The following is a 54,841-nucleotide window of genomic DNA, read 5'->3' as shown; positions in this document are numbered from 1 at the left end:
CGGCCTGCTCGTCGAAGTCACCGACGGCACCGCGGAGTTCAACGCCGGGTCGTACCGGATCTCGGTCTTCTACGACCTGGCGAAGTCCGCGGTGAACCGGCTGGCGTTCTCCCAGGGACACGAGCTGCGGCCCTACGGCGGCACCGCGGTCGCCCTGACGCCCGGCTGGCTCCGTTCGGAGATGATGCTGGACGCCTACGGCGTTCGCGAGGACAACTGGCGCGCGGCGCTCGCCCCGGACCGGGACGACGGGCTCCCGACCGCACCGCCCGGGTTCGCGGAGTCGGAGTCACCGCGCTACGTGGGCCGCGCGGCGGTGGCCCTGGCCGCCGACCCGGCGCGGCACCGGTGGAACCAACGGTCGGTCAGCTCCGCGCAGCTGGCCAGGGAGTACGGGTTCACCGACCTCGACGGCAGACAGCCGGACAGCTGGCAGGCCCGCTGAGCGCACACCGGGGCCGCCCCGGGGCGCGCCTCACTCGGCCGGACCGTGGATCCGGCGGTGGGCCAGCGCCCACCAGACCTCGGCCAGGTCGGCGGGGTCGCGCAGATTGGTGCCGGTGAGCTCCTCGAAGCGCCGGAGCCGGTTGCGCAGCGTGTTGGGGTGGACGTACAGGCTGCGTGCGGCGGCCTCCAGGCGCATGCCCTGGCGGAGGTAGGCGGCGGCCGCCTCCTCCAACTGGGCGCCGTCCTCGCCGCGTTCGGCCAGCGGTTCCAAGCGGAGCCGTACCAGCTGGTCGCCCACGGCCGGCATCGCCACGACCGTCGCCCGCAGCCCCAGCTCCTCGCGGGTGAAGGCCCCGACGAGCCCCGAGTCGGCCGCGGCGCGCAGCGCATGGGTGGCCCGGGTGAACTCGGTGGCGAGGGCGGACCGGGCCGCCGGGGCACCCAGGCCCACCAGCAGGCCGCGGCACAGCCCGCCCGGCCGCCCGACCAGCAGCCCCGCCGCGTCCCCGTCCACGGTCGTCACCAGCGGCCGGCCCGCCGCGTCCCGCGCGAGCCAGGGGCGCAGCAGATCGAGGGCGCGGGCCAGGGCCTCGTCCCCCGGGTCCGCGCCGGGCCCGGGCCGGGAGGCGGGGGCGTCCTCGGGGCCGGCGACGGGCAGCCGTGCGCGGAAGGGCAGGCGCAGGGTGCTCCGGTCGCACGCGGCGTCCGCCTCCCCGCCGTCCGGATCGTCCCAGCGCGCCTCGCCGAGCAGCAGCGCGCGGACCAGCGCGGCGCGCCGGCGGTCGGTCGGCGCGCCCCGCCGGGCTCCGAGGTGACAGCTGCGGACGATGCGCAGCGTGGTGGCGTTCGCCCAGGCCCGCAGCGTCTCGGCGATCGGCAGCAACTCCTCGGCGGTGGCGTTCCGGGCCGCCATCTCCTCACCGAACCGCCGCCAGACGACGTCTGATCCGATGCGGTACGCCGAGATGATGTCCTCGACCGGCAGGGTCCGGGCCAGGGCGGCCACCTCGTCCAGGTGCCCGGCGGGGAGGACGTAGGAGCGCCCGCCGCCCCGCGGCGACCGGTGCTCCTCGCCGGCCCAGCGCTGCACCAGCGCCAGGCCGTTGCGCACCGCCACCGCCACCCGCGGCCGGATCCGGTCGACCGGCAGCGCCGCGTAGGAGGGGAGTTGACCCCGGAGGGCGTCGATGACCTCGTCGGTGAGGGCGCCGATCCGGGCGTGCAGCGCGGCGACGGCCTCCGGCACCGTTGTGGAACTCTCCACCCGTCCCCTCCCGACTCGGTGTCTTTCCCTATGGCGAAAGCGATCATTCGCCGCCATGCTACGAGGAAGCCGCCCGAAACCCCTACAGATGTTCGATCCTGAACGACTTCTGGGCTGTTGTCAGGATCCGTCCGTGGTGTGGTGCGCGGCCCTGCCGTTCCTCTCACCGGCCACCCCGGCCACCCCCACCCCCCAAGGAATTCCATGGCTGTTTCCTGGCGCCGTATCGCGGTGCCCGCCGCTGCGGTTGGCGTACTGGTCCCCGCCGCCCTCGGCGGTTACGCACTGCTCTCGGACTCGCCGGACTCCGGCACCTCCTCGGCCGGCATACGGGCCGCCGGCTCCCCGGGCCCGGAGACCGAGCCGGACAGCGACGGCGGAGCCCCCGGCCCGGAGGCCGCCGTCGTCGCCAAGCCCTCGGGTGCGCCCGCCGGTTCGGGCCGCTCGGTCGCCGTACGGCTCTCGTCGTACGACGCCCAGGGCAAGCGGGCGGTGCTCAAGCCGTCCGGCGGCAAGTCCGTGCGCTCGGGCGATGTCATCGCCGCGGCGCCGAGCCGGAAGGCCCCAGCGGGCGCCCTGTTCAAGGTGCGTACCGTCACCGGCTCCCAGGACGGCGAGGTGCGGGTCACCACCGCGCCCGCGACCCTCTCGGAGCTGCTCGGCGATCAGAAGGTGGACCGCCGCGCGGCGTTGCGCAGCGGCGAACTCACCGTCAAGCCGCTCTCCTCCGGCGTCACCGTGCAGAAGCCGGCCGACGGCAGCGGCTCGGGTGCCGAGGGCGGCGACGGTTCCGCCACGCCGTCCCAGGGTGCGAGCCCGGCCCCCTCCGGCGGGGCGAGTGCGCCCGCCGGGGACGGTGGGACCGCCGATGGCGCCTCGCCCGCCCCGTCGGCCTCGGCTGACGGTATGCACGCCCAGCTCGACCGTGCCGCGGCCCCCGCGGCGGACGCCACCCCGCGCGGCACGCTGCCGCCCAGCGCCGCCAAGGGCCTGGGCACCCTGCGGCTGGGGGTCAATGTGCCCCTGCCCAAGGGCGTCGAGGCGACCGGCAAGTCCCCCGCCCGGCTCGCCGGCGAGGTCAGCTTCCGGCCCGAGCTGATCTTCCAGTACGACCGACGGGGCGGGCTGAACCCGCTGCCGGAGCGCGCGGCCGTCGGCCTCGGCGGCTCCTACGCCTACGGCTGGCAGGTGCACGGCAAGGTGCGCGGCACCGCCGACACCGGACAGGTCGCGGTGCCGCTGGCGGCGGTCACCGGCCGGCACGTCTTCTGGGTGGGCCCGGTTCCGGTCGTGGTCAGCACCGAGGTGACCTTCACCTACCGCTTCACCGCCGGCGGGCGCATCGTGCTCGACGCCGACCAGCGCACCACCGGCTCGTTCGCCGTCGGCGCCCGGTACGACCGCGGGCACGGCTGGCAGCCGCTCCACGAGGCGCACCAGCAGACCAAGGGCGGCAAGCCCCGGGTCGAGGGCGCGGCCACCGCGAAGGCGCAGGTCGGGGCGCACGCCGAGGTGTTCCTGTACGACACCGCGGGGGTGGGCGGCGATCTCTCCGTGCACCTCACGGGGCGCGCCGCGGCGGCCACCGGCGGCGGTGACCCGGCGTGGGCGCTCAGCGCGGGCTACGACCTCAAGACCGAGCTGATGCTCCAGCTGAAGATCTTCGGCATCCAGATCGCCGACCTCAGGACCACGCCGTTCGCCCTGCACGACGAGCGGAAGCTCTTCGGGCACGGGAAGCTGCCCCCGGCCTGAACCCGCGGTCCGCGGACCGCACCCCGACTGAAGGCGCCTGCCCGGACCGACCCGGTGCAGGCGCCTTCGCCATCCCCGCTCCGGGTAGAAAGGCGCAGGTCACGGGCGTCCGCGCGGGGAGGAGTGGTCCGGGTGGACGCCGGGACGGCGCTGTGAGCCCCCGCACATCACAGCGAAAAAGCTGGTGGATTCCCCGCGGACACGTGTACTCCTGGTACCTGCTCGCGCTATGGATCACGAATTCCGATCAGGTCGATGGGGGGAATCAAGAGAGGGGCGTCACGAAATCGTGAATCGTCTGAAGGTCACGGCAACCACACTTGCCGTCGGAGCCCTCGTTTCCATTCCCACTTTCGCCGAAGGCGCCACAACTGGGGCGTCGTCGACCTCCGTACCGAGCCCCACTTCGGCTGGTCCCGTCGGTATACCCGGCGCCTGGACAAAGAAATTCTCCGATGAGTTCACTGGCACGAATCTGGCCGGAACCTGGACCCCCGGATGGTTCGGATCCGGGGTCACCTCCCCGGTCAACAGTGCTGAGCAGGCCTGTTACGACTCGCGTCAGGTGACCCTGCCGGGTGACGGCACCCTCCACCTGAAGGCGGCTGCGCGCCCCTCGGTCTGCGGCGGGAAATCCAAGCCGAATACTGGCTCGCTGGTCAATACCAACGGAAAGTTCCAGTACCGCTACGGTGTCGTGGAATGGCGGGCCTATATCCCCGCCAGCGGCACGCGCATAGCGAACTGGCCGGGCCTGTGGTCCAACGGTCAGAATTGGCCGAAGGACGGCGAGAACGACACCATGGAGGGGCTCGGCGGTAGCGCCTGCTTCCACTTCCATTCCCCGTCCGGCGGTCCCGGTAAGTGCGCCCCCGGGAATTACACCGGCTGGCACACCTTCGCCTCCGACTGGGAGCCGGGGCGGGTGACCTACTACTACGACGGGGTGCGGGTCGGCCAGATCACCACCGGCGTCACCAGCTCTCCGCAGTACCTGATCATGGACAACACGGTGTCGTCGTCGATTGGCGGCCCGACCGTGCTGCCCCGGGACATGCTGGTCGACTACGTCCGGGTCTGGCAGCACTGAGCCCCGCCCGGCGGCCCCGCGCCGGCAACCGCCATACTGCGTGCGATCTTGCTCCCCGCCCCGAAGGGAACGCACGCCGTGTCCTCTCCTGCCGAACCCGCCCTCACACGCACCTCGGTCGCGGTCATCGGAGCCGGTCCCGCCGGGCTCACCACGGCGAACCTGCTGCGTGCCGCCGGCATCGACTGTGTGCTACTGGAGGCGGAGAGCCGGGAGTTCATCGAGCGGCGGCCGCGGGCGGGGTTCGTGGAGGAGTGGGCGGTGCACGCCCTGGCCCGGCACGGGCTGGCCGACCGGATCCTCGAACGTGCCGATACCCAGGCGGAGTTCGAGTTCCGCTTCGACGGTGAGCGGCACACCTTCCGCACCGCGGAGCTGACCGGTCGGCGGCACTTCGTCTATCCGCAGCCCCTGTTGGTCACCGACCTCGCCGCGGCCTATGTGGACCGGGCGGGCGGTGACGTCCGCTTCGGCGTACGGGAGGTCCGGCTGCACGACATCGACGGTGCCCGGCCCGCCGTCTCCTACACCGACCCGGAGACCGGGGCCCGGCACCGCATCGAGTGCGACTTCATCGCCGGGTGCGACGGCGCGCGCGGGGTGAGCCGGGCCGCGATCCCCGCCGGCCGGACGCGGCTGACCCGCTACGACCACGGCGCCGCCTGGCTCGCCCTGCTCGCCGAGGCGCCGCCGTCCGCCGACGGAGTGGTCTTCGGCATCCACGAGCGCGGGTTCGGCGCCCATATGGCCCGCAGCCCCGAGGTCACCCGCTACTACCTCGAGGTCCGGCCGGGGGAGCGGGCCGAGGACTGGCCGCACACCCGGGTGTGGGACGAACTCCAGCTCCGGCTGGCCGCGGCCGTGGCCCGGCCGCTCGCCGAGGGACCGCTACGCGAACGGGTGGTGCTGGACATGCACAACTACGTCGTGGAGCCGATGTCCTACGGCCGCCTCCACCTGGCGGGCGATGCGGCACACCTGGTGGCACCGATCGCCGCCAAGGGCATGAACCTCGCGCTCAATGACGCGCTGCTGCTCGCCGAGGCGCTGATCGCGCACTACCGGGGCGACGACCGGGGCCTGGCCGGCTACTCGCAGGCCGCTCTGCGCCGGGTCTGGCAGTACCTGGAGTTCTCGCAGTGGCTGTCCGAGGTGCTGCACGGCGCCTCGTCCGGCGACCGCTTCCGCGCGGGCACGGCCTCGGCCCGACTGCGGCGGCTGCTGGGCTCACCGTCCGCGGCAAAGGCGTTTGCCGACCTGTATCTGGGTGAGGAAGCTGATCTATGACCGGGAAACGGATCCGTGACCGCAAGCGGATCTGTGACGGAGCGCGGGATGCCGCGTTGAAGTGGTAGAAATTCCGCGAAACGTAAGGTGGATGTACGGAGAAGGGAGACGCCATGTCCTCGAAGCGCCGTCGTAAGAAGAAGGCACGCCGCAAGGGCGCCAACCACGGCAAGCGGCCGCAGTCCTGAGCCGAAGTCCGTGTCCGGCCCGTACACCCCCGGGCCCCGATGGGCTCCCCACGTCCCCGCCCACCAGCGGGACGCGGGGAGCCCACCGCGTTTCCGGGCCACCTACGAGGCGGGCCCCGCGAGCCCGACGCGATCCGAACGACGCACCCTAGGCTCCGAACGACGCACCCTAGGCCCGGGTGAGGGCCTCGGCCACCCGCATCGTCACCTGCTGCTGGGTGGTGTCGCGGCGGACGGGGGTGAACGACAGCACCGCGCTGCGCTGTTGGTCACGGGTGGCGACCATGGCCGAGGCGTAGCCGTACCGCTCACCGGTCTTGCCCCAGAAGGTGATCCCGTTCATCGTCACGGTCTGCAGGCCCGCGCCGTAGCGGGCCGGGCTGCCGTCGAGCATCCGCACCTCGTCCGGCGGCAGGGTGAACATCCGCTGCAGTACGTGGGGCGGCAGGAGTTCGCCGGCGAACAGGGCCGTGACGAAGCGGTCCAGATCGCCGGTGTTGGAGATCATCTCGCCCTCGCCCCAGGCCTCCGACTGGTTGAACTCGGTGATGTCCAGCAGGGATCCGTCGGTCATCGCCAGATAGCCGTGCACATGCGGGCCGTGGATACGGGGGTCGTCGCCGGGCACGGAGGTGTGCCGCAGGCCCAGCGGGCGCAGGATGCGGCTGCCGATCACCTCGCCGTACCGCCGGCCCGTGAGCCGCTCGATCAGCAGTGCCAGCAGGACGTAGTTGATGCCGCGGTACTCCTGCGCGGTGCCCGGGGCGAACTTCATCGGGCCGGGCGGGAGGGTGGCCACGATCCGCCGGGGCGTCCACCGGTCGTAGCGGTGCCGGGCAACGGCCTCCGGGGTGGACAGGTCCGGTACGCCCTGCTCGTCGGGGAGTCCGCTGGTGTGGTTGAGCAACTGCAGCACCGTGACGGGTGGGAACTCCGCCGGCAGCAGGCCCGGCAGATGACGCTGCACCGGTTCCGCCGGCCCGATCCGGCGCTCGGCGACCAGTTGCAGCACCACCGTCGCCACGAACACCTTGGTGATGCTGCCGATGCGGAAGGTGTCCCGCGCCCGGACCGCATGCCCCTCGGCCCGGTCGGCGACCCCGGCGGTGCCGTACCACCGCCCGGCCGAGCCGCTCACCCGCAGCTGGGCGGAGGTCAGCCGGGGATGCTCCAGATCCGCGAGGGCGGCCCGGAGCGCGGGGACGTTCAGCGGGGGGACGGCAGCGGCGGGCGGCACCGGCCTCGGCACCGGCCCGCCCGACGGCCGCGCCGCCGGCCGGGGCGTGGCGGCCCGCGCGGGGCCCGCCGTCGCGGCGACCACCGCACCTGAGAGCGCGGCCCCCACAACTGCCCTGCGTGACAAGGAAGAAGAACGCTCATGTCTCATGACCCTCAGCCTTCCAAGGCACTTGCGCCGGGACCTCAGGGCTTGCCCCGATGCGCCCCTGACCCGCCCCGGACGCGTCCCTGAGAAGCCCCCGCCGCGCCCCGAGTAGAGGTTGCCCTGCCCCCGGTCTAGCGTGGAAGGGAGTGCTCCTTTGCGAGGGGCGCGGAGGGGTGTTGTGATGTCACGTGCCCAGCAGCAGGCGCCGGCCGCCGACAGCAAGCTGTCCCAACTGCTCGACAGCCCCGTCATCGGGATGTCGCCGTGGATCGCGATGTCGATACTGGTCGGGCCGGGCCGCTATGAAGTGGCGGTCGGGGTGTCCCTCGCGCTCGCCGTGGCCCTGGTCGTGGTCGGCCGGATCCACCACCGTGGACGTTCGCTGAAGATCCTGGAGGTCGCCGATGTGGTCTTCTTCGCCGCGATGGCCGTCATCGGCATCTTCGCCTCCCCGGGCATGCTGCGCTGGCTGGAGAATTACTCCGGCGAGGTCTCCAGCATCGCCCTGACGGTGATCGCCCTGGGGTCGATGGCTCTCCGGGTCCCCTTCACGCTGCAGTACGCCCGTGAGCAGACGCCTCCCGAGGTCTGGAACGAGCCGGGGTTCCTGCGCACCAACTACCTCATCACCGGCGCCTGGGGAGCCGCCTTCGCGGTGGCCGCGATAGCCGGTGCCTTCGGCGACCTGGTGCTGCACAACTCGAACAACGTGTGGACCGGTTGGATCATCCAGATCGCGGCCATCATCGTCGCGCTCCAGTTCACCCGCTGGTACCCGGACGTCGTGCGCGCCCGTTCGCGGCGCGAACGCGGGGTGCCCGGACCTCCGGAACCGCCGCTCAGCGCGCTGCTCATCCCGCTGGCCGGCTATCTGACGCCGGTGGGCATCGCGGTCCTCGCCTTCGACGCCGGCCCGCTCTGGCTGGGCGTCGCGCTCATCGTCGTCGGCGTACTGCTGGTCAGATCGCTGAGCCGGACGCCGTCGGCCGAACCCGGTGTGCGAGGGTGAATGGGCCGGGTGAACGGGCCGGGGCAGGCCGGGACCGCGGGGCTTCGTCGCTGGTCGTGCGTGGCGCCGGAGGAAACCCGGACCCTTATGCCCCGGTTGATGAGGGTTGCCAGTCGGTGTCCTAGAATCGCCGGATGATCTTCATTGTCGTCAAGTTCCCCGTCAAGCCCGAGCACGCCGAAGAGTGGCCCCGTCACGTGGAGGCGTTCACCCACGCCACCCGCGCCGAGCCCGGCAACCTGTGGTTCGAGTGGTCCCGCAGCATCGAGGACCCGCACACCTACGTCCTGGTCGAGGCGTTCGAGGACGGCGCCGGCGAGGCGCACGTCAACTCCGACCACTTCCGCGCGGGGCTCGAGACCATGCGCCCGCTGCTGCGCCGCACCCCCGACATCGTGAGCACCACCATCGAGGGTGCGCACGGCTGGAGCGCGATGGGCGAGCTCGCCCTCGACTGACGGCCGGGACCTCCGCGCGACCGGGACCTCCGCGCGACCGGACCTCCGCACGGCCGGGACCTCCGCACGGCGGGTGACCGACGGCGCACGACCCGGCAACCGCACGGCCGGGGCTCGACGGGACGCCCGGCCGTGCGGTTCCGTCGCGCCGGCCCACCGCAGCCCGCCGCAGCCGCCTCAGCCCGCCGAAGGCCCCCGCAGCGCAGCAGAAGCCCGCTCAGCCCACCCGGGCCCCTCAGCCCACCAGGTGCCCGAGGAACCAGTCCCGGGCGAGGTCGGCGACCCGGTTCAGGGTGCCGGGCTCCTCGAAGAGGTGGGTGGCACCGGGCACGATTTCGAGCTGGGTCTCGCAGCGCAGGGCGGCCTCGGCCTCGCGGTTGAGGTCGAGGACCAAGGGGTCGTTGCCGCCGACGATCAGCAGCGTCGGGGCCCGTACGCCGGCCAGCAGCGGCCCGGCGAGGTCGGGCCGGCCGCCGCGGGAGACCACCGCGCCGATGTCGGCCTCGGGGGAGGCGGCGGCCCGCAGCGCCGCCGCGGCGCCGGTGCTGGCGCCGAAGTAGCCGATCGGGACGTCCGCCCGGCCGCGTAGCCATGCGGTGGCGTCGGTCAGCCGCTCGGCGAGCGTCTCGATGTCGAAGACGTTCGCCCGGTTGGCCTCCTCCGCCGGGGTGAGCAGGTCGAAGAGCAGGGTGCCCAGACCGGCCTGGTTCAGCGCCTCGGCGACCAGCCGGTTGCGCGGACTGTGCCGGCTGCTGCCCGAGCCGTGCGCGAACATCACGACGGCCTTGGACCCGTCGGGGAGATGGAGGTCCCCGGTCAGCCGGACCCCGGCGGCGTCGATGGCCACCTCCTCGATCACGTCCCCGCCGTCCGGCACGGACGCCGCGCCGGAGTCGGTGTCCGTCCCGCTCGCGGCCCGCGCCAGCAGGGACACCACGTCCTCGTCCGGGGTCTGGGAGAAGTCCTGGTACCACTCGCCGACGGCGGAGAACCCGAACGGGGTGGAGAGGCAGACGAATTCATCGGCCGCGGTGCGCAGCCGCTCTGCGGCGTCCGGTGGCGCCACCGGCACGGCCAGCACCACCCGGGCCGCGCCCTGCGCCCGTACCACCTCGCACGCGGCCGCCGCCGTGGCGCCCGTCGCGATCCCGTCGTCCACCACGATCGCGGTCCGGCCGTCGAGGGCCAGCCGGGGCCGCCCGTCGCGGAACCGGTGTGCCTGCCGGACCAGTTCCGCCGACTCGGCCTGCTCCACGGCGGCCAGATCGGCCTGTCCCAGCCGGCCACGGCGGACGATGTCGTCGCTGATGACGCGCACCCCGCCCTCACCGATCGCGCCGAAGCCCAGCTCGCGCTGGTAGGGGACCCCCAGTTTGCGGACCACGATCACATCGAGCGGGGCCCGCAGCGCCCGCGCCACCTGGAACGCCACCGGGACGCCGCCGCGCGGCAGGCCCAGGACGATCGGATCCTCCCCCGCCAGGTGCCGTAGCGCTTCAGCCAAGCGCTGCCCCGCGTCCGTACGGTCGGTGAACAGCACAGTGTGTGCACCCCCTACCCCAGGGGAGACGGAAGCCACGTCCACACCTCACTTCGACGAAACCGCAGATACCGGGGCCCTGCAAGTCGGCCGAGCAGCGCCGGGGCGGCCGGGCCCGTACGCGCGGCGGCGCGCGGTGGTGGCCGCCGGCGAGCCGTGGTGACTCCGGGCCGGCCGTGGTTACCGTCGGCACATGGAAGGAATCGGAGCGGTTCTGATCGATATCGACGGTGTGCTGACCGTGTCGTGGCGGGCGCTCCCCGGAACCGTCGCGGCCATGGAGCGGCTGCGCGCCGCCGGGCTCCCGCTGGCGCTGGTCACCAACACCACCTCGCGGACCCGCGCTGCGATCGCCGCGCGGCTGGCCGACGAGGGGTTCCCGGTCGGGCCCGACGACATCCTGACCGCCCCCGCCGTCACCGCCGCCTACCTGCGGGAACACCATCCGGGGGCGCGCTGTCTGCTGATCAGCAGCGGGGACGTGGCGGACGATCTGGCAGAGGTGGAGATCGTCGCTGCGGGCACCCGGGGCGAGGTCGCCGGCGCGGCCCCGGAGGCCGAGGTGGTGGTGTTCGGCGGGGCGGGGGAGGAGTTCGGCTATGCGGCGCTCAACGCCGCCTTCCGGTGCCTGCAGCGCGGTGCCCCGTTGGTCGCCATGCACCGCAACCTGTACTGGCGGACGGCCGGCGGGCTCGATCTGGACACCGGGGCGTTCCTGCTGGGCCTGGAGCGGGCCGCCCGGACCGAGGCGGTGGTCACCGGGAAGCCCTCCGGGGCGTTCTTCGCCGCGGCGCTGGCACATCTGGGCGTCCCCGCCTCCCGGACGCTGATGGTGGGCGACGACATCGAGTCCGATGTGCTGGCCGCCCAGCGCTGCGGGATCACCGGCGTGCTGGTCAGGACCGGCAAGTACCTTCCGGAGACCCACCGGGCGGCCGACGGGTCCCCGGACCACGTGATCGACTCCTTCGCCGAGCTGCCCGCCCTGCTCGCGCGCTGAGCTACGGCGTTTCCTGCTGAGCGACGGCGTTTCCTTCGGAGCTTCGTCGGCTCGCCGAAGCTCCGAAAGAGGCGCCCTACGGCGTGCCCGGGGTGCTGAGTAGCGTGACGATGTCCTCCGCCGCCCAGTAGCCGTGGGCACCGGGGCAGCTCGCCAGATACGCCGCCGCCCGTAGCGGGCTCCAGCCGTGGGCCGTGACGATGCCGGCCGCGATGTGCTCCAGATAGGCGGCGGAGGGCGGGTTGAGGTGCACGGAGGCGTCCGCACTGCTCCAGGGAGCGGTGAAGGTCAGCACCGGTGTGCCGTCCAGCAGCCCGGCGCACACCAGGGTCTCGTAACGGCCCGGGCCGATCCGGGCGCGGCCGTGGGTGAGGACGTCGCTGAGGACCTCGGCGAGGTCGGGGGTGCCGCCCGGCGCGCGCTCCATCTCTTGGGCCGCGATGTCGGAGACCTGCTCGGTGGTCAGCAGGTAGGCGCGGGCCGGGAGTTCGGCCGGGGCGCCGTCGGCGGGCGCCCGGTCGGGGTCGTAGAAGGCCCGGCCGCCGGTCCACACCCGCGATTCGGTGGCGAAGTACAGCAGTCCCGGCAGCATCACCGGGGCGGAGCGGGCCGGGCCGCGCGGGTCCCGGCAGCCGGGGTGGCTGCGTAGCCCGCCGGGCGGCCGGCCGCCGGTGAGGTACGTGGTCAGCCGGTCCAGGTGCATGTTGGAGCCGTACGCGGCGTACCAGAGGTGCGAGGTGCGGCTGAGGTCGTGGACGGTGCCGGAGGTGGCGTCCAGGGGTTCGAGGGGGTGGGGCCGGATCACATCCGCACGGTATGCGACGGCGGTGCCCGCTTCCGGGCACCGGCGCGGGGGTTTTGCCGCGGGCGCGGTGGAGATGCGCACAGCACGGACCGGAACACACCGAGGGGCGGAGGCGCTGTGACGAACGCCAGGTCAGAGCGGAGCGGACGAGCGATATCTGGGGCGGCGAGCCGGCGAGGGCTGCTCGCCGCGACGGCTGCGGCCGGATTAGGGCTGCTCACCGGGTGCGGGGAGGGGGCCGCCCGGGCACCGGGGGCGGCCCCTGCACGCAGCCCCTCATCCGGGTCCGGGGGCGCGCGGACGCCCTCGTCCGGGTCCGGTGTCGGGGAGGCGTCCGGCCGGCCGGGGAGCCCGTCCGGCACCGCGTCCCCGGGCCGTACCGCCCGCCCCGAACCGCCCCGGGGGAAGCCCGAACTCCCGCGTGGCGGGCGGGAGTTGTTCCCCCGCTACCGGCTGGTGGGGTTCTGCGGCCTGCCGGGGGCGGCCGCACTCGGGCGGCTGGGGACCGGCGATCCGGACGAGCGGGCCGCCGAGATCGAGAAGGTGGCCCGCGCGTACGCCGCCGGGCGCGAGCCGCTTCCGGTGCTCGAACTGCTGGCGGTGGTCGCCAACTCCGCGCCAGGGCCGGACGGCAGGTACCGCTCGCGTACGCCGGCCGCCACCATCGGCCGCTTCCACCGGCTGGCGCGCCGGCGGCGGGCGCTGCTGCTGCTGAACATCCAGCCGGGTCGGGCGCCGGTCCTCGACGAGGTCAAGGCGCTGCATGACTGGCTGGTCCATCCGGACGTGGGGATCGCGCTGGACCCGGAGTGGGAGATGGGGCCCGGCCAGGTGCCCGGCGACACCTACGGGCGCACCGACGGCGGTGAGTTGACCCGGGTGGCCCGCTATCTGTCCGGGCTGGTGGCGGAGCACGACCTGCCGGAGAAGCCGCTGGTGTTCCACCAGGTCGCCACGTCCGTCGTACGGGAGCAGTCCGCGCTGCGGCCGCAGCCGGGGGTGGCGCTGATCAAGAGTGCCGACGGCATCGGCTCGCCGGGTATGAAGCGCGGCACCTGGCGGCGGCTGGTGAAGGAGTTGCCCGAGGGGCTGCACACCGGTTTCAAGCTGTTCTACGAGGAGGACGCGGAGGGCGGCAGCCGCCTGATGACGCCCAAGGAGGTGCTGCGTCTCCGGCCGCAGCCGGAGTACGTGATGTACGAGTGACCGGCGGCCGGAGACGCGGGGGCGGGGCGGTGGGGCGTACCCAGGGCTGTGACGTGGGGGCCTAGTACGCGTGCCGTTCCGCCCGGTTCATCCAGGTGGCATAGGCGTTGGCGCCCAGCTCGGGGTACAACTGCTCGACCTTGATGCGGCGTTCGTCGAGCGGCTTGCGGAAGTCCTCGTACTGGAAGGTGTCGTCGAAGCCGATCTTCCGGGTGTCGTCCAGGTCGCAGCTGAAGTACACCGCGTCGATCCGGGACCAGTAGATGGCGCTCATGCACATGGGGCAGGGCGCGCCGCTGATGTAGATCGAGCAGCCCTGGAGCATCCGGGCGCGTTCGGGCACCGGGTCCGGTGAGCCCTCGGGGCGGGGCACGTACTCCAGGGTGCTCTCGTTCGCGCGGGCCGGGGAGATTGACGGGGCCTCGGGGTTCAGGATCTGCACCGCCTTGCGGATGGTCTCCACCTCTGCGTGCGCGGTGGGATCGCCGGTCAGCAGGACGCGGTTCTGTCCGCGGGCGACGATCTCGCCATCGCGGGCGAGCACCGCTCCGAAGGGGCCGCCCCAGCCCTGGTCCACGGACTCGGTGGCCAGCCGTACCGCCTCGGTCATCAGCTCTTTGTGATCCATCTCGGACTCTCCGATCGGCACTGTGTGCCCTCGCGGCGTGGTTCCCGTACGCCCCCGATCGACCAATCGCCCCATTTGCCCTGTAAATTGCTTATGTACTACGCTACCGAAGGTGAGAACTCGTGCAAGCCGTGCTGCCACGGCTGACCACGCCACCGTCGTGACCTCGCAGAAGGTGCGCGACGGTCGGTTCGACGAGTACCAGCGCTGGCAGGACCGCACCAATGACGCCGCCCGCGAATTCGACGGATTCATGGGTGCCGAGGTGTACCCGCCCGGCGCCGGCGACCCCCACGAGTGGGTCGCCGTCTTCCGCTTCTCCGGTATCGACGAGCTGACGGTCTGGCTGGACTCGGCCCGGCGCCGGCAACTCCTCGACGAGGCAAGCGGACTCTTCGAGGGCCCCCCGACCATGGAGGTGCTCCGCGGCGGTAGCCCCGCCGAGGAGTCCCCCGAGGTCGTCACCGCCGTCATCTCCCACGAGGTCCGCCCCGGGAAGGAGCAGGCCTTCCTCCAGTGGCAGGAGAAGGCGCTCAAGGCGCAGGAGAAGGCGCCCGGTTACATGGGTTCGGAGCTCTTCAAACCGGTCAAGAACGTCCAGAAGCACTGGGTCGTGGTCTTCCGGTTCGACTCCCGCCAACACCTCGACGACTGGCTGGGGTCCGACACCCGCAAGGCGCTGCTGGAGGAGGGCCGCTCCTACTTCGTCTCCTACGACGTGCGCACGGTCGGCTCGGCGTTCAGCGGCTGGTTCCGCTTCGACAGCGGCGCCGGTGCCCAAGTACCGCCCAACTGGAAACAGGCGATGTCGGTGCTGCTGGCGCTCTACCCCACCGTGATGGTGCTGACCCTGACGGTGGGTGAGCAGCTGAACTCGGTCAAGTTCCCCCTGTACCTGGCCCTGTTCCTCAGCAACATCCTCAGCGTCAGCGCGCTGACCTGGATCCTGATGCCGTTGGTGAACCGGGCGTTGGCCTTCTGGATGGCACCCGGCCGGATCCGCACCCGCCGGATGCAGGTGCTGGGCTCGGTGGTGGTGGTGCTCTGCTACCTGGTGTCCCTCGTCGCCTTCGGTCTGATCACCCACCATCTGATCCACTGACCCGCCGCCGGCCCGCACCGGCCGTGCACCGAGGAGGTCCCGATGGGCCGATGGACCACGACCCCCGCCACGGACCTGGGAACCGCCCTGCTCCGCCGCGGCGCGCACGGCTACGAGGAGGCCCGGTCCGCCGCGGTGTGGAACGACCGCAAGCCGGATCGCTTCCCCGCCGCCCTCGTGCGGGCCGCCTCCGAGGACGACGTCGTACGGGCCGTCGCCCACGCCCGCGAACGGGGCCTGCGGGTGACGGTCCGCTCCGGTGGCCACAACTGGTCCGGAGCACCGCTCCGCGACGACGCGCTGCTGCTCGATGTCTCCGGGCTCCGGGACCTCGCCCTCACCCCCGGGTCCGACGGCGGCCCGGCGACGGCCACCGTCGGACCCGGGGCCACCGGCCGGGACCTGGTCGCCGCCCTGACCCCGCAGCACCTCGCCTTCCCGGTGGGCCACTGCCCCTCGGTCGCCTTGGGCGGCTTCCTGCTCAGCGGCGGTCTCGGCTGGAACTCCCGGGACTGGGGCGTCTCCTGTGCGGACGTACGGGAGATCCGGGTGGTCACCGCGGCCGGACGGACCGTCGACTGCAGCGAGCGCGAGCACCCCGACCTGTTCTGGGCCGCCCGCGGCGCCGGGCCGGGGTTCTGCGCCGCGGTCACCCGCTTCCGGCTCGCCCTGCACCCCCACCCCGCGTCGATCATGACCACCCGCTACACCTTCCGGATCGCGGAGACGCCCGTACTGACCGGCTGGGCGGAGCCGGTCGTCCGCGGGCTCCCGCCGTACGTCGAGACCTCCTTCGTGCTGACGTCCTGGGGGCCGGCGACCGAGGCCGCCCCCGCGGGACCGCGGATCACCCTGTCCGCCACCGCCTTCGCCGCGTCCGCCGAGCAGGCCCGGCAGGCCCTCGCGCCGCTCGCCGAGGGCCCGTTGGTGGGCCTGGCCGTCGACGAGCAGCCGCCCGTCGCGACCACCTACGCCGGCCTGCACGAGGGCGCCGGGTCCCTCTGGCCGCCGGGACACCGGTACGCCGCGGACACTCTGTGGTCCCGGGAGGGCTACCGCACCCAGCTCAGCCGGATCGCCGACACGGTGGCGCACGCCCCCTCGGACCGGTCCCTGGTGCTGGCGCCGGTGAAGCCGGTGTCGGAGGACCCGGCGCTGCTGCGGAACATGGCGTTCGCCCCGCTCGGCGCGTCCTACCTGGTGGCGTACGCGGTCTGGGACGACCCAGACGAGGACACCGCGCAGGGGCACTGGCTGCAGGACACGATGGCCGCGGCCGACCCGGACGGCGAGGGGCTGCACTACATCGCGGAGACCGACCTGGAGGCCGGTCCCGCCCGGGCCCGCCGCTGCTACCCGCCCGCCACCTGGGAGCACCTCCAGGCGGTCCGGGAGCGCTGGGACCCCGAGGGCCGGTTCCACTCCTACCTCGCCCCGTGAGGGACTCACCCTGTGGGGGGACCTGGCTTACCCGTGAGGGCTCACGCCGTAGGGGCGGGCCCGTACCTCGGCCCCGTACCTCGGCCCCGTACCTCGGCCCCGTACCTCGGCCCCGTACCTCGGCCCCGTGCGGGCGGGCCCACCGCCGGGATCCGGCCGTCGGGCGGGCGGGGACGGCGCCGTGGGGGCACCATGGTGCTGTGCTCCTCGCCGAACTGGCACGGGTGTCCGCCGAGGTCGCGTCGGTCTCCGCGCGGTCGCGGAAGACCGCGCTGCTGGCCGGGCTGTTCCGGGCCGCCACGCCCGAGGACGTGCCCGTGGTCATCCCCTACCTCGCCGGGCGGCTGCCCCAGGGGCGGATCGGCGTCGGCTGGAGCGTGCTGCGCGAGGCGGTGCCGCCGGCCGGTCGGCCCACCCTGACCGTACGCGAGGCGGACGCCGCGCTGACCGGCCTGGCGCAGGTCGCCGGGGCCGGCGCACAGGCCGAACGGCGCCGGCGGGTGCGGCGGCTGCTGGCCGCGGCCACCGCGGAGGAACAGCGCTTCCTGATCGGACTGCTCACCGGGGAGGTGCGGCAGGGCGCGCTGGACGCGCTCGCCGTCGAAGGGCTCGCCGCGGCGACCGGAACCCCCGCCGCCGACGTCCGGCGGGCGGTGATGCTCGCCGGCTCGCTGCCGGACGTCGCACGGGCGCTGCTGGCCGAGGGGCCGCCGGCGCTCGCCGCCTTCCGGCTCACCGTGGGCCGGCCGGTGGGGCCGATGCTCGCGCAGAGCGCCGGGTCGGTGGCCGAGGCGATCGACCGGCTCGGTGCCTGCGCCGTCGAGGAGAAGCTCGACGGCATCCGCGTACAGGTGCACCGGGACGGCCCGGACGTCCGCATCCACACCCGCACCCTGGAGGAGGTCACCGTACGGCTGCCCGAAGTCGTCGACGTGGCACGGGCGTTGCCGGGTGAGCGCTTCATCCTCGACGGGGAGGTGATCGCGCTGGACGACGCCGGACGGCCGGTGCCGTTCCAGCGGGTCGCGGGCCGCTTCGGCTCCCGGGCCGACGTCTCCGCCGCGCGGGCCGCGCTGCCGCTCTCCCCGGTCTTCTTCGACCTGTTGTCGGTCGACGGCAGCGATCTGCTGGAACTGCCGGGCGAGCGGCGGCACGTGGAGCTGGCGAGGCTGGTTCCCGAGCCGCTGCGGGTGCGCCGCTGCGTGGTCGCGGACCCGGCCGACGCGGCGGCCCGCGCCGCGGCCGAGGACTTCTGGTCCCGGACGCTGCGCCGGGGCCACGAGGGCGTGGTGGTCAAGGGGCTCCAGGCGCCCTACCAGGCGGGCCGCCGGGGCGCCGGCTGGCTGAAGGTGAAGCCGGTGCACACCCTCGACCTGGTGGTGTTGGCCGCCGAGTGGGGCCACGGTCGGCGCACCGGCACCCTGTCCAACCTGCACCTCGGGGCGCGCGGCCCGGACGGCGGGTTCGTGATGCTGGGCAAGACCTTCAAGGGATTGACCGACGCGGTGCTCGGCTGGCAGACCGAGCGGTTGCAGCAGCTCGCGGTGGCTGACGACGGCCGTGTGGTGACGGTCCGTCCGGAACTCGTGGTGGAGATCGCCTACGACGGACTGCAGACCTCCTCCCGCTACCCGGCGGGGGTGACCCTGCGCTTCGCGCGGGTGGTCCGCTACCGGGAGGACAAGACCGCGGCCGAGGCGGACACGGTGGAGACCGTACGGGCCGCGCACACCGGAGGGGGAGGGGCCGGTGACGGCTAGTCGGAGCGCCGGGCTGCTGCTGCACCGTTCGGCCGGCGACGGGGTGGAGGTGCTGCTGGCGCACATGGGCGGGCCGCTGTGGTCCCGTCGGGACGCCGGCGCCTGGACGGTGCCCAAGGGCGAGTACGCACCCCCGGAGGAGGCGCTGGACGCGGCGCGCCGGGAGTTCGAGGAGGAGCTGGGCCTGCCGCCGCCCGACGGGCGGTACGTGCCCCTGGGGGACGCCCGCCAGTCGGGCGGCAAGGTGGTGACGGTCTGGGCCGTCGAGGCCGATCTCGACCCGGAGCGGATCGTGCCCGGCACCTTCATCATGGAGTGGCCGCGCGGGTCCGGGACGGTCCGCAGCTTCCCGGAGATCGACCGGGTGGCGTGGTTCCGGCCCGAGGACGCCGCCGCCCGGCTGGTGACGGCTCAACGAGCCTTCCTGGAAAGGCTCGCGGAGCACCTCGCGGGCGGCGGCTGACCCGGCGGCGGCTGACCCGGCGGCGGCTGACCCGGAGACGGCCGGGCCGGACATGGCCGGGCCGGAGAAGACCGGGCGAGCGACGCAGGTGGGCTCAGGGGCGTACCTGGATCTTCCGTCCCTCCCCGCGCCGGAACCGCTCCAGCGCCTCCGCGTACCGGTCCAGCGGCAGCCGGTCGCTGATGAAGACCTCCGGATCGAGGACACCGGCCGCGAACAGCTCGGCGGCCCGCTCGAAGCTGTGCAGCACCGCCATCGAGCCGGTGATGGTGATCTCCTGGTTGTAGATGCGGTACGGCTCGATGGTGGCCCGCGCCGCGTAGTCGGCCACCCCGAACTGCAGGAAGGTGCCGCCCTTCCCGACCCGGCCGAGCGCGTCCTGGATGGCCCGCTCGTTGCCGGTGGCGTCGATGACCACGTCCCAGCCGCGCGGGCGGTCCAGCTCGTCCGCTGACCCGGCAGCGCCGCTGCAGCCCAGGGTGCGGGCGGTGGCCAGCCGTTGCGGGTTGATGTCGACGACGTCCACGCCGGCCGCGCCGGTGCGCTTGGCCAGCTCCAGCATCATCAGGCCCATGGTGCCCGAACCGTAGATCAGCACATGGCTGCCCAACTGCTGGGAGCGCAGGATGTCGTAGCCGCGCACCGCGCAGGAGAGCGGCTCGATCAGGGCGGCGTCCTCGGTGCGGACGTGGTCGGGCAGCCGGACGCAGTTGGCCACCGGGGCGACGGCGAAGTCCGCGGCGCCGCCGGCCGTGGTCACCCCGATCGCCGCCCAGCGCTCGCAGAGGTTGTTGCGGCCGATGCGGCAGTAGTGGCACTCGTAGCAGTACAGCGACGGGTCGACCGCCACCCGGTCGCCCTCGGCCAGCTCGGTGACCGCGCTGCCGGTGGCGACGACCGTCCCGGCGAACTCATGGCCCGGCACCACCGGCAGGGTGGGCGCGAACTCGCCCTGGAGGATGTGCAGATCGGTGCCGCACAGCCCGCAGGCGGCGACCTCCACCACCACCTCGCGGGAGCCGGGCGTGGGGTCCTCGACGGTGGTGACCTCGACCTCACCGGGGGCGCTGATCACTGCGGCTTTCATTTCACGGCTCCAAGCGACAGGCCCTGGACGAGTTTGTCCTGGGCGGCGAATCCGGCGACGATCACCGGGAGGGAGATGACGGTGGCGGCGGCACACACCTTGGCCAGGAACAGGCCCTGACTGGTGACCAACCCGGTCAGGAACACCGGCGCGGTGCCCGCCACGACCCCGGTCAGCACCCGGGCGAACAGCAGCTCGTTCCAGCTGAAGATGAAGGAGATCAGCGCCGTGGCGGCGATGCCGGGCAGGGCGACCGGAGCGACGATCCGGGTCAGGGTGGTGGTCAGGCCCGCCCCGTCGATCGAGGCGGCCTCCAGAATCTCCGCCGGGACCTCGGCGAGGAACGAGCGCATCATCCACACCGCGATCGGCAGGTTCATCGAGGTGTAGAGGATGACCAGCAGCCAGATGCTGTCCAGCAGGTGGGCGTTCTGCGCGACCAGGTAGACCGGCAGCAGCCCGGCCACCAGCGGCAGCATCTTGGTGGACAGGAAGAAGAAGAGCACATCGCTCCACTTGCGCACCGGCTTGATGGCCAGCGCGTAGGCAGCCGGCACGGCCAGCACCAGCACCAGCAGGGTGGCGACCACCGACGCGGTCAGCGAGTTGACCAGCGGTGGCCAGGGGCTGACGCCGCCGTCCGCGCCGAAGAACGCCTGGTAGCCGTGCAGGGTGAGCCCGGCACCCAGGCTCGGCGGGTTGGTCGCCGCGTCCGTCTCGCTGTGGAAGGACGTCAGCACCATCCAGGCGACCGGCAGGAAGAAGGCGGTCCCGCACAGCCAGGCCACCAGGCCCAGCAGCCGTCCGGGGCGCCGTCGGCGCGGGGGTGCGGGGGTGGGCAGGGCGCTCATCGGACGGACTCCTCGCGCAGCAGGGACGACACGGTGCGCAGCGCCAGCGTGGCCACGACCAGCGAGCACGCCACCACGACCACGCCCTGTGCGGACGCCCGCCCGTAGTCGTGGGCCTGGTAGAAGGTCTGGTAGATGGTGTACGGCAGGTTGGCGGTGCCCAGACCGCCGGAGGTCAGGGTGAACACCGCGTCGAAGTTCTGGACGACATAGACGGTGCCCAGCAGCGCGGCCAGCTCCAGGTAGCGGCGCAGGTGCGGCAGGGTCAGGTAGCGGAAGATGTCGAAGGCGGTGGCCCCGTCCATCCGGGCCGCCTCGACCGCGTCGGTCGCCCGGCTCTGCAGCCCGGCCAGCAGGATCAGCATCATGAACGGCGTCCACTGCCAGATCAGGGACAGCTCCACCGCGGCCAGCGGGGCGTGGGTCATCCAGTCCGGCTGCGGCGGGCTGTCGCTGCCGAACAGCCCCCATATCCAGGTCAGTACGCCGTTGATCAGCCCGTACGAGGCGTTGTAGAGGGCGTGCTTCCACAGCAGGGCGGAGGCCACCGGTACGACCAGGAAGGGCGTGATCAGCAGGGTGCGGACGATGCCCCGGCCGCGGAACTTCCGGTCCAGCAGCAGCGCCAGACCCAGCCCCAGCAGCAGGCTCACCAGCACCACGGTCACCGTCAGCAGCACCGTGGTGCCCACCGAGCTGCGCAGCGCCGGATCGGTCAGCACCGCCCGGTAGTTGTCGAAGGCGGCGAAGCCCCGGTGGTCGGGCGCCAGCGCGTTCCAACGGGTGAAGGAGATCACCACGGTGGCCACGAAGGGGAGTTGGGTGACGACGATCAGGAAGACCAGCGCGGGCAGCAGGGGCGCCCGGCGGGCCCAGTCGGCGGCCCGGCCGGTGCGGCGGGTACGGGTGGCCGGCGGACGGCCGGGGGCGGTGGGCGCGGTGCCGCGGGGCGGCTCAGTGGTCTGCGTAGGCATCGGTCACCTCCTGGGCCGGGCGCCGGCTGTTGCGGAGGGCCTCGGCCACGCTCTGCTTGCCGGCCAGGGCCGCGCTGATCTCCTGGGAGACCTTGGTGCCCAGGTCGGAGAACTCCGGGATGCCGACGAACTGGATCCCGGGTGCGGGGCGCGGCTGGACACCGGGGGCGTCCGGCCGGGCCGCGGTGATGGCCCGCTCGGTCGGACCGGCGAAGGCCCGGGCGGAGCGGAGGTAGTCGGGGTTGCGGTACAGCGAGGCGCGCTTGCCGCCGGGGACCCTGGACCAGCCCAGCTCCCGGCCCACCAGACGCTCGTACGACGCGCTGGAGGCCCAGCGGACGAACCGCCACGCCGCGTCCTGGTGCGTACTGGCCTTCTGGATGCCCCACGCCCAGGTGTAGAGCCAGCCCGCGTTGCGGGTCCGCTCCACCGGGGCGGGGGCGTAGCCGATCTTGCCGGCGACCTTGGAGTCGCGGCTCTCCAGCGAGCCGGCGCCGGCGGTCGCGTCGTACCACAGGGCGACCTTGCCCTGCTGCATGTCGTTGAGGCACTCGGTGTACCCGGCCTGCGGTGCGCCCGCCTCGCCGTGCCGGCGGACCAGGTCGACGTAGAAGCGGGTGGCCCGGGCGAACTCCGGGCGGTCTACGCCGGTCCGCCAGTCCTTGGTGAACCACGTCCCGCCGAAGGTGTTCACCACGGTCGTCAGCGGGGCGATCAGCTGGCCCCAGCCGGGCTGGCCGCGCAGGCAGATCCCCTTCATGCCCGTGCGGAAGCCGTCCAACTTGGCCGCCATGGCGGCGACCTGGTGCCAGGTGGGGTGGGCCGGCATGGTCAGCCCGGCGGCCTTGAGCAGGTCCTTGCGGTACATCAGGAACGAGGACTCACCGTAGAACGGCTGGGCGTAGACCTTGCCGTCGGCGGCGGTCAGGGAGGCCCGCACCGGCGGGAGGAGGTCGCCCTGGTCGAAGGAGCGGTCGTGGGCGGCCTTGGCACCCAGGTCGGTCAGCCAGCCGTTGCGGGCGTAGATCGGGGTCTCGTAGTTGCTCAGGCTGGCCACGTCGTACTGGCCGGCCTGGCTGGAGAAGTCCTGGCTCATCTTGTCGCGCAGGTCGTCCTCCGGCAGCACGGTGAAGTTCACCTTGATGCCGGTCTCCTTGGTGAAGTGCGCGGCGGTCAGCCGCTGGAGGTCCACCATCTGCGGGTTGTTGACCATCAGGACGTTGAGGGTGTTCTTCCCGCTGTTGCCCACGTCGCCGGCGCCGCGGTAGCAGCCGGTGGCCGACAGGGACAGGGACAGCGCCAGGGCGACGGCGGCCGGCGCGGTGGCGCGTCGGCCGCGGCGCGCTCCGGGGGATCGTGCTCGCACGGCTCTTACCTCTCTGGGGGACGGGGAGGAGGGGACGGGGGTGGGGATGGGGGTGGGTGTTGCGTGGGGTGGTGGGCCCGGCGGCGGGCGCGGAGCCGCGTCCGGGTACGTCGGGGTGACGCGCGGAGCCCGGGGCGGCCTGCGTGCGGTACGGGGGCGGTGTGGAGTGTGGTGTGTCGGTGGGGAGCGGTGGGGTTACGGGGCCGTGGGCCGGGCGGGCCCGCTCCGGGTCAGACCCGGAGCACCTGCGGTCCCAGCAGGGAGTAGCGGTGTGCCTCCGGCGCGGACAGCCCCGCGTCGGTGACGATCGTGTCGAAGTCGCCGACCTCGGCGAACCGGCAGAAGCTGCTGGCGCCGAACTTGTGGTGCACCCCGACCAGCACCCGTCGCCGCGAGGAGCGGACGGCCTGCTCCTTCACCTCGGCGACCGCCGGATCGGGGGTGGTCAGACCGTGTTCCCGGGAGATGCCGTTGGCGCCCAGGAAGGCCAGGTCGATCACGAACCGGGCGAGCATGTCCCGGGCCCAGGACCCGACCGTCGCCTGCGTCCCGGCGCGGACCCGGCCGCCGGCCAGCAGAACGGTCGTCGACTCGGCCTCCGCGACCAGCGACGCGGTGCGCAGCGAGGCGGTGAGCACGGTCAGCGGACGGTCGGTCGGCAGCAGCGTGGCGACCAGTTCCGGGGTGTAGCCCTCGTCGACGAAGACCGTCTCGGCCGTGCCGACCAGCGCCGCCGCTGCCGTGGCGATCCGGTGCTTCTCGGCCACCTGCTCGGTCTCCCGCCGGGCCAGCGTGGTCTCGAAGCCGGCGCTCTCGACCGGGTAGGCCGCGCCATGGGTGCGCCGGACCAGGCCCCGGCGCTCCAGCTCGCTCAGGTCCCGGCGGACGGTCTCGCGGGCGACCCCGAACTCCGACGCGGCCTCGGCGACCTCGACCCGGCCGGACTGCCGGGCGAGGGCGAGCATGCGGTGCTGGCGTTCCTCGGCCCTCATGGCGCACTCCTGCCTTGTTGCTGGGGGATGTCCGTCGTCCGTTCGGTCACGGGGGTGCCCGTTTCCGCCCGCCTCAGGTTTATAGCAACCGGGGTCCTGTGAGTAGCTGCCCGTCGGCGTACTAATCCTGACTGTTTTTGCCCGTTTCTCGCTGTAGCGGGCGCGGTCGGTGGCCCGACGCCCGCCCGGTACGCCCCGTGGACGCGCCCGCCGGCGGCCCGGGACCCCGCTCACGCTGCCGAGCCGCCGCGGTGGTGCGGTGCCCGGCGGCGCTTACTCTGGACGCCATGAGCTCGGAGATGCGGTCGTTGGCGGTCACTGCGATCGTTCAGGCGGAGGAGTGCGCGGTGCTGCGCGTCAGCGGGGAGCTGGACCTCCGCACCGAGCAGGCCTTTCTCGCCGAGGCCCGGTCGGTGGTCTCGGCCGGGCACCGCTTCCTCGTGCTCGACCTGACCGCCCTGCGCTTCTGCGACTCCCGCGGGCTGAGCTGTCTGCTCGCCCTGGAGTGGCTGTGCCGGCGGCTGGAGGGGCGGCTGCTGCTGGCGTCGCTCGGCGTCCGGATGTTGCGGCTGCTGGTCGGCACCCAGTCCCTGGGCGTCTTCTCCTGCTACCCGACGGTCGGCCACGCCCTCGCCGCGGTCCCCGACGGAAGCCGCCCCGCCTGGCCGCCGGTGGAGGGCGACCCGTCCGTGTGAAGGGCCGGTTCGCGCGGGTGACGGTCCGGGCGAAGGCTCCGCGCCAAGGTCCGGGCGACGGACAGGCTCAACCCGGCTGGGCGCCGACTGCCCCGTCGACCCGTCCGGCCGGCTGATCCGCCCGGGCCGGCTGATCCGCCCGGGCCGGCTGACCCGCCCAGCCGGCTGATCCACCCGTCTTGCCGACCCGCCCGGCCTGCCGACGCGCCAGCTCGCCGGCCCCCGCCCACGCGCTACGGCGCCGCGCCCTCCCGCAGTGCGTCGATCAGCGCCGCCACCGAGGGCCGCCGGCGCGCCGTGGCACCGACCGCGACCACGATGTGCCGCTCCACCCGGTCCCTGAGCGGCACCGGGACGATGCCCTCCGACCGCAGCCGCAGCATCAGCTCGGTCAGCGGCGCCACCCCCAGCCCCGCCCCGACCATCGCCAGCGAGGTGGCGGTGTCGGTCACCTCATGGGCCACCCGCGGCTCGAAACCCGCCCGTCGGCACACCGCCCGGATCGCCTGCCCGTAGTACGACCCGGGAGCCGGCAGGATCCAGTCCCACCCGGCCGCCTCGGCCAGCCGCAGCGGCGCCCCGCCGCTCCCCGCGGCCCGCGCCTCCCACGGCGCGTGCCCACCGGGCACCGCCAACGAGAACCGCTCGGTGCGCAGCCGCACCAGCTCCACCGCGCCGTCCCGGACGATCGGCGCATCGGGATGGTCCAGCCCGAGGGCCAACTCCACCCGTCCGGCGCACACCTCCGCGTACGCCTGGTCGACCTCGACCTCGCGGCTCTCCACCCGCACCCCCGGGTGCCGTACGGAGAGCCGGTGCAGCGCCGGCGGCAGCAGCACCGCCGCCGCGGTGCCGAAGACGCCCAGCCGCAGCCGCGCCCGCAGTTCACCCCTGCTGTGCTCCAGGGCCGCCACCGCCTCGGCCTGCGCGGCCAGGATGCGCTCGGCGTGGACCGCGAGGGTGAGCCCGGCGTCCGTCAGCGCCACCCGGCGACCGCTCCGGCGGACCAGCTCGGTGCCGGTGGCCCGCTCCAGTGCCGCGATGTGCTGGGAGACCGCGCCCGGCGTATAGCCCAGGGCCGCGGCGGCCGCGGTCATCGTGCCGCTGCGGGTCAGCTCCAGCAGCGTCCTGAGCTGGACCGCCGGCAATTCCATGCCCGCACCCTACCCGCGGGCGCCGCCCGGCCCGAGCCCCCGGCATTCGGCGAAACCCCGTAATGCGCAGAACCGTTAACAGATCACGTCCAGCAACTCTGCATGGACGCGGCCCGACCCGCCCGGCACCATCGAGTCCACCGGTGCACGGCGCGCCACCGGGACCGGCACATCCCCCAATCCTCCGTACCTCCCCGTTCCTCCGTCCCCCTCCGTCCCCTCCCTCCGTCCGTCCGGAACAAGCAGACGGGAAAGGCGGCCCGGATGGCTCCCACCCCCGCCTCGGCCCCGGCCCAGGCCCCCCTCCCCGAACGCGCCGACGTCGTGATCATCGGCGGCGGCGTCATCGGGGCGAGCATCGCCTTCCACCTCGCCGAGGCGGGCGTCGCCCGGGTGCTCCTTCTGGAGCGCGACCGGCCCGCGTCCGGCTCGTCCGGCAAACCGCTCGGCGGCGTCCGCGCCCAGTTCTCCGACCCGCTCAACATCCGCCTCGGCCTGCGCAGCCTGGCCGCCTGGCGGGACTTCGCCCAGCGGCCCGGCGCCGATGTCGGACTGTGCCCGGTCGGGTACCTCTTCCTCCTGGGCGACGAGCACGAACTCGCCACCTTCGGCGAGGGAGTAGCGACCCAGAACGCCCATGGCGTGCCCAGCCGCATCCTCACCCCGCACGAGGCCCATGCGCTGTGCCCCTATCTTGACCCGGGCAGCATCGTCGCCGCCGCCTACTCGCCCACCGACGGCTATGCGCTGCCCGGCGCCGCGGTCACCGGCTATCTGCGTGCGGCCCGCCGGCTCGGCGCGACCGTCCGCAGCCACTGCCCGGTCACCGCCTTGGAGACCGCGGACGGCGCCCTCCAGGCGGTGCACACCCCGTACGGCACCGTCCGCACCGACACCGTCATCTGCTGCGCGGGCGCCTGGTCCGCCGCGGTCGGCGCGATGGCCGGGGTCGAGCTGCCCGTCACCCCGCTGCGCCGGCAGATCGCCTTCACCGGCCCGCTGCGCCCGGCGCCGCCCCGCATCCCCTTCACCCTCGACTACTCCTCCACCCTCTACTTCCACAACGACACCGCCGGCGGGCTGCTGATGGGCCTCTCCGACCCCGCTCAACAGCCCGGATTCCAGCGGGAGTTCACCCGGGAGTGGCTGACCCCGTTCCGGGCCGCCGCCGCCCGCCGGGCACCGGACCTCGCCCGCCTCCCGGTCGTCGACGGCTGGGCCGGCCTCTACGAGATGACCCCCGACCGCAACGCCCTGATCGGCGAGGCGGCCCGCCCCGGCCGGTTCCTGTACGCCACCGGCTTCTCCGGCCACGGCTTCCTGCAGGCCCCCGCCGTCGGGGAGACGGTCCGCGACCTCTACCTGGGCCGGCAGCCGGACCTCGACGTCGGCCCACTCGCCGCCACCCGCTTCGACGACTCCGCGGCGCCCGTCGCCCGCCCCGAGGCCCACATCATCTGACCCCGTCCGCCCACTCACCCCCGGAGCTGCGTATGGTCCCCACCTGGCAACTGCGCGCCGCCTTCGCCCACCGGCTCTCCGCCATGTACGGCACCGAAGTCCCCGCGTACACCACCCTGTTGGAGGTCGCCGGACGGGTGAACGACGAGGTCGCGGCGCGCGACCCGGACGCCGCCCGGCTCGGCAGCTTGGACCGGGTCACCGCCGAACGCCACGGCGCCATCCGCGTCGGCACCCCGGACGAACTCCGGCAGGCCGCCCAGATCTTCGCCGCCCTCGGCATGCGGCCGGTCGGCTGCTACGACCTGCGGGACGGCGAGGGCGCGGTACCCGTCGTCTCCACCGCCTTCCGGCCCACCGACGGCGAGGAACTCGACCGCAACCCCTTCCGGGTCTTCACCTCCCTGTTGACCACCGGCGACCGCCGTTTCTTCGACCCCGACCTGCAAGCCCGCCTCGAGGCCTTCCTCGCCCGCCGTACGCTCTTCCCGCCGGAGCTGCTCACCCTCGCCGAACGCGCCGAGGAGGCGGCCGGACTCCCACCGGCCCAGGCCGAACGCTTCCTCACCCTCGCGGTCGCCGCGTTCGAACTCTCCCCGGAGCCCGTCGACCGCGCCTGGTACACCGAGCTGGAGCGGGTCTCCGCCGTCGCCGCCGACATCGGCGGGGTGACCGCCACCCACATCAACCACCTCACGCCCCGCGTCCTGGACATCGACGCGCTCTACCGGCGGATGGGCGAGCGCGGCATCACCATGATCGACCGGATCCAGGGGCCGCCGCGCTGGGAGGGCCCCGACGTCCTGCTGCGCCAGACCTCCTTCCGGGCCCTGGCCGAACGTCGGACGTTCCGCGAGCCCGACGGCGGCCACACCGACGGCTCGCTACGGGTCCGCTTCGGCGAGGTCGAGGCCCGCGGCATCGCGCTGACCCGCGCCGGCCGGGCCCGCTACGACCACCTGATGGCCGAGACCGACCGCCGGATGGCGCTGGACCCCGACGCCGACCGGCAGGAGACGGCCCGCGCCCTGTGGCGCCGCGGCTTCCCCGCGACCGAACACCAACTCGCCGTCGAGCACCAGGCGTTCTTCACCTACCGTCCGGTCACCGGGCGCCCCCGGGACGGCCGGTGCCCGCCCGCCGACCTGGCCGGGCTGCTCCGGCACGGCTGGCTGACTGCCCACCCCGTCGTCTACGAGGACTTCCTGCCCCGCTCCGCCGCCGGCATCTTCCGCTCCAACCTGACCGAGGAGGGCACCCGCGACGCGGGACGCGCGGGCACCCCCTTCGACGCACGTCGCCTCGCCGAGGCGATCGGCCGCCCGGTGCTCGATCCGTTCACGCTCTCCGCACAGCAGCAGGAGCGTTCGCTGCGGCAGGCGCTGGACACCCTCCGGGCCGGCCCCGCGCTCCAGGCGCTGGACGACGGCGAACTGATCGCCCCCGACCCGCCTCCCGACCCGGCCCCCGCCCTCTGACCCCCGGCCCCCCTGATGACCGTCCACCGCCCCCGCACCACCCCAAGGAGCCCCGTCATGCCCGCCACCGTGCCCACGCTCCCCGACACCGCCGCCCTGCGCGCCCGCGCCGCCACCGCCCTCGGCCGCTGCGGCGCCGATCTCGGGGCGTACCCCGAGGCGCCCCCGGCGCGGTCCGGTGAGCACCTCCCGGCCCGTACGCCGCTCACCGGCGGCACCCTCGCGTACCTCCCCGCCACCACCCCCGAACAGGCCGACGCGGCGATCGCCGGGGCGCACCACGCGTTCCAGCAGTGGCGCACCGTCCCGGCCCCGCAGCGCGGCGCGCTGGTCAAGCGGCTCGGCGAACTCCTCACCGCGCACCGGGAGGACCTCGCCGACCTGGTCACCATCGAAGCCGGCAAGATCCGCTCGGAGGCGCTCGGCGAGGTGCAGGAGATGATCGACATCTGCGACTTCGCGGTGGGCCTGTCCCGGCAGCTCTACGGGCGGACCATCGCCTCCGAACGCCCCGGCCACCGGCTCTCCGAGAGCTGGCACCCGCTCGGCGTGGTCGGCGTCATCTCCGCCTTCAACTTCCCGGTCGCCGTGTGGTCCTGGAACACGGCCGTCGCCCTGGTCTGCGGCGACCCCGTCGTCTGGAAGCCGTCCGAGCTGACCCCGCTCACCGCGCTGGCCTGCGACCGGCTGCTTGCCCGGGCCGCCGCCGACGTCGGCGCACCGGCCGGCGTGCACCACCTGCTGCTCGGCGGGCGGGGGTGCGGCGAGCGGCTGGCCGACGACCCCCGGGTGGCGCTGGTCAGCGCCACCGGATCGGCGCGCATGGGGCGCCAGGTCGCCCCGCGGGTGGCCGCCCGCTTCGGCCGCTGCCTGCTCGAACTCGGCGGCAACAACGCCGCGGTGGTCGCCCCCTCGGCGGACCTCGCACTCGCCGTCCGCGGCATCGTCTTCTCCGCGGCCGGCACCGCCGGCCAGCGCTGCACGACGCTGCGCCGACTGATCGTCCACGAGGACATCGCCGACCAGCTCCTGGAGCAGGTCGTGCACGCCTACGGCCAACTGCCGCTGGGCGACCCGTTCGACCCGGCCACCCTCGTCGGCCCGCTTATCGGCCCCGCGGCCCACACCGCGATGTCCGAGGCGCTGGCCGCCGCCCAGCGCGCCGGCGGCAAGCTGCTGACCGGCGGCGAACGCTGCCTGGCGGCCGAGGCGCCGGACGCCGCCTATGTCCGGCCGGCGATCGTCCGGATGCCCGAACAGACCGACACCGTCCGCACCGAGACCTTCGCCCCCGTCCTCTACGCGCTGACCTACCGCACCTTCGACGAGGCCCTGGCCCTGCACAACGGCGTGCCCCAGGGCCTGTCCTCCAGCATCTTCACCCGCGACCAGCGCGAGGCCGAACGCTTCCTCGCCGCCGACGGCTCGGACTGCGGCATCGCCAACGTCAACATCGGCACCTCGGGAGCGGAGATCGGCGGTGCCTTCGGCGGTGAGAAGGAGACCGGCGGCGGCCGGGAATCCGGCTCCGACGCCTGGCGCGCCTATATGCGCCGCACCACCAACACCGTCAACTACTCCGACGCCCTGCCGCTCGCCCAGGGCGTCAACTTCCTCTGAGACGGCCCCCGGACCCGCTCCGGACGGCAGGCAAGCAGGCAAGCGGACGCCGGCGGGCCCGTTCCGCTACGTCGCCCGGCCGAGGTCCCGGACGAGGGTGGGGGAGGGGCGGGGGATCTCGCCGAAGTCCTCGTCGTCGCCGTCCACCACCAGCCGGTTGATCACGTTCTCCAGCGCGGTCGGCAGGGTCGGGGCGAGCCCGCTGTGCCACTGCACGAGGAGGTTGTGGCGGGCCGCGTCCGGCAGCAACTGCTTCTCGTCGAACGCGGCCACCGACCGGCGCTCCTCGTCGGGCCCGTGGGCCGCCTGCTCGCGCCAGTACGCCGCGTCGCGGTACTCGCCGTTGCGGCGGTGCGAGAGGTACAGGCAGTAGGCGGCGGTGCGGCTGCCCGCACCGGCGCCGAAGTGCCACCAGAAGTGCGCCGCGTCGGTGCGCCCGGTGATGTGCAGCAGACACGCGAAGACCAGGGCGCCCTCGGGGTCGATCCGGTGGTCGTTGACCAGCCGCTCCAGGCTCGCCGCTGCCGCGGCGGCGTTGACGACCAGCGCGCAGGCCAGCTGGAGTTCATGGGTGGCCTCGTCGCGGGCGCTCGGGTAGGCGCTGGGCGCACCCCGGTCGGTACGCGGCGGCAGCACCGCCACCCGCGGCCCCTCCACCGGCGCCCCCGCCGGTACCCGGACCCCGGGCGCGCCCGGCGCCCCCGTCGCGTGCGGGTCGCAGAAGCCGGCCAGGGCGTCGGTTCCGGACACCGCGGCGGCGGCGTTCAGCAGCGTTTCGACGGTCTCCCGGCGGCCGGCCGGTCGGTTGTGCAACATGGTTCAGTTCCCCCTGGTGTTCCCCTGGTCGATGCCCAGCGCCGCGGCGAGCTTGCGCTTGCCGCGGCTCGCGTAGGAGCGCACGGTGACCTCGTCGACGCCGAGCAGCGCGCCGATCTGGGCGTCGCTGTAACCGATGACATGCCGCAGCACGATCACGTCGCACTGCCGCTCCGGCAGCCGGGCGATCGCCGCATACAGCCCCAACTGGCTCTCCAGCATGGCGAATTGCTGCTGGCACTCGCGCAACAGGGCGTGGGTGACGACGGCGAAGGCGGCGGTCTCGGTGAGCGCGGTGGGCTGCTGGTGGTCGTAGAGCCACTCCACCACCCGTTCCTTGAGCACCGACCAGGCGTACGCCTCCACCGACGCCTGCCGCAGTGCATGCCCCCACAGCCGGCCGAGCTCGGTGTAGGCGGCCCGGGTGACCTCGCGGGCCGCGGCCTCGCTCCCCGTGTGCAGGTAGGCGTACGTCAACCACTTGCGCGCATGGGTGGCGAGAAACGCCTCGAAGGTTATCGACAGCTGACGGTCGGACGGGACCGGCACGGCGGGCAGTGGTGGGCAGCGGGCCAGTGCGGCTAACTCCGCGGTACGGACATGCGCCGGGGCGCACGCCGGTAGAACTCGGTCCCGGTCTGCGCTCACGTGCAGTCCTCGTTCCGTTCGCCGTGCACCGCTGACGGGGCTCCGTGGCGCCGGCGGCAGCGGGAGGACGGTTTGCCCTCACCCTCCAATGAACAGGAAAACGGCCCCGAATGTGGCACGGGGGGCGCAAAAATCTTTCGCTGCGTATTCATCCGACTACCCATGACAATGTCATATGAGGAACCGTGGCATCGACCGGACGGGCTGTCACGTCGGTTGTCGGACGCGCGCCTTGCATGATCCGGGGCGGACCGGGCAGTGGTTCACGGGCCCGGCGCATCGTGTCATGGTGCGCATCAGGGGCGCACGATTTCCAGGCGTGCGCCCCCTGTGATCGGGCCGGCCGGTGCGGGACCGGCATGCCGTACTGGGGGAGGCGCAGACGATGAACGACCACGAGCCCGTGGTGGACCTGCAACTGGACCGGGCCCACTCGTCCCGGATCTACGACTACTTCCTCGGCGGCAAGACCAACTTCCTCGCCGACCGGATGGCCGCCGGCAGCGTGCTGGGCGTCTTCCCCGCCGCGCTGGTCGCCGCCCGGATCAACCGCGAGTTCATGCACCGGGCCACCCGGCTGCTGGCCGAATCCGGTCTGCGGCAGTTCCTCGACATCGGCACCGGCATCCCCACCGCGCCCAACGTCCACGACATCGCGCAGGGCATCGCCCCCGACGCCCGGGTCGTCTACACCGACAACGACCCCATCGTCCTGGCCCACGCCGCGGCGCTGCTGCGCAGCACCGCCGAGGGCCGCACCGCCTACGTCCAGGCCGATGTCACCGACCCCGAGGGGATCCTCGGCGCGCCCCAACTGCTCGACACCCTCGATCTGAGCCGCCCGGTCGCGCTCAGCCTGAACGCGCTGATGCACTTCGTCCCCGACGACGGCCGGGACCGCGCGCACACCATCGTCGAGACCCTCAAGGCCGCACTCCCCAGCGGCTCCGTCCTCGCCATGACCCATGCGACGGCCGACTTCGACCCCGGGGCGATGAACAAGATCATCAAGATCTACGGCGACGCCGGGACCGTCCTGCAGTTCCGCTCCCGCGCCGCGTTCCTCCGCTTCTTCGACGGCTGGGAGCTGCTCGACCCCGGTGTCACCCTCTCCCACCAGTGGCGCCCCGACCGTCCCGAGGACGCCACCCACGTCACGGACGCGGAGGCCGCCTGCTACGCGGGCCTGGCCCGCAAACCGTGACGACGGCGGTACGGGCGGGCAGGCGCACCCCACGGGGAGCCCTGCCCGCCCGGCCTCACTCCTTCCGGTAGCCGTACGCCTCCCCGGCCGCCGAGGCGACCGCGTCCAGGTCCGCGCCGGCGGCGGCGGTGACCACGGCGGCCACCGCGCCCTCCACGAACGGCGCGTCCACCAGCCGGGCGCCCTCGGGGAGTTCGTCCCCCTCGGCGATCAGCGCCTTGACCGTCAGCACCGCGCTGCCCAGGTCGACCAGGATCGCCACCCCCGAGCCGCGGTCCACCCCGCGCGCCGCCGCGGCGATCAGCTCCGCGCTGGTCCCCAGCCCGCCGTCCTCCGTACCGCCCGCGGCCGCCACCGGCACCCCGGCGGCACCCCCGGCCAGCCCCGCCGCCATCGCCGCCACGGCCTCCGCGACCGGACCGCTGTGCGACACCAGCACCACACCGACCGGCGCCCCCTCCGCCGCGCTCATCCCGCCACCTCCGCGAGTGCCGCGAACAGCAGCGCCGACGAGGTCGCGCCGGGGTCCTGGTGCCCGATGCTGCGCTCGCCCAGATAGCTCGCCCTGCCCTTCTTGGCCTGCATCGGTACGGTCGACACCGCGCCCTCCTGCGCCGCCTCGGCCGCCGCCCGGAACGAGGTCGACAGCGCCGCCACCGCCGGGGTCAGGGCGTCGAGCATCGTCTTGTCGCCCGGCGCCGACCCGCCGAGCTGACCGACCGCGGCCACCCCGGCGCTCAGTCCCGCCTGCAGTTCCTCCGGCGACACCTGTGCGGCGTCGCCCAGTTCCTTCCCGGTGCGCCGCAGCAGCGTCCCGTACAGCGGTCCGGACGCCCCGCCCACGGTGGAGATCAGCTGCCGTCCGGCCGCGATCAGTACGGCACCGGGGGTGGCCGGCGGCGCGCCCTCCGCCACCGTCTTCACCACGGCCGCGAAGCCACGCTGCATATTGCTGCCGTGGTCGGCGTCACCGATGGCCGAGTCCAGCTCGGTGAGCTGCTCCGCCTCCCGGTCGATGACGGCGGCCGCGGCCGTCATCCAGCGTACGAAGAACCCGGAATCCAGGGCCGTTTCGGACACGGACATACTCCTTCGGTCTGGGATCACTGAGGGGAAGAGAAGGTGGCGGCGGGGTCGATGCCGGGAGGGGGCGGGACCTCACCGCCCCCAGCGGAGCGCTGCCGTCTGCACCGGTGCGTCCCACAGCCGCAGCAGCTCCCCGTCCACCTGGCACAGCGTCACCGAGCAGCCCGCCATGTCCAGCGACGTCACATAGTTGCCGACGAGGGTACGGGCCACCGCCACCCCCCGCTCGTCCAGCACCCGGCGCACCTCCGCATTGAACCCGTACAGCTCCAGCAGCGGTGTGGCGCCCATGCCGTTGACCAGCACCAGCACCGGTAGCCGCGGCTGGAGGTCCTCCAGCACCGCGTCCACCGTGAAGTCCGCGATCTCCCGAGCGGTCATCATCGCGCGCCGCTCCCGCCCCGGCTCACCGTGGATCCCGACGCCCAACTCCAGCTCGCCCGCCGGCAGATCGAACGTCGGGCTGCCCTTGGCCGGTGTCGTACAGGCGCTCAGCGCCACCCCGAAGCTCCGCGAGGACGCCACGACCTGCCGGGCCAGCGCCTCCACCCGCTCCAGCGGCATCCCCTCCTCGGCCGCTGCGCCGGCGATCTTCTCCACGAACAGGGTCGCGCCGGTGCCGCGCCGCCCCGCGGTGAAGGTCGAGTCGGTCACCGCCACATCGTCGTCGACCAGCACGCTGGCGACCTGCACCCCTTCGTCCTCGGCCAGCTCCGCCGCCATCTGGAAGTTGAGCACGTCCCCGGTGTAGTTCTTGACGACGAACAGCACGCCCTTCCCGCTGTCCACGGCCGCCGCGGCCCGCACCATCTGATCCGGCACCGGCGAGGTGAACACCTCCCCGGGGCACGCCGCATCCAGCATCCCGGGCCCCACGAACCCGCCGTGCAGCGGTTCGTGCCCGCTTCCGCCCCCGGATACCAGCGCCACCTTGTCCGCCACCGGCGCGTCCCGCCGCACCACCACCCGGTTCTCGGCATCCACCACCAGGTCGGGGTGCGCCGCGGCCATTCCGCGCAGTGCATCGGCGACCACGGTCTCGGCAACGTTGATCAGCATTTTCACGGGGACCTCCCGGAGAGACTGGCAGTTGGGTCCTTGACCTGCGTTCTACCACGTCAGGACAGGTGGTGTGGCTTTTTTGATCTTGCGGATTGCTGGCGGTCGGGAGCGGGATCCGATGGGGCTGACAGTGACCTGATACTGACTTTCCTGATGGGGGTCCAGGGTGGATTGGCGTTGCTCCGAGGGCAGTATCCGTGCTCCCGACCCCCAGGTCACGTGATGCGGCGGAAGCGAGTGTCAGAGACGGGGCGAGCGGCCCGTTGACGGCCGACCAGCGGGCGGGCTCCTTCCCCCAGGCGTCGGAATGTGCAGGACGACCGCCCCCCCGGCCGGAACCGCGGATCTCCGTACGCCGCTCTCGCCGGCATCTTGACGCACTCTTGACGATCATGGCCGGTCGCGCCCTCAGCCCGGCCGGGCAGCCCCCGGCCCGTGGCGTGGGTGCGGGACAAGGCGCGTCTTGACGGCGAGGGAGCCCGTGGAACTCTTCGCTCCGATCGGCCACGACCTGCCTGCCTGCGACCTGCGTGCCTGCGACCTGCGGGCCTGCGGCCCCGGCTGGTCTGCACCGCTCCGTCCGGGGAGGCTTTGCAGCGGTGGCGGGACCCGTGGTCTCCGGCGCACGCCTCGGTCCCTCGAGTGCGAGCCGGAGCTGGCCGCGGTGCCCGGCGCGGCCGTGGAATCGCTCGCCTTCCACACCCGGACGGCCGTCCCGGTGAACCTTCAGGTGAGCGACGGCGGCCGCGCGGCGCCGCTCTGCGTAGGCCGCACCGTCCGCTTCCCCTCAGTCGGGGAGTCTACGGCTGCATCTTTGCGCGACTTTGACGCCGAACTGATGTGCGTACCGGGAACCCCGGGTCCGGCCCCGGCAATCTTGCCGGTGTGACGTCAACTCTCCCTCTGCGTACGCCTTTTGGGCAGCGCTCCGACCACATGGTGATCTGTGGCGACGACGGGCTCGCCCACCGGCTCGCGGTGACCCTGGACGCGGTGTGCGGTGAGGCGGTCACGGTCGTCCTGCCCTCGCGCCGCGAGGGGCATGCGCCGGAGATCGCCGCGCTGCACCGCGATCCGCAGTCGCCCGTCGAGCTGCTGGTGGCCGCCCGCCCCGACGAGCAGACGCTGCGCGCGGCGGGCGTGGAGCGGGCGGCCGCACTCGCGCTCACCTACCGGGACGACCAGGCCAATGTCACCGCGGCGCTGCTGGCCCGCACCCTCAACCCGACGATCCGCCTGGTCATCCGCATGTACAACCGGGAGCGCGGCCGGCACCTCGAACGGCTCCTGGACCGCGCGGTGTTGACGCTCGGCCGGCCCGAGGAGGGCCGGACGCTGGATGCGTCCACCACCGTGCTGTCCGACACCGATACCGCGGTCCCCGAGCTGGTGGCCGCAGCCGCGGTCGGTCAGGGTCACACGATCCAGGCCGAGGGCCAGGTCTTCCGCGGCGTGGTGCGCCCCGCCCGTACCCCGCCCCGCACCGCCGACCTGGCCACGCTCGCCGTCCTGTCCGGCACCCATCAGGACGACCCGGCCAGCGAGGACAGCCCCGAGACCCCCGGTGAGGACGGGACCCAGCTGTTGCCCGACACCGTCACCTCCTACCACCGGCAGTTCACCCACGGCCGGCTGATGCTGGAGGAGGTCACCCACCACCATCCGCCCGAGGCGCCGCCGCGGGGCCGGCACGGTCATGCGGCCTGGCTCCGGGCCCGGTTGGCGCATCTGCCCTGGAAGGTGTTCCTCGCCCGTGAGGTCCTCGCGGTCTTCGGCGCGCTGGCCGCGATCGTGCTGGTCCTGGCCGGTGCCACCGCGCTGGCCGAGCCCGGACCGCTGTGGAAGTCGGTGTACCTGCCCCTGCTGGACATCTTCACCATGGGTGACCCGGCGACCGACGAGTCCCCGGCCCGGCGGGTGCTCCAGCTCATCGCCGGTTTCGTAGGTCTGGCCGTACTGCCGCTCGTGGTGGCCGCCACCATGAATGCCACCGAGGCCTTCCGCAAGGCCTCCGTCGGGCGCCCGCCGGCCGAGGACCTCACCGACCACATCGTGCTGGTCGGCCTGGGAAAGATCGGCACCCGGGTGCTGGCCCAACTGCGCACCACCGAACACCACGTGGTCGTCATCGAACGCGATCCGCACGCCCGGGGCGTCGCCCTCGCCCGCGACCTCGGCGTACCGCTGCTGCTGGAGGACGCCGTGGCCCCCGGCGTCCTCGACCGCGCGCGCATCCGGCACAGCAAGGCGCTGCTGGTGCTCACCCGCGACGACGGCGAGAATCTCGACATCGGGATGGCCGCACGCGAGAACAACCCCCAGGTACGGGTGGTGATGCGGCTCTACGACGATGACTTCGCCGCCACCGTCTCGCGTACGATGCGTGCCTCCTACCCGGACGCCACCACCCGCAGCCGCTCCGTCTCCGCCCTCGCCGCGCCCTCCTTCGCCGCCGCCATGATGGGACGCCATGTCCTGGGCATCATGCCGGTCGAACGGGGCTCGCTCTTGTTCACCACCGTCGACGTCGCGGGGCACCCGGAGCTGGAGGGGCGCTCCGTCCACCGGGCGTTCCGCGAGAACGAGTGGCGCGTCCTGGCCGTCGGCACCGCCGTCGAGTCGACTTCGCCCGGTTCGCCGGACACTCTGGGCGGCCTCCGTCTCGACCGCCCGGGCTTCGACTGGCGCCCGCCGCACGGCCGGATCCTGCGTGCCGGCGACCGGGTGGTGGTGGCCTCCACCCGCCGGGGCCTGGACTTCTTGATGACCGGGGTGCAGCCGCATTCGACGGACCCGCGGGCGTGAGCGGCACCGCCCGACACCGTTCCGGGCGGAGGCCCGCGCGCACGAGAAAGACTCGGCCTCGCGCCCCACGGCCGACCGGCCGGCGTCACGAGCCGTCCGAGGCCGGTGGTCGGGGTGGCACCGCACAGTGTGCTCCGTGGCGCCTCCGTCGGGGGGGTAAGGGGGCGCGGTCCGGCCCCCGCACGTCGTTCCTGGCGGTCCATCACCCGGGCTCCATAGGGTCCGTTTTCCCTGCGGCGGGCGTCAGATGACGGGAAGTCAGCGAGCGCCCTCCAGCGCCCAGTGGCTCCCTCCAGCCGGCGGTCAGGGACTCGTCCGGACCACCGTCCGGCCGTGGGGCCATGCGGGGAGCGCTCTTCGGCGAGCTCTTGTATTCGTTCAACGTCGAACTTTCCGTCACATATCCATCACAGAATCTGCATGCCGTCGACACGGTGACGGGGCGCTGCCAAGCTCGGCAGACCATTCAAAGCAAGGGGGGACTTTTGTCTCGTACCATCACGCGTCCGGCGCTCCGCATCCGCAGTGCTCTCGCCGCCGCCACGCTTGCCGCCGCCGTCATCGCACCCGTCACCCTCGGGGCTGGCGTCGCTCAGGCCGCCACCGTCCACTGCGCCCACCACACCACCGGCACCTGCGGCACCCACGTCAAGCACCCCAAGGGCGTCATGGCCAAGTGCAAGGACGGCACCTGGTCGTACTCCAAGCACTTCTCCGGCACCTGCTCCCACCACCGTGGAGTGAAGTACTGGTTCAAGTAGGCCGACCCGGGGCGTACGGCCTCGACGCTCCGCTGCCCCGCCCGTCACGACCGGGCGGGGCAGTATCTGTCGGTGGGTCGGGCAAGGCCCTTGTCGGGGCGGGCCGGGCGGCCGGAGCCGGCCCGCGCCGCCGGGCCGCTGAGCCGCCGGGCCGGCGTCAGTGGTCGAGGGGACCGGCGGCACTCGGCGGCGAGTGGCGGCACTCAGCGGCCGACGGCCTTGCGCAGCTCTTCCTTGGTCATCGTCGAGCGGCCCTCGATGTTCTTCCGCCGGGCCTCTTCGTACAGCTGGTCCTTCGTCGGTCCCCCAGGGCCGCTGTGGGAGCGCTCGCCGCCGCGCTGCGGGGCGGACTTGGGGTCCCGGAGGGAGACCTGGCCGGGGGACTCGGCCTCGCCGGAGCGGGCCCGTTCCTTGTTGACGGTGCGCGCCGCGATCTCCTCGGCACGCTTCTCGGAGACCCCGTGGTCCATCGCGTTCTGCTTGATGTGCTCGTACTGCCGCTCGCGCTTCCTGCTGGAACCTGCCGGCATGATGCAACCCCTTCCTGGTACCGGGCGCCTGCCTCGGCCGGCGGATGCCACCGGCCGCCACCGCGCCCCTTCCACTTCACCCCGGACCGGCGCCGTACGCGACACGGACGGGCCGGTCAGGTCAATGGTGGGCCGGGTGGGGCCGGGGCGGCGCGGCTAGGGCAGGTAGGTGCACGCCGCCAGCGGAGCGCGTACCTGCCAGCCCAGGGTCTCGTAGAGCGCACGCCCCTCGTCGGTGGCGCCGAGGATGCCGAGCCGGGCTCCCTCGGCCACCGCGCGGTCGGCGAGGGTGCGCATCACCAGGCTGCCCAAGCCGCGGCGGCGGTGCGCCTCCTGGGTGATGACGCAGTCGACGACGGCGGACCGGCCGAGCAGCGCCACCTGGCCCTGCGCCGCCAACTCACCCTGTGCATCGTGTACTTCGACGAAGGCGACGCCGTCTCGGGTCTCCACCGACGTGACGTAGTCGGCGGGCGGTAGCGGGTGGGTGGGCCGGAGGTCCGTGGTCATCAGATGGCCCGCGTCCTCCAGGTCCACCACCCAGTCCGCGGGGAGCCACCGGGCGAGGTCCTCCGACGGCATGGGGGCCTTGAGCCAGGTGCGCGGCACGGTCACCGAGGCGGTGGCCCGGCCCACCGCCGCCCCATCGGCGTACGGCAGTACATGGCGGCCCACCTCGTGGGGCGCGCCCACGTCGATATAGCGCCCCCAGGGGTGCTCGGCTGGCCGCGGCCGGTGGCGCGACAGCGCCCAGCCGACCGCCCAGGCCTCGACGAGGTCCGCCACCGGCGCCGTGGCTGCCGATGCGGAGGTGGCGGCAGGGGTGGTTGCAGGGGTGGTTGCAGGGATCGTCGCGGTGGTGGTCGCCGAGGCGAGCGGCGTGCCGCCGGTCCTGCCGGGCACGTCCGTGATCATGTCCGCCTTCATCAAGCCCTCCCCAGGTGCGGGACAGTGTGCACGAGTAGTGCGTAAGAGGCACTACACGGCTGGGCATATTACGTGCCGAGTGGGGGTGTGGCATCTCCTTTTGTGTCGCCGGGTGCACTCCGCCCCGGGGCACCCGCCAGGCTCTGCGGGGCGGGGGCGGACCGCGCAGGTGTGGAGAGGAGGGGGACCACCGACGGAGACGGGGTCGACTGCGGGTCCGGTGCGGAGCACCCTGGAGAGGTGGGCGCGCAGCCGTGCGCCGAGTGGTGAGGTGGGCCTGATGAGCACTCTCGAAGAACACATCGACATCAGCGCTCCGCTGGATACGGCCTGGGAATGCCTGCATCGTGCGGAGTCCTATCCCCGGTTCCTGGACGGCGTGCGGGAGGCCCGCGCCGAGGGCGCGGTGACGCATCTGGACGTCGACGCCGGCGGCCGGGCCCAGGAGTTCGAGGTCGAGATCGTCGACCGTGACCAGGACAAGGTCATGGTCTGGCAGACCACGAGCGGTCCCGAGCTGGCGGGGACCTTCTCGCTGCTGCCGCTCGACGGGGGCCACACCCGGCTCCAGGCCCGGTTCGAGTACCAGCCGGGCACCATCACGGAGACCTTCGGCGGGCCGAAGGGGTTCGCCCAGGCCGCCGCGATCGAACGGGGCGTACGCAGCGATCTGCAGCAGTTCAAGGAGCTGGTGGAGACGCGGGGCTGAGCCCGGGCCGAGCGGAAACGCGAAAACGCGACCGGACGAACGACGAAAGACGGACGAACGACGGAGAGGCGGACGAACGACGGAGAGACGGACGAACGACGACAGGCGGACGAGAGCGGGTGCGGTGAGGAAGGCGAGGGGCGGCCGGGGCGCGGAGGTTACGAGTCCCGGGGGCGGGCGCCGGCGGACAGCAGCATCAGGGCCACGTCGTCCTGCCGCTCCAGGTCGCCGTGCAGGTTCTTGAGCAGGGCGTCGGCGAGGCGGTCAGGGCTCTGGGGCGGTGCGTTGTGCAGGCGTCTGGCGAGGTCGGCGACGGAGGTTTCCAGGTCGACGCCCGGCGCCTCGATCAGGCCGTCGGTGTAGAGGGCGAGCACCGAATCCGGCGGCAGGTCGATCTCGATGGCCTCGTACCGGGCGTCGGGCTCGATGCCCAGGAGGAGGCCGGGCGGTACGTGCGGCACCGTGGTGTGCCCGTCGGGGTGGCGCAGGATCGGCGGCGGGTGGCCGGCGCTGGCCAGGCAGGCGCGCCGGGTCCGCAGGTCGATGTGGACGTAGAGGCAGCTGGTGAACAGGTCCGGGTCGAGGTCGGTGAGCAGCCGGTTGGTGCGGGCCAGGACCTCGGCCGGTGAGGCCCCGGCCGTGGCGTGGGCGTGCACGGCCGTGCGCGCCTGCCCCATCAGTGCGGCCGCGGCCGCGTTGTGCCCCTGCACATCGCCGATGACGGCGGCGACGCAGTCCTCGTCCAGGCGGATCAGGTCGTAGAAGTCGCCGCCGATGTCCATTCCGCGGGCCGACGGCAGATAGCGGGCGGCGACGGCGAGGCCGGGCACCGACGGGAGGCTGTGCGGCAGCAGCCCGGCCTGTAGGTCGTGCGCCAGCTGCTGTTTGGTGTCGTAGAGCCGGGCCCGGTCCAGCGCCTGGGCGATCAGTCCGGCCAGGGAGGTCAGGACCTGCCGCTCCTCGGTGCTGAAGATGCGGGGCCGGGTGTAGGAGAGGATGCAGCAGCCGACCGGGCGGCCCGAGACGATCAGCGGCAGTACGGCCCGGGCCGCCTTGCCGGTCAGGTGCGGCAACCCGGGGTAGTCGGTCTCGATCTCCTCGGGGGAGGAGAAGAAGCCGGGCTCGCCGGTGGCCAGGGTGTGCACGGCCGGGCTGTTGGCGGCGCTGAGGGCCACGCCCTCGAAGGTGGCGACGGCCTCGGCGGGGTACCCGCGGTGCCCGATGGTGCGCAGCCGGCCGCCCTCCGCGGCGTACATCAGCACGCCCTGGGCGCCGAAGGCCGGCACGATCTGGTCGGCGACCAGGTTGACGACGTCCCGGACGCCCACGGCCTCGGTGAGGGCCGCGGCCAGGTGCAGCACGTGGTAGATCTGCCCGGCCCGCACCGGTACGGCCTCGCCCTCCGTGGGGTGGGCCGCCGGCGGCCCGTGGTCCTCGCCCGAGGGGCTGAGCCGTACGCTCAGGCCCCGGCCGTCGGGGAAGAGCCGGAAGGTGAGCCAGTGGTCCGGGGGGCGGCAGGCGGTGAAGGACACCGGCCGGCGGCTGATCACCGCGGCGCGGTAGCGGTCCTCGAAGACCGGGTCGCGCAGCCACGGCAGCACCTCCCAGGGGCGCGCGCCGATCAGCCGGGACGCCTGTTCGCCGAGCAGCTCCTCCGCGCCGGAGGTGACCAGGGTGATCCGTCCGTCCAGGTCCAGCGCGCAACAGCCGCCCGGCAGGCGCTCCAGGTAGTCGACCGCCGCCGAGGTCGCCTTCGTCCCGAGGGTGCGGACCGGGGGCGGCGACAGGACCCGCGGCGCGGCCTCGCCGTTGGGCCAGGGGTGCTCCGCCAGGACGACGGCCAAGCGGCGGCAGGCGGTCTCCACCGCCGTCCGCTCCTCCTGTGACAGCTGCGGGCTGTGCCCCGCGGGCCACAGCAGCAGGAGTGCGCCCCGGCTGCCGGTCCCGTCGCTGACCGGCGCCGCGGCCAGCGAGAAGTCGTAGGGGACCGCCACCGCCGTCCGGGGGAAGTCGCGGGCCAGCTGCTGGTGGCCGCCCGCCCACACCAGGGACTGGCGGCGGGTGGCGACGGCGACCGGGATCGGGGCCGCCAGGGCGACCCGGCTCCAGGGGTCCAGGAACGGCGCCGGCACCCCGCTCATGACCGTCAGCTGCAACACCGGCTCGTCGGGCGCCAGCACATACAGCCCGGCAGCGGACGCGCCGGTCTCCTGCATGGCCCGGAGCAGCGCCCCGTCCAGCGGATCGGAACCGGTTCCGCCGGTCATCTCGCACCTTCACACCGCTGTCGTCCACACCGCGGTCGTCATGACCTCGCGACCACTCCGGCCCGGCCGGCCGTGCCGCCGGACAGTGTTGACGTTACGCCGCCCGCCGGCCCGCGGCATGCGCGTGAGCGGGCTCGCTGCGCCGGCCGGAGGAGCGGACCGGTGGAGCGGTCCGGAGGGACGATCCGAAGGGGCGCCCCGGAAGCACGACCGGCCCAGGTGCGCCTGACATGCGCTCCAGATGTGTTGTCGAATGCGGCGTATATCATGTAATGGCGCCTTTGGAGTGGCGCGGGCAGCATGTCGTCTCCGATACCGGAGAGGGAGCATGGCCGCAGGCGAAGAGGGCGGGAGGGCGTCGGCCCGGCGCCCGGCCGGTCGGAAGACCGGCGACAGGACCGCCAAGAAGACCAGCAGCGCGTCGGCCGAGGGCCGCACGCGCGAGCAGGGCACCCAGCGCGCCGCCCGCCGCGTTTCGGCACCGCGTGCCATGCGCTACGCGGCCGAACAGCTCCAGGAGCTGCTCGGTCGGGCGCCCGAGTCCGTCTCCGCGGTGCGACCGACGGAGGACGGCTGGCAGGCGGACGTGGAGGTCCTGGAGCTGGAGCGCGTCCCCGGAACCACCAGCGTGATGGCGAGCTACCGGGTGATGCTGGACGAGGAGGGTGAACTGGTGGCGTACGAGCGCACCCGCCGCTACACACGGGGGCAGATCGACCCCCGTGCCTGAGGGCGCCCGAGCACCGCTCACCACCGTTCGCCCGGCGAACGGACGGCCGCTCCGCGACCGGAGCGCGCCGGGGAAGGAGGCACCGTGACTGTGGTGCCGCAAGGTCAAGGGGCCCTCGCCCGGGGCGGCGGAGGCGGCTCCGGCAATCTCTACGACATCCTCGACCTGATTTTGGACCGTGGCCTGGTCATCGACGTCTTCGTCCGGGTGTCACTGGTCGGCATCGAGCTGCTGAAGATCGACGCCCGGATCGTGGTGGCCAGCGTGGACACTTACCTGCGGTTCGCCGAGGCCTGCAACCGACTGGACCTGGAATCCGGGGAGAAGAAGCCCCAGGAGCTGACCGACCTGGTCGGCGAGGTCACCGAGGGCGGTGCGCACGGCAAGGCCAAGGGGGCCCTGAGCGGGGCCGCGGAGGCGGTGGCCGGCGCCCTCAAGGGAGGGGACGACGAGGAGGACGAGGAGACCGAGGAGCGCCCCAAGGAGCCGGCGGGACGGCGGGAGCGCCCGGCACGCCGGCCCGTCCGGCACCGGAAGGACTGAGCCATGGCCGTGTACGTCTACTCCATCGTCGCCGGCAGCCACCCGCAGCGCCTGGACGACCTGAAGGGCGTGGGCGATCCGCCCACCGCCCTGCGCAGCGTGCAGGCCGGCGAGCTGTCCGCGATCGTCAGCGACGCCCCCGCCGAGCTCCGCGCCAAACGCCGGGACCTCGCCGCCCACCAGGCCGTCCAGGAACGGCTGATGGCCGACGGTACGGTCCTGCCGCTGCAGTTCGGCTTCACCAGCGAGGACGACGACGCGGTCCGCGCGGTCCTCGACGAACGGGCGGAGGAGTTCACCGAACGCCTGGCGCACCTCGTGGACTGCACCGAGTACCACCTCAAGGCCGCCCAGGACGAGGACGCCCTGCTGCGCGAGATCCTCATGGAGTCCGACGAGGCACACGGCCTCAACGAACAGATCAGAAGCGGCCACGGCGGCCCGGACGCCCCACTCGCCCTCGGTGAACTGGTCGCCCACGAGGTGGAGGCCCGCCAGGAACAGCTCGCCGACTCGGTCGCCGCCGTGCTGCGCGACTTCGCCCGCGACGAGCGGATGTCCGAGGCGACCGGCAACGACTTCCTCAGCGTGTCCTTCCTGGTCGACCAGGAACACGACGAGGCCTTCCGCTCCGCCGAGCAGAAGCTCGCCGACGAGCTGGGCGGCGACTTCGACCTGCGGCTGCGCGGCCCGCTGCCCGCCTACAGCTTCGTCTGAGGAGGAGATCACCATGGGCCTGCTGACCCACCTCGCCACGCTTCCCCTGGCGCCGGTACGCGGCGTGTCCTGGGTGCTGGAGCGGGTGGTCGAGGCCGCGGAGAGCGAGGCCTACGACCCCGAGCCGGTGGAGCGGGAACTCGCCGAGCTGGAGCGGAAGCTGCTGGCGGGCGAGATCGACGAGAAGACCTTTGACCGGCGTGAGGACGAACTGCTGGACCGGCTGGAGGAGATCCGGGCGCACATCCGGGGAACCGAGGCCTGACCGCGAACCGAGGGAGCGGCCGTGAGCGAACCCGTAGCCAGGAGGCTGGGCGACTACCCGTCCAGGTCGACCCCGTACGGCCAGGGGTCCTCCGCCAACCTCGCCGACATCCTCGAACGGGTCCTGGACAAGGGCATCGTCATCGCCGGCGACATCCAGATCAACCTCCTGGACATCGAACTGCTCACCATCAAACTGCGGCTGCTGGTCGCCTCGGTCGACAAGGCCAAGGAGATGGGCATCGACTGGTGGGAGCACGACCCGGCGCTGTCGTCCCGAGCCTCCGACGGCTACCGCTCGCTGACCGAGGAGAACCGGCGGCTGCGGGCCGAGGTCGAGGAGCTGCGCGAGGCCGCCGAGCTGCCGCCGGCCGAGGAGCGGCGCCGCACCTCCAAGACCAAGCGGACCGGGTCTGGCAGCCGCAGCACCAAGCGGGACGACGCATGACCGGCACCGTCAGCTATGCCTACGCGGTGGCGCGGGACCCCGACGGCTCGCTGGAGGACGCGCTGGCCGGGCTGCCCGGAGTGGCCGACGCGCCGGTACGGCTGGTGCGTCCGGCACAGGACGCGGACGTGGTCGTCGCGGTCAGTCCGGTGCCCGAAGAGGACTTCCAGGAGGCCGCGCTGCGCGAGCGCCTGGAGGACCTGGAGTGGCTGGAGTCGGTGGCCCGCGCCCACCACAGGGTCATCGAGGCGCTGGCCGCCCGCACCACCGTCCTGCCGCTCCGGCTGGCCACCGTCTACCTCGATGACGAACGGGTGCGGCTGATGCTCGAAGACCGCCGGGCGGCGTTCGCGGACCGGCTGGTGGCACTGGACGCGCAGGTGGAGTGGGGCGTCAAGATCTACGTCGAGGCCCCGTCGGGAGAGCCGCCGGCCGAGCCTCCGCCGGATGCCGGCCTCAGCCCCGGGCGGGCCTACCTCAGCCACCGCAAGGCGCAGCGGCACGCCCGCGAGGACGCCTACCACGATGCCGAGGAGGCCGCCCGGCGCGTGGAGACCGCCGCCGGTTCCCGCGCGGTCGAACGGGTCCGGCACCGGCCACAGCAGGGCGAACTGGCCCGCGGCCCCGGCGAGAACGTCGTCAACGACGCCTACCTCGTCCCCCAGCGGGACGCCGAGGACTTCCGCAGCGAGGTACTGCGGGCCGCGGAAGGGCTTCCCGGCGTCCGGGTGGAGGTCACCGGGCCCTGGGCCCCGTACTCCTTCGCCACGCCCGCCGAGGCCGAACCGCTGAAGGGGGCCACGCCGTGACGACGGCGGACAGGCCGCGGGCCCTGGCGGACGAGCCGCTCCCGGACCGGCAGATCGCCCTGATCGACCTGCTCGACCGGCTGCTCAGCGGTGGTGTGGTGCTCACCGGCGACGTGGTGCTGTCGATAGCCGACATCGACCTGGTGCGCATCTCGCTGCGGGCACTGATCGTCTCCATCAGCGAGCGGAACCCCGGCCCCTGGTCCGCTGTCGGCGCGCCCGCCCCGTCCCCCTGGGAGACGGCCCTGACGGACGAAGCGGATGAAGCGCACAAGGCCCTGCGAGCGGGTCATGACGGACGACGCTGACGGCCGCCGGCCGGGCAACCGCTTCGACGATGTCGCCGACGCGGCGGCCCGCGCCTTCCGTCTGCTGCCCGCCGCCCCGCAGGACGACCTGCCCCCGGCCGGCCCGGGCCCGCGCCGTCCCGCACACCGGATCAGCACCGACCCCGACACCGTGGAACGGGACCTGATCAAGCTCGTCCTCACCCTCGTCGAGCTGCTGCGGCAGCTCATGGAACGGCAGGCCCTCCAGCGGGTCGACGCCGGCGACCTCACCGAGGAACAGGAGGAACGGCTCGGCGCGACGCTGATGATCCTGCACAGCCGGATGGTGGACCTCTGCGCCCGTTACGACCTGACCATGCAGGACCTCAACCTGGATCTCGGACCTCTCGGGACCTTGTTGCCGCCGGCCGAATGACCACCGGAAGAGGAGTGCGACATGAGCATCGGAAAGAAGGCCAGGAACATCGGCGAGATTGCCGAGGGAAAGGCCAAGGAAATCACCGGAAAGGCGCTCGGGAACGCGAAAATGGCGCGCAAGGGAAAGGCCGAGCAGGCCGTGGGGAAGGTCAAACAGGCCGTGGAGAGGGGAAAGGAATCGCTCAGACACTGACCACCGGAGCCCGGCCACCGGCCTCGCCCGGCCCGTCCCGCCCCGTCCGGGGCCGGCAGGCCACCCGCTCCCCGCGAGGCCCGCCGGGCCCGACCTCGGCTACTCCTCCTCTTCTCCTTCCTCTCCTTCGTCTTCCTCTCCCGCTCCTTCGTCGGGTTCCGCTTCTCCCTCTGCGCCCTCGTCCCCTTCGCCGTCTCCGGCGTCCTCCGCGTCCTCCTCCGCTTCGTCGCCTTCCTCGTACGCGTCGTACGCGTCCCGCTCGTCGCCCTCTTCCTCCCGCTCGCGCTCCTCGTCCTCGACGGCCTCCTCATGGGTCCGTACGACCTCGCCGTCGCGTACCTCGCCGCGCCAGCCCTCCGGCTCCTTGTCGGTGAGGGTCACGTAGCGCTGGAAGTGCTTGAAGTCCAGCCGCAGCCGGCGGCCCTGAGCACGCCAGATGTTGCCGGTCTTCTCGAAGAACCCGGAGGGGTAGTACTCGACGACCAGCACGATGCGGGTCAGATTGGGCGCCAGCTCATGGAAGCTCACCGCGCCCCGGGTCGTGCCCTTGGCGCCCTCGGACGTCCAGACGATGCGGTCGTCCGGGATCTGCTCCAGCACCGTGCCCTTCCAGCCCCGGGTCGAGGGGCCGACCTTGACCTTCCAGTCGCTGTTCGTCTCGTCGCTGGTCGAGACGCTGCGGACGCCCTTGGTGAAGCTGCTGAACTTGTCGTACTGCGTCCAGTGGTCATAGGCGGTGCGCAGCGGGACGCCGACATCGAGGACCTCGATGATGTTGGTGACCTTGGAGCTCCCGGACGCCCGTCCCTTGCCCCCGCCGAAGGCCTCCTTGGCCTTCTCCACCACGCTGTCCTTGACGTCCTTGGCCTTACCGGTCACCAAGGCCTTGAGTGGGGACTGGCCCCCGAGGAGACCGGAGGCGATCTTGCCCAGCGAGCCGCCGTTGTCGACGACGTCGGTGAGCTGCTCCGTCACGTCCGTCAGCTTGTCGCCGGCGCGTTCGGCCATGCTCCCCACCCAGGTGGTCACATAGTCGCCGAGCTCCGCACGCAGCCGATCGAGCCCCGAGTCCGTATTGCCCTGTCCGGTCTTGGCCATGCCCGGTCACCTTCGGCTCGTGCCGCGGGACGACGTCTTCTTGGCCGTCTTCTGCGCGGACTTCGTGGCGGGCTGCTTGCTGGATTTCTTGCTGGTCTTCTTGCTGGTTTTCTCGGCGCTCTTCTTGGTGGCCTTCTTGGCGGCCTTCTTGGCGGTCTTCTGCGCGGCGGGACGGGTGCTCTTCTTCGCCGCCGACGGGGCGGTCTTCTTTGCGGCGGTCTTCTTCGCCGCCGCCTTCTTGGTCGCTGCCTTCTTGGCCGGCGCCTTCTTCGCCGCGGTCTTCTTGCCCGGTGTCTTCTCCGCGGGAGCCGCCTTCTTGCCCGGGGTCTTCTTGCCCGGAGCCTTCTTGGCCGTGGCCTTCTTCGCGGGACGTTTCGCAGCGGCCTTCTTCCCGGCGGCCTGCTCCGGCTTCTCCGGCTTCTCCGGCCGCTCCGTACGCCTCCTGCGCTTCCCGCCCGCGGCCCTGCGGCCCGCCGCCCCCTTCGCCCGGCCCTCCCGTTCCGTACGGCGGGGCGCCCGGCGGCGGGGCAGCTCCTCCGGTTCTTCCTCCGGCTCCTCTTCCTCCGGCTCTTCCTCTTCCTCGTACTCCCCGCCTTCGTACTCCTCGCCCTCGTACTCCTCCTCGGGCTCCTCTTCCTCGTACTCTTCGCCCTCCTCGTACTCCTCCTCCGGCGCGCCCTCTTCCTCGTACTCCGCCTCTTCCTCTTCTTCTTCCTCTTCCGCTCCGAGCGGCACTCCGCTTTCGAGGGCGCGGGTACGGTCGTGGAGGGTGTCGGCGAGATCGGCGAGGCGGCGGTTGGCGGCGGCCGTGACGGCCTTCCGACCGGCGTCCATGACCTCCCCGCGCAGCTGCTCACCCAGCTCGGCGACCTGGGGGATCTCCCCGAGCCGGCGCATCCCCTCGGCCACCAGCTGACGCGGCTCCAGCCCGAGCTGCCGGCCGGCCAGGTACGACGCCGCCGTGAGAGCGAGCCGGCCCTTCTTCGTACGGCCCAGTACGTACCCTCCTGCCAGTGCGGCGGCCAGCATGAGCTTGGTTGTCGCGTTCATGGATGCGTCACCCTTTCCGGGCAGCTGCCGATCGGCCCCATACCTCAAGGGTGATTCGTGTGCGCACCCGCGCATCCCGAGCGGGCCGAACGTGGGGATCCGCTCCGCCGCGCCGTACGGATGGGCGTCGCCCCTGGGCAAGGGGAAACCCCGCTTGGCGCCCCCCCCCGCAGGCCATGCGGGGGCGCCCGATACAGGTGTGCGGAAGCGGAGTGACGGACCTAGGCTCGGTATATGCCGGGAACACGCCGTGCACCGTCTCGTGTGGGAGTAGGGGGAGCGCGGTGTGTTCGCCGGCGCGGGGCGCCGGTCGGCTGGGCGGCGGCGGTCGTGGTGACCGCGCTGCTGTGCCTCTTCGGGGGAACTCCGGCCGCCACGGCCGTCGATGACCCGGACCTGACGCCCTTCTACCAACAGCAGCTCTCCTGGGAACCGTGCGGACCCGATGTGCAGGGAAGCGCGTCCCCGAGCCCCCAGACCACACCGCCGCCCGGTGCTGCGGGCGGGCTGGAGTGTGCCCGACTGAACGTGCCACGTGACTATGCCCATCCCGGGGACGGCACGCTGCAGGTGCAGCTGACCCGGCTGCGGGCCACCGGCCCGGGGGAGCGGCTCGGCTCGTTGGTCATCAATCCGGGAGGGCCGGGTGCCTCCGGCGTCAACTACCTGATCGACAACGGCAGCGCCTTCGCCCGGCTGGGACAGCGCTACGACCTCGTCAGCTTCGACCCGCGCGGCACCGGACACAGCGAACCGGTCTCCTGCGGCAGCAAGATGGCACCGCCCCCCGCCAACGGCACCGACAGCCTCGCCGCGAAGGAGAAGCGCATCAACGAGGCCTGCGGACGGTACTCAGGCGGGCTGTTGCGGTGGGTCGGCACGCCCGATGCCGCACGGGACATGGACGTGCTGCGCGCCGCGGTCCACGACGACAAGCTCAACTACCTCGGGTTCTCGTACGGCACCAAGCTCGGCGCCGTCTACGCCCATGAATTCCCGGGCAAGGCGGGCCGGATGGTGCTGGACAGCGTCGAGGACCCGACCAAGAACGCCTGGCAGACCGCGGTGGCACAGGCCCACGGATTCCAGCGGGCGCTGGACGACTTCACCACCGACTGCCTCCGCACCGCGGGCTGCCCCCTGGGCATCGACCAGGCGCGTGCCCAGGAGCAACTACAGAGCTGGTACCGGAAGTTGAGCGATGCGCCGATGAAGGTGAAGGGGGAGACGGTGGACGAGACGACGTATGTCTATGCGCTGCGGGAGGCGCTGTACAGCAGGAGCGACTGGCCGCAGTTGCAACAGGCCCTGGCGCAGCTACGGCGCGGTGACGCCGCCGGAATCCTCCGGCTGAGCAGCGCCGGCGGTGACCGGGCCGGCTCCGACCGGGCCGGCGGCGGGCGGGTGCCGGCGCGGCACGTCGGTCAGGACGAGCTGCCGCCGCAGGACCAGTTGGCGCTGCGGGCGATCTCCTGCCGGGACACCTCGGAGCGCTACGGCGCGGCGGACTACCCCCGCGCGGAGCGGGAACTCACCCGGGCCTCCCCGCTGTTCGGCCCGGACATCGCCCCGACCCTGCTGGACTGCTACGCCTGGCCGGTCGCCGGCGACGACTCCTCCCGGGACGTCTCGGCCCCCGGCGCGCCGCCCATGCTGCTCGTCGCGACCACCAACGACCCGGCGACGCCGTACGAGGGCGCCTTCCACATGGCGCGGGAGCTGGACAACGACAGTGTGGTGCTGACCTACCGCGGAGAGGGGCACGCCGCGTACACCACCGGTGACAGCTGCGTTCAGCGGTATGTCGACGGCTTCCTCCTGGACGGTGTGCTGCCGAAGCCGAACACCTCGTGCGGCTGAGGGCCACCGGCAGGGGAGGACAACCGATGGGGGAGGGCTGCCGAGAGAGGGCTACCGGTAGTAGCGGCTCTCCTCGACGTCGACCACCGGTGCGCCGGGAGCCGGCGGCTGGGTGCGCCGCCGCTTGAGGATGCTGACGTACGTCGCCAGACCGATGATGCCGACGATCATCATGATGATGCCCACGAGGTCCAGGTTGACCCCGGCCATGTGCCAGTCGGTCGCGAACGTGAGGATCGCCCCCACCGCGATCAGGCCGATGCACCCGCCGATACCCATGGTGTGAGCCTCCGTAACCGGGTTGGTGGACAAGGACTGTGGACTGTCGCGTACCCGGGGACGGACGGCATATGTCGACGCTGATGCCTGGCTCCTGCCGGTGCCGGGACTCAGCCGGCCCGTCGGCCGCCGCGGCCGGCGGTCTTCTTCTGGCCGGCGGTCTTCTTCTGGGCGGCGGTCTTCTTCTGGGCGGCGGACTTCTGCGCGGCGGTCTTCTGGGTGGTGCCCTTCGCCGAGGAGGCCTTGGCGGTGGCGGCCTTGGCGGTGGAGGTCTTCGCCGTACCGGCCTTCTGCGCACCGGACTTCGCCGCGGTCTTCGACGCCTTCGCAGGGGCCTTCGCAGGGGCCTTCGCCACGGTCTTGCTGGTCGTTTTTGTGGCGGACTTCGTGGTGGTCCGCTTCGCCGTTCGCTGCTGTGTGCCCGCCCGTCCCGCCGCCGGACTCCCAGCCTCGGCGTCGTCCTCGCCGCGCGACCGCTTCGCGGCCCGCACACTGTCCTGCAGGGCCGCCATCAGGTCCATGACCTGGCCGGTGGGCTGCTCCTCGCCAGTGGCGAACTCCGGCTCGCGGTGCGCGAGCTTGGCCGCGACGATCTCTTCCAGCGCCTCCCGGTAGTGGTCGTGCACATCGTCCTCGGACAGCTCGCCGAAGGAGTCCATCAGCGTCTCGGCGGCCGCCACCTCGTTGGCGTGCACCTCCACCTGCCGCTCGGGCAGCACCCCGTCCATCGGGCGGATCTGGTGCGGCCACAGCAGCACCTGCATCACCAGCGCCCCCGCCATCGGGCGGATCATGGCCAGCGTCTCCCGGCCGTGCAGCGCGATCTTGCCTAGCCCGACCCGTTGATGCCGCTCCATGGCGTCCCGCAGCAGGACGTACGGCTTGGCCGCGGCGGGGCTGTCGACGCCCAGGTAGTAGCCCTTGCCGATCTGCAGCGGGTCGATGTCGCCGCCGGCCACGAAGGCCAGGATCGTCAGCGTCTTGGCGGTGGGCAGCGGTAGCGCCTCCAGGTCCGCGTCGCTCAGCGGGACGACGGTGTCCCCGTCGCCGGGGCGGTAGCCGCGCCCGATCTCGTCCTGGGTGACCTCGACGCCCTCGTGGGAGCACACCGGCTGATTGCGCACCCGCCCGCCGTCCGCCGTGTGGATGCGGACGAAGCTGACCGACGCCGCGCTGTCCGTGGCGTTGTACGCGGCGACCGGGATGGTGACCAGGCCGAAGCTGATGCTGAACTTCGCCGTGGGGCGCATGGGGGCCGCCTTCGTCGCTGCCGTTCGGCTCCATGCTAGGCGGGGCGGAGGAACCGTACATCCCGGGAGGGACCGGGCGGAGTAGCGCGATGGACCGGGTCGGGTGGCGGGGGCGGCCCCGGCCCGGGCCCTCGGCGGCCGGGGACGCCGTTCACTCGGCCCGGGCGGTGACCCGTTCGGCCCGGGCCGCCTCGGCCAGCGCCTGGTGATCGCGCTCGTTCTGGTCCGCGTAGCGCTCCGCGAACCGCGCCAGCGCCTCGTCGAAGACCTCGCGCCTGCCCAGGTAGCCGGCGATCGCGAACCGATCCCCGGAGCGGGCGTGCGCCCGGGCCAGGGTGGCCCCGCAGAGCGCCGCGAACCGCTGGAGCATCGCGGGCGTCATGTTCTCGGGCCGGGCGATGCCCTTCCAGTCGCGCAACTGGCGTACGTAGAAGTCGCGTTGCTGCCCGTCGATGCCGGTCGTCCGGTCCCAGCCCAGGAAGATATCGCTGGCCGCCTGCATCAACCGCTGCCCGGTGACCACCCGTTCGCCCTGGTTGGCGTGCGGGCCCGGTCCGGCGTACGGGGCGAGCGCCGACTCATCGGCCTCCTTGGCCTGCAGCAGCAGCGGATCGTCGGTGTCCTTGCCGAGCAGCAGCGCGATCCAGCAGCGGGTGCCCACACTGCCGACCCCTACGACCTTGCGGGCCATGTCGACCACCCGGTACTGGGACAGTAGGCTGCGGTGGTCCGAGCGCAGGCTGGTGCCGTAGCCCTCGACCAGGTCGCGCAGCTGGCCGGCCAACTGCTCGCGTTCGGGGTCCGGCATCAGGTCGCCCAGCGGCACGATCAGCGGGGGATCGGGCGCGAACCGCACCTGGCCGTCGCGCACCTCGGTCAGCTTGCGAAACGCCTGCAGGGTGTCGCGGGTGCGGGCCTGTTTCACGGCCCGCTCGAGCTGGGCCCGGCCGTCGCGGCCCAGCGCGTCCGCCTCCTCGGCCTGGACGTCGGCCATATCGGCGTGCGCGTACCAGACCTCCAGGGTGCGCATCTGCGCGTACCGCTGCATCCGCGTGCGGTACGCGCAGACGGCGGCCCGGACGATGCCCGCCCGCACCTTCGGGGCGAGGCCGTTGGCCCGGCCGGCGATGGCGAGGCTGGCCGCCAGCCGTTTGACGTCCCACTCCCAGGGGCCGGGCAGCGTCTCGTCGAAGTCGTTGAGGTCGAACATCAGATGACGTTCGGGGGAGGCCAGCAGCCGGAAGTTCAGCAGATGGGCGTCCCCGCACAGTTGGGCCGTCAGCCCCGTGGCCGGGGTGGTGGCCAGGTCGGCGGCCATGATGGCGGCCGCGCCGCGGTAGAAGCGGAACGGCGACTCCAGCATCCGGCCGTAGCGGATCGGTATCAACTCCGGTACGCGGCGCGCCGACTGGGCTTCCAGGATGTCCACCGGGTCGGCGCGGGCGTCCGTGGGCGCGTACTGCTCGTGGGCGGAGCGGGGCACCTCGGCGCGAAGTGCCCTGCCCCGTTCCGCTCGCTCCTGCGCGGTGGCGACCGCGTCGTCCGAGGCCATGGCAGGGTCCGGTGGTGTCAGG

The 54,841-nt window shown here is 73.0% G+C and carries 55 protein-coding genes (2 of these 55 only partly in view); 30 read left to right on the top strand and 25 right to left on the bottom strand.

The window, feature by feature from the left end:
- Positions 1–445 carry the 3' portion of an SDR family oxidoreductase gene (locus AB0G84_RS08205; RefSeq protein WP_361317829.1) on the top strand. The gene continues 473 nt to the left of window position 1, outside the view, so the window shows 445 of its 918 coding nt (coding positions 474–918); the start codon falls outside the window, past its left edge; it ends in the stop codon at positions 443–445.
- 30 nt (positions 446–475) lie between these two features.
- On the opposite strand, the gene AB0G84_RS08200 is transcribed toward AB0G84_RS08205, so the two are convergent.
- Complete coding sequence (locus AB0G84_RS08200; protein ID WP_361317252.1) at positions 476–1,711, bottom strand: helix-turn-helix domain-containing protein; 1,236 nt, start codon at positions 1,709–1,711, stop codon at positions 476–478.
- Between the two features lie 204 nt (positions 1,712–1,915).
- On the opposite strand from AB0G84_RS08200, the gene AB0G84_RS08195 reads away from it, so the two are divergent.
- The 3 genes from AB0G84_RS08195 to AB0G84_RS08185 all read left to right on the top strand — a co-directional run bounded on the left by AB0G84_RS08195 (position 1,916) and on the right by AB0G84_RS08185 (position 5,843).
- Positions 1,916–3,466 carry a hypothetical protein gene (locus tag AB0G84_RS08195; RefSeq protein ID WP_361317249.1) on the top strand — a complete coding sequence of 517 codons (1,551 nt, stop codon included), beginning with the start codon at positions 1,916–1,918 and terminating at the stop codon, positions 3,464–3,466.
- 565 nt (positions 3,467–4,031) lie between these two features.
- Positions 4,032–4,556: a glycoside hydrolase family 16 protein gene (locus AB0G84_RS08190; protein WP_361317247.1), complete on the top strand. Its 525-nt coding sequence runs from the start codon at positions 4,032–4,034 to the stop codon at positions 4,554–4,556.
- A gap of 78 nt (positions 4,557–4,634) precedes the next feature.
- On the top strand, positions 4,635–5,843 hold the full coding sequence (locus tag AB0G84_RS08185) for a 4-hydroxybenzoate 3-monooxygenase (protein WP_361317244.1): 1,209 nt from the start codon (positions 4,635–4,637) through the stop codon (positions 5,841–5,843).
- 357 nt (positions 5,844–6,200) lie between these two features.
- On the opposite strand, the gene AB0G84_RS08180 is transcribed toward AB0G84_RS08185, so the two are convergent.
- Complete coding sequence (locus AB0G84_RS08180; protein ID WP_361317241.1) at positions 6,201–7,268, bottom strand: serine hydrolase domain-containing protein; 1,068 nt, start codon at positions 7,266–7,268, stop codon at positions 6,201–6,203.
- Between the two features lie 328 nt (positions 7,269–7,596).
- Between AB0G84_RS08180 and AB0G84_RS08175 the strand changes: the two genes are divergently transcribed.
- A complete protein-coding gene (locus AB0G84_RS08175; protein WP_361317238.1) occupies positions 7,597–8,424 on the top strand; it encodes a hypothetical protein in 828 nt (275 codons plus the stop codon).
- A gap of 134 nt (positions 8,425–8,558) precedes the next feature.
- Entirely contained in the window at positions 8,559–8,882 is a 324-nt protein-coding gene (locus AB0G84_RS08170) for a putative quinol monooxygenase (RefSeq protein ID WP_361317236.1), read from the top strand.
- 235 nt (positions 8,883–9,117) lie between these two features.
- Here AB0G84_RS08170 and AB0G84_RS08165 read toward each other — a convergent pair whose 3' ends face one another.
- Positions 9,118–10,422, bottom strand: a complete 1,305-nt coding sequence (locus AB0G84_RS08165) for an alpha/beta family hydrolase (protein WP_361317234.1) — start codon at positions 10,420–10,422, stop codon at positions 9,118–9,120.
- A gap of 193 nt (positions 10,423–10,615) precedes the next feature.
- On the opposite strand from AB0G84_RS08165, the gene AB0G84_RS08160 reads away from it, so the two are divergent.
- Positions 10,616–11,422, top strand: a complete 807-nt coding sequence (locus tag AB0G84_RS08160; protein ID WP_361317231.1) for an HAD-IIA family hydrolase — start codon at positions 10,616–10,618, stop codon at positions 11,420–11,422.
- A gap of 76 nt (positions 11,423–11,498) precedes the next feature.
- Here the strand turns inward: AB0G84_RS08160 and AB0G84_RS08155 are convergent, their stop codons facing one another.
- Positions 11,499–12,125, bottom strand: coding sequence for a histone deacetylase (locus tag AB0G84_RS08155; RefSeq protein ID WP_361317827.1), 627 nt, complete (start codon positions 12,123–12,125; stop codon positions 11,499–11,501).
- A 537-nt stretch (positions 12,126–12,662) separates the two neighbouring features.
- On the opposite strand from AB0G84_RS08155, the gene AB0G84_RS08150 reads away from it, so the two are divergent.
- Positions 12,663–13,433 (top strand): hypothetical protein, encoded by a 771-nt coding sequence (locus AB0G84_RS08150; RefSeq protein ID WP_361317228.1) that lies wholly within the window; start codon positions 12,663–12,665, stop codon positions 13,431–13,433.
- 61 nt (positions 13,434–13,494) lie between these two features.
- On the opposite strand, the gene AB0G84_RS08145 is transcribed toward AB0G84_RS08150, so the two are convergent.
- Positions 13,495–14,061, bottom strand: coding sequence for a nucleoside deaminase (locus AB0G84_RS08145; RefSeq protein WP_361317225.1), 567 nt, complete (start codon positions 14,059–14,061; stop codon positions 13,495–13,497).
- 112 nt (positions 14,062–14,173) lie between these two features.
- On the opposite strand from AB0G84_RS08145, the gene AB0G84_RS08140 reads away from it, so the two are divergent.
- From AB0G84_RS08140 to AB0G84_RS08125, 4 genes are all read left to right on the top strand, one after another.
- Positions 14,174–15,163, top strand: coding sequence for an antibiotic biosynthesis monooxygenase (locus tag AB0G84_RS08140; protein WP_361317222.1), 990 nt, complete (start codon positions 14,174–14,176; stop codon positions 15,161–15,163).
- 42 nt (positions 15,164–15,205) lie between these two features.
- Positions 15,206–16,603: an FAD-binding oxidoreductase gene (locus AB0G84_RS08135; RefSeq protein WP_361317219.1), complete on the top strand. Its 1,398-nt coding sequence runs from the start codon at positions 15,206–15,208 to the stop codon at positions 16,601–16,603.
- Between the two features lie 200 nt (positions 16,604–16,803).
- A complete protein-coding gene (locus AB0G84_RS08130; protein WP_361317217.1) occupies positions 16,804–18,363 on the top strand; it encodes an ATP-dependent DNA ligase in 1,560 nt (519 codons plus the stop codon).
- Entirely contained in the window at positions 18,353–18,826 is a 474-nt protein-coding gene (locus tag AB0G84_RS08125) for an NUDIX domain-containing protein (protein ID WP_361317215.1), read from the top strand. The genes AB0G84_RS08130 and AB0G84_RS08125 overlap by 11 nt, the downstream gene beginning before the upstream one ends.
- A 94-nt stretch (positions 18,827–18,920) precedes the next feature.
- On the opposite strand, the gene AB0G84_RS08120 is transcribed toward AB0G84_RS08125, so the two are convergent.
- The 5 genes from AB0G84_RS08120 to AB0G84_RS08100 form a co-directional block, all read right to left on the bottom strand.
- On the bottom strand, positions 18,921–19,913 hold the full coding sequence (locus AB0G84_RS08120) for a zinc-dependent alcohol dehydrogenase family protein (protein ID WP_361317213.1): 993 nt from the start codon (positions 19,911–19,913) through the stop codon (positions 18,921–18,923).
- A complete protein-coding gene (locus tag AB0G84_RS08115) occupies positions 19,910–20,764 on the bottom strand; it encodes a carbohydrate ABC transporter permease (RefSeq protein WP_361317210.1) in 855 nt (284 codons plus the stop codon). Before AB0G84_RS08115 ends, AB0G84_RS08120 begins: the two co-directional genes overlap by 4 nt.
- Positions 20,761–21,738 carry a sugar ABC transporter permease gene (locus AB0G84_RS08110; RefSeq protein ID WP_361317208.1) on the bottom strand — a complete coding sequence of 326 codons (978 nt, stop codon included), beginning with the start codon at positions 21,736–21,738 and terminating at the stop codon, positions 20,761–20,763. Before AB0G84_RS08110 ends, AB0G84_RS08115 begins: the two co-directional genes overlap by 4 nt.
- Positions 21,719–23,041, bottom strand: coding sequence for a sugar ABC transporter substrate-binding protein (locus tag AB0G84_RS08105; protein ID WP_361317825.1), 1,323 nt, complete (start codon positions 23,039–23,041; stop codon positions 21,719–21,721). The genes AB0G84_RS08110 and AB0G84_RS08105 overlap by 20 nt, the downstream gene beginning before the upstream one ends.
- Before the next feature lie 293 nt (positions 23,042–23,334).
- Positions 23,335–24,096: a DeoR/GlpR family DNA-binding transcription regulator gene (locus AB0G84_RS08100; RefSeq protein WP_361317205.1), complete on the bottom strand. Its 762-nt coding sequence runs from the start codon at positions 24,094–24,096 to the stop codon at positions 23,335–23,337.
- A 287-nt stretch (positions 24,097–24,383) separates the two neighbouring features.
- Here AB0G84_RS08100 and AB0G84_RS08095 point away from each other — a divergent pair, with 287 nt between their 5' ends.
- The gene (locus tag AB0G84_RS08095) at positions 24,384–24,791 is read left to right on the top strand and encodes an STAS domain-containing protein (RefSeq protein ID WP_361317202.1); all 408 of its coding nucleotides are present in this window, start codon (positions 24,384–24,386) and stop codon (positions 24,789–24,791) included.
- Positions 24,792–25,024: 233 nt separating this feature from the next.
- On the opposite strand, the gene AB0G84_RS08090 is transcribed toward AB0G84_RS08095, so the two are convergent.
- Positions 25,025–25,945, bottom strand: a complete 921-nt coding sequence (locus tag AB0G84_RS08090; protein ID WP_361317199.1) for a LysR family transcriptional regulator — start codon at positions 25,943–25,945, stop codon at positions 25,025–25,027.
- A 264-nt stretch (positions 25,946–26,209) separates the two neighbouring features.
- Here AB0G84_RS08090 and AB0G84_RS08085 point away from each other — a divergent pair, with 264 nt between their 5' ends.
- From AB0G84_RS08085 to AB0G84_RS08075, 3 genes are read left to right on the top strand one after another with little or no spacing between them, the layout of a single operon-like run.
- On the top strand, positions 26,210–27,406 hold the full coding sequence (locus AB0G84_RS08085) for an FAD-binding oxidoreductase (protein ID WP_361317196.1): 1,197 nt from the start codon (positions 26,210–26,212) through the stop codon (positions 27,404–27,406).
- Positions 27,407–27,438: 32 nt separating this feature from the next.
- Complete coding sequence (locus AB0G84_RS08080) at positions 27,439–28,884, top strand: DUF1338 family protein (RefSeq protein ID WP_361317194.1); 1,446 nt, start codon at positions 27,439–27,441, stop codon at positions 28,882–28,884.
- A gap of 57 nt (positions 28,885–28,941) precedes the next feature.
- The gene (locus AB0G84_RS08075) at positions 28,942–30,504 is read left to right on the top strand and encodes an aldehyde dehydrogenase family protein (protein ID WP_361317191.1); all 1,563 of its coding nucleotides are present in this window, start codon (positions 28,942–28,944) and stop codon (positions 30,502–30,504) included.
- A 66-nt stretch (positions 30,505–30,570) separates the two neighbouring features.
- Here AB0G84_RS08075 and AB0G84_RS08070 read toward each other — a convergent pair whose 3' ends face one another.
- Complete coding sequence (locus AB0G84_RS08070; RefSeq protein WP_361317189.1) at positions 30,571–31,320, bottom strand: hypothetical protein; 750 nt, start codon at positions 31,318–31,320, stop codon at positions 30,571–30,573.
- Positions 31,321–31,323: 3 nt separating this feature from the next.
- Positions 31,324–31,968, bottom strand: coding sequence for a sigma-70 family RNA polymerase sigma factor (locus tag AB0G84_RS08065; protein WP_361317187.1), 645 nt, complete (start codon positions 31,966–31,968; stop codon positions 31,324–31,326).
- Between the two features lie 385 nt (positions 31,969–32,353).
- Here AB0G84_RS08065 and AB0G84_RS08060 point away from each other — a divergent pair, with 385 nt between their 5' ends.
- A complete protein-coding gene (locus AB0G84_RS08060; RefSeq protein ID WP_361317184.1) occupies positions 32,354–33,172 on the top strand; it encodes an SAM-dependent methyltransferase in 819 nt (272 codons plus the stop codon).
- A gap of 55 nt (positions 33,173–33,227) precedes the next feature.
- On the opposite strand, the gene AB0G84_RS08055 is transcribed toward AB0G84_RS08060, so the two are convergent.
- The 3 genes from AB0G84_RS08055 to dhaK all read right to left on the bottom strand — a co-directional run bounded on the left by AB0G84_RS08055 (position 33,228) and on the right by dhaK (position 35,323).
- On the bottom strand, positions 33,228–33,644 hold the full coding sequence (locus tag AB0G84_RS08055; protein ID WP_361317182.1) for a PTS fructose transporter subunit IIA: 417 nt from the start codon (positions 33,642–33,644) through the stop codon (positions 33,228–33,230).
- Positions 33,641–34,252 carry a dihydroxyacetone kinase subunit DhaL gene (gene dhaL / locus AB0G84_RS08050; protein WP_361317179.1) on the bottom strand — a complete coding sequence of 204 codons (612 nt, stop codon included), beginning with the start codon at positions 34,250–34,252 and terminating at the stop codon, positions 33,641–33,643. Before dhaL ends, AB0G84_RS08055 begins: the two co-directional genes overlap by 4 nt.
- Positions 34,253–34,330: 78 nt before the next feature.
- Positions 34,331–35,323 (bottom strand): dihydroxyacetone kinase subunit DhaK, encoded by a 993-nt coding sequence (gene dhaK / locus AB0G84_RS08045; RefSeq protein ID WP_361317176.1) that lies wholly within the window; start codon positions 35,321–35,323, stop codon positions 34,331–34,333.
- Positions 35,324–36,205: 882 nt separating this feature from the next.
- Between dhaK and AB0G84_RS08040 the strand changes: the two genes are divergently transcribed.
- Positions 36,206–38,125 carry an NAD-binding protein gene (locus AB0G84_RS08040; RefSeq protein ID WP_361317173.1) on the top strand — a complete coding sequence of 640 codons (1,920 nt, stop codon included), beginning with the start codon at positions 36,206–36,208 and terminating at the stop codon, positions 38,123–38,125.
- A gap of 485 nt (positions 38,126–38,610) precedes the next feature.
- A complete protein-coding gene (locus AB0G84_RS08035) occupies positions 38,611–38,886 on the top strand; it encodes a DUF3761 domain-containing protein (RefSeq protein WP_361317171.1) in 276 nt (91 codons plus the stop codon).
- A 203-nt stretch (positions 38,887–39,089) separates the two neighbouring features.
- Here AB0G84_RS08035 and AB0G84_RS08030 read toward each other — a convergent pair whose 3' ends face one another.
- Together AB0G84_RS08030 and AB0G84_RS08025 are read right to left on the bottom strand one after the other, a co-directional pair.
- The gene (locus tag AB0G84_RS08030) at positions 39,090–39,416 is read right to left on the bottom strand and encodes a plasmid stabilization protein (protein WP_361317169.1); all 327 of its coding nucleotides are present in this window, start codon (positions 39,414–39,416) and stop codon (positions 39,090–39,092) included.
- A 156-nt stretch (positions 39,417–39,572) separates the two neighbouring features.
- Positions 39,573–40,343, bottom strand: a complete 771-nt coding sequence (locus tag AB0G84_RS08025; RefSeq protein ID WP_361317166.1) for a GNAT family N-acetyltransferase — start codon at positions 40,341–40,343, stop codon at positions 39,573–39,575.
- 280 nt (positions 40,344–40,623) lie between these two features.
- On the opposite strand from AB0G84_RS08025, the gene AB0G84_RS08020 reads away from it, so the two are divergent.
- Positions 40,624–41,052, top strand: a complete 429-nt coding sequence (locus AB0G84_RS08020; RefSeq protein WP_361317163.1) for an SRPBCC family protein — start codon at positions 40,624–40,626, stop codon at positions 41,050–41,052.
- Between the two features lie 158 nt (positions 41,053–41,210).
- Here the strand turns inward: AB0G84_RS08020 and AB0G84_RS08015 are convergent, their stop codons facing one another.
- Positions 41,211–43,319, bottom strand: a complete 2,109-nt coding sequence (locus tag AB0G84_RS08015) for a SpoIIE family protein phosphatase (RefSeq protein ID WP_361317161.1) — start codon at positions 43,317–43,319, stop codon at positions 41,211–41,213.
- 328 nt (positions 43,320–43,647) lie between these two features.
- Between AB0G84_RS08015 and AB0G84_RS08010 the strand changes: the two genes are divergently transcribed.
- From AB0G84_RS08010 to AB0G84_RS07970, 9 genes are all read left to right on the top strand, one after another.
- Positions 43,648–44,049 (top strand): gas vesicle protein, encoded by a 402-nt coding sequence (locus AB0G84_RS08010; protein WP_361317158.1) that lies wholly within the window; start codon positions 43,648–43,650, stop codon positions 44,047–44,049.
- 84 nt (positions 44,050–44,133) lie between these two features.
- Positions 44,134–44,592 (top strand): gas vesicle structural protein GvpA, encoded by a 459-nt coding sequence (locus AB0G84_RS08005; protein ID WP_361317156.1) that lies wholly within the window; start codon positions 44,134–44,136, stop codon positions 44,590–44,592.
- A 3-nt stretch (positions 44,593–44,595) separates the two neighbouring features.
- Positions 44,596–45,309: a GvpL/GvpF family gas vesicle protein gene (locus AB0G84_RS08000; RefSeq protein WP_361317154.1), complete on the top strand. Its 714-nt coding sequence runs from the start codon at positions 44,596–44,598 to the stop codon at positions 45,307–45,309.
- Positions 45,310–45,322: 13 nt separating this feature from the next.
- Positions 45,323–45,574 (top strand): gas vesicle protein GvpG, encoded by a 252-nt coding sequence (locus AB0G84_RS07995; protein ID WP_361317151.1) that lies wholly within the window; start codon positions 45,323–45,325, stop codon positions 45,572–45,574.
- 21 nt (positions 45,575–45,595) lie between these two features.
- Positions 45,596–46,021: a gas vesicle protein gene (locus AB0G84_RS07990; RefSeq protein ID WP_361317148.1), complete on the top strand. Its 426-nt coding sequence runs from the start codon at positions 45,596–45,598 to the stop codon at positions 46,019–46,021.
- On the top strand, positions 46,018–46,830 hold the full coding sequence (locus tag AB0G84_RS07985) for a GvpL/GvpF family gas vesicle protein (RefSeq protein ID WP_361317146.1): 813 nt from the start codon (positions 46,018–46,020) through the stop codon (positions 46,828–46,830). Before AB0G84_RS07990 ends, AB0G84_RS07985 begins: the two co-directional genes overlap by 4 nt.
- Entirely contained in the window at positions 46,827–47,138 is a 312-nt protein-coding gene (locus AB0G84_RS07980; RefSeq protein ID WP_361317143.1) for a gas vesicle protein, read from the top strand. Before AB0G84_RS07985 ends, AB0G84_RS07980 begins: the two co-directional genes overlap by 4 nt.
- Positions 47,122–47,535 carry a gas vesicle protein K gene (locus AB0G84_RS07975; protein WP_361317141.1) on the top strand — a complete coding sequence of 138 codons (414 nt, stop codon included), beginning with the start codon at positions 47,122–47,124 and terminating at the stop codon, positions 47,533–47,535. The genes AB0G84_RS07980 and AB0G84_RS07975 overlap by 17 nt, the downstream gene beginning before the upstream one ends.
- A gap of 21 nt (positions 47,536–47,556) precedes the next feature.
- A complete protein-coding gene (locus AB0G84_RS07970) occupies positions 47,557–47,730 on the top strand; it encodes a CsbD family protein (RefSeq protein WP_361317138.1) in 174 nt (57 codons plus the stop codon).
- Between the two features lie 99 nt (positions 47,731–47,829).
- Here AB0G84_RS07970 and AB0G84_RS07965 read toward each other — a convergent pair whose 3' ends face one another.
- Both AB0G84_RS07965 and AB0G84_RS07960 read right to left on the bottom strand, forming a co-directional pair.
- Complete coding sequence (locus tag AB0G84_RS07965) at positions 47,830–48,828, bottom strand: SRPBCC family protein (RefSeq protein ID WP_361317136.1); 999 nt, start codon at positions 48,826–48,828, stop codon at positions 47,830–47,832.
- A gap of 6 nt (positions 48,829–48,834) precedes the next feature.
- Positions 48,835–49,878, bottom strand: a complete 1,044-nt coding sequence (locus tag AB0G84_RS07960) for a histone protein (RefSeq protein ID WP_361317134.1) — start codon at positions 49,876–49,878, stop codon at positions 48,835–48,837.
- A gap of 330 nt (positions 49,879–50,208) precedes the next feature.
- On the opposite strand from AB0G84_RS07960, the gene AB0G84_RS07955 reads away from it, so the two are divergent.
- Complete coding sequence (locus tag AB0G84_RS07955) at positions 50,209–51,738, top strand: alpha/beta hydrolase (protein WP_361317132.1); 1,530 nt, start codon at positions 50,209–50,211, stop codon at positions 51,736–51,738.
- A 51-nt stretch (positions 51,739–51,789) separates the two neighbouring features.
- Here the strand turns inward: AB0G84_RS07955 and AB0G84_RS07950 are convergent, their stop codons facing one another.
- The 4 genes from AB0G84_RS07950 to AB0G84_RS07935 form a co-directional block, all read right to left on the bottom strand.
- Positions 51,790–52,017, bottom strand: coding sequence for a DUF6458 family protein (locus tag AB0G84_RS07950; protein ID WP_361317129.1), 228 nt, complete (start codon positions 52,015–52,017; stop codon positions 51,790–51,792).
- A 110-nt stretch (positions 52,018–52,127) separates the two neighbouring features.
- Positions 52,128–53,267 carry a Ku protein gene (locus AB0G84_RS07945; RefSeq protein ID WP_361317127.1) on the bottom strand — a complete coding sequence of 380 codons (1,140 nt, stop codon included), beginning with the start codon at positions 53,265–53,267 and terminating at the stop codon, positions 52,128–52,130.
- A gap of 151 nt (positions 53,268–53,418) precedes the next feature.
- A complete protein-coding gene (locus tag AB0G84_RS07940; protein WP_361317124.1) occupies positions 53,419–54,819 on the bottom strand; it encodes a DUF2252 domain-containing protein in 1,401 nt (466 codons plus the stop codon).
- Between the two features lie 17 nt (positions 54,820–54,836).
- Positions 54,837–54,841, bottom strand: partial view of a hypothetical protein gene (locus tag AB0G84_RS07935; protein ID WP_361317122.1) — the 3' portion only. 400 nt of this gene lie beyond the right edge of the window; 5 of the gene's 405 nt are visible here — the last part of the coding sequence; its start codon lies beyond the right edge, outside the window — the gene reads right to left on this strand; it ends in the stop codon at positions 54,837–54,839.

This window comes from Streptomyces sp. NPDC020742 (genome assembly GCF_040641675.1).
In the GTDB taxonomy this organism is placed as follows: domain Bacteria; phylum Actinomycetota; class Actinomycetes; order Streptomycetales; family Streptomycetaceae; genus Streptomyces.
Note: the sequence above shows the minus strand (reverse complement) of the source record. Positions and strands in the feature narration are given on the sequence as shown.

What these genes read in the sequence shown, in the direction of transcription:
- AB0G84_RS08115 (WP_361317210.1), bottom strand. Translation starts at nt 20,764, where the DNA reads ATGAGCGCCCTGCCCACCCCCGCACCCCCGCGCCGACGGCGCCCCGGA.
- AB0G84_RS08145 (WP_361317225.1), bottom strand. Translation starts at nt 14,061, where the DNA reads ATGGATCACAAAGAGCTGATGACCGAGGCGGTACGGCTGGCCACCGAG.
- AB0G84_RS08020 (WP_361317163.1), top strand. Translation starts at nt 40,624, where the DNA reads ATGAGCACTCTCGAAGAACACATCGACATCAGCGCTCCGCTGGATACG.
- AB0G84_RS07995 (WP_361317151.1), top strand. Translation starts at nt 45,323, where the DNA reads ATGGGCCTGCTGACCCACCTCGCCACGCTTCCCCTGGCGCCGGTACGC.
- AB0G84_RS08170 (WP_361317236.1), top strand. Translation starts at nt 8,559, where the DNA reads ATGATCTTCATTGTCGTCAAGTTCCCCGTCAAGCCCGAGCACGCCGAA.
- AB0G84_RS08075 (WP_361317191.1), top strand. Translation starts at nt 28,942, where the DNA reads ATGCCCGCCACCGTGCCCACGCTCCCCGACACCGCCGCCCTGCGCGCC.
- AB0G84_RS08030 (WP_361317169.1), bottom strand. Translation starts at nt 39,416, where the DNA reads ATGCCGGCAGGTTCCAGCAGGAAGCGCGAGCGGCAGTACGAGCACATC.
- AB0G84_RS07970 (WP_361317138.1), top strand. Translation starts at nt 47,557, where the DNA reads ATGAGCATCGGAAAGAAGGCCAGGAACATCGGCGAGATTGCCGAGGGA.
- AB0G84_RS07950 (WP_361317129.1), bottom strand. Translation starts at nt 52,017, where the DNA reads ATGGGTATCGGCGGGTGCATCGGCCTGATCGCGGTGGGGGCGATCCTC.
- AB0G84_RS08175 (WP_361317238.1), top strand. Translation starts at nt 7,597, where the DNA reads ATGTCACGTGCCCAGCAGCAGGCGCCGGCCGCCGACAGCAAGCTGTCC.
- AB0G84_RS07975 (WP_361317141.1), top strand. Translation starts at nt 47,122, where the DNA reads ATGACGGACGACGCTGACGGCCGCCGGCCGGGCAACCGCTTCGACGAT.
- AB0G84_RS08095 (WP_361317202.1), top strand. Translation starts at nt 24,384, where the DNA reads ATGAGCTCGGAGATGCGGTCGTTGGCGGTCACTGCGATCGTTCAGGCG.
- AB0G84_RS08000 (WP_361317154.1), top strand. Translation starts at nt 44,596, where the DNA reads ATGGCCGTGTACGTCTACTCCATCGTCGCCGGCAGCCACCCGCAGCGC.
- AB0G84_RS08060 (WP_361317184.1), top strand. Translation starts at nt 32,354, where the DNA reads ATGAACGACCACGAGCCCGTGGTGGACCTGCAACTGGACCGGGCCCAC.
- AB0G84_RS08010 (WP_361317158.1), top strand. Translation starts at nt 43,648, where the DNA reads ATGGCCGCAGGCGAAGAGGGCGGGAGGGCGTCGGCCCGGCGCCCGGCC.
- AB0G84_RS08135 (WP_361317219.1), top strand. Translation starts at nt 15,206, where the DNA reads ATGGGCCGATGGACCACGACCCCCGCCACGGACCTGGGAACCGCCCTG.
- AB0G84_RS07985 (WP_361317146.1), top strand. Translation starts at nt 46,018, where the DNA reads ATGACCGGCACCGTCAGCTATGCCTACGCGGTGGCGCGGGACCCCGAC.
- AB0G84_RS08090 (WP_361317199.1), bottom strand. Translation starts at nt 25,945, where the DNA reads ATGGAATTGCCGGCGGTCCAGCTCAGGACGCTGCTGGAGCTGACCCGC.
- AB0G84_RS08195 (WP_361317249.1), top strand. Translation starts at nt 1,916, where the DNA reads ATGGCTGTTTCCTGGCGCCGTATCGCGGTGCCCGCCGCTGCGGTTGGC.
- AB0G84_RS08025 (WP_361317166.1), bottom strand. Translation starts at nt 40,343, where the DNA reads ATGAAGGCGGACATGATCACGGACGTGCCCGGCAGGACCGGCGGCACG.
- AB0G84_RS08085 (WP_361317196.1), top strand. Translation starts at nt 26,210, where the DNA reads ATGGCTCCCACCCCCGCCTCGGCCCCGGCCCAGGCCCCCCTCCCCGAA.
- AB0G84_RS08070 (WP_361317189.1), bottom strand. Translation starts at nt 31,320, where the DNA reads ATGTTGCACAACCGACCGGCCGGCCGCCGGGAGACCGTCGAAACGCTG.
- AB0G84_RS08055 (WP_361317182.1), bottom strand. Translation starts at nt 33,644, where the DNA reads ATGAGCGCGGCGGAGGGGGCGCCGGTCGGTGTGGTGCTGGTGTCGCAC.
- AB0G84_RS08155 (WP_361317827.1), bottom strand. Translation starts at nt 12,125, where the DNA reads ATGCACCTGGACCGGCTGACCACGTACCTCACCGGCGGCCGGCCGCCC.
- AB0G84_RS08100 (WP_361317205.1), bottom strand. Translation starts at nt 24,096, where the DNA reads ATGAGGGCCGAGGAACGCCAGCACCGCATGCTCGCCCTCGCCCGGCAG.
- AB0G84_RS08110 (WP_361317208.1), bottom strand. Translation starts at nt 21,738, where the DNA reads ATGCCTACGCAGACCACTGAGCCGCCCCGCGGCACCGCGCCCACCGCC.
- AB0G84_RS08080 (WP_361317194.1), top strand. Translation starts at nt 27,439, where the DNA reads ATGGTCCCCACCTGGCAACTGCGCGCCGCCTTCGCCCACCGGCTCTCC.
- AB0G84_RS07965 (WP_361317136.1), bottom strand. Translation starts at nt 48,828, where the DNA reads ATGGCCAAGACCGGACAGGGCAATACGGACTCGGGGCTCGATCGGCTG.
- AB0G84_RS07940 (WP_361317124.1), bottom strand. Translation starts at nt 54,819, where the DNA reads ATGGCCTCGGACGACGCGGTCGCCACCGCGCAGGAGCGAGCGGAACGG.
- AB0G84_RS07945 (WP_361317127.1), bottom strand. Translation starts at nt 53,267, where the DNA reads ATGCGCCCCACGGCGAAGTTCAGCATCAGCTTCGGCCTGGTCACCATC.
- AB0G84_RS07960 (WP_361317134.1), bottom strand. Translation starts at nt 49,878, where the DNA reads ATGAACGCGACAACCAAGCTCATGCTGGCCGCCGCACTGGCAGGAGGG.
- AB0G84_RS08120 (WP_361317213.1), bottom strand. Translation starts at nt 19,913, where the DNA reads ATGAAAGCCGCAGTGATCAGCGCCCCCGGTGAGGTCGAGGTCACCACC.
- AB0G84_RS08160 (WP_361317231.1), top strand. Translation starts at nt 10,616, where the DNA reads ATGGAAGGAATCGGAGCGGTTCTGATCGATATCGACGGTGTGCTGACC.
- AB0G84_RS08015 (WP_361317161.1), bottom strand. Translation starts at nt 43,319, where the DNA reads ATGACCGGCGGAACCGGTTCCGATCCGCTGGACGGGGCGCTGCTCCGG.